At 42.6% G+C, this 45,485-nt stretch carries 51 protein-coding genes, 1 tRNA gene and 1 rRNA gene; 33 read left to right on the forward strand and 20 right to left on the reverse strand.

What is annotated here, in order from left to right; all coding sequences use genetic code 11:
* The first annotated feature begins 93 nt into the window (after window positions 1-93).
* Window positions 94-447, forward strand: a complete 354-nt coding sequence (locus CWC28_RS06970; RefSeq protein ID WP_138624922.1) for a four helix bundle protein — start codon at window positions 94-96, stop codon at window positions 445-447.
* 149 nt (window positions 448-596) lie between these two features.
* Here CWC28_RS06970 and slmA read toward each other — a convergent pair whose 3' ends face one another.
* Both slmA and coaBC read right to left on the reverse strand, forming a co-directional pair.
* Window positions 597-1,184, reverse strand: coding sequence for a nucleoid occlusion factor SlmA (slmA, locus tag CWC28_RS06975; RefSeq protein ID WP_063699831.1), 588 nt, complete (start codon window positions 1,182-1,184; stop codon window positions 597-599).
* Between the two features lie 112 nt (window positions 1,185-1,296).
* Window positions 1,297-2,490: a bifunctional phosphopantothenoylcysteine decarboxylase/phosphopantothenate--cysteine ligase CoaBC gene (coaBC, locus tag CWC28_RS06980; RefSeq protein WP_138624923.1), complete on the reverse strand. Its 1,194-nt coding sequence runs from the start codon at window positions 2,488-2,490 to the stop codon at window positions 1,297-1,299.
* A gap of 144 nt (window positions 2,491-2,634) precedes the next feature.
* Between coaBC and radC the strand changes: the two genes are divergently transcribed.
* From radC to alr, 17 genes are all read left to right on the forward strand, one after another.
* Window positions 2,635-3,309, forward strand: a complete 675-nt coding sequence (gene radC / locus CWC28_RS06985) for a RadC family protein (protein WP_105174939.1) — start codon at window positions 2,635-2,637, stop codon at window positions 3,307-3,309.
* 273 nt (window positions 3,310-3,582) lie between these two features.
* The gene (rpmB, locus tag CWC28_RS06990; RefSeq protein WP_036973115.1) at window positions 3,583-3,819 is read left to right on the forward strand and encodes a 50S ribosomal protein L28; all 237 of its coding nucleotides are present in this window, start codon (window positions 3,583-3,585) and stop codon (window positions 3,817-3,819) included.
* A gap of 11 nt (window positions 3,820-3,830) precedes the next feature.
* Window positions 3,831-3,986 (forward strand): 50S ribosomal protein L33, encoded by a 156-nt coding sequence (gene rpmG, locus CWC28_RS06995; RefSeq protein WP_022946036.1) that lies wholly within the window; start codon window positions 3,831-3,833, stop codon window positions 3,984-3,986.
* 227 nt (window positions 3,987-4,213) lie between these two features.
* The gene (rpsF, locus tag CWC28_RS07000) at window positions 4,214-4,555 is read left to right on the forward strand and encodes a 30S ribosomal protein S6 (protein ID WP_036973113.1); all 342 of its coding nucleotides are present in this window, start codon (window positions 4,214-4,216) and stop codon (window positions 4,553-4,555) included.
* Between the two features lie 67 nt (window positions 4,556-4,622).
* Entirely contained in the window at window positions 4,623-4,925 is a 303-nt protein-coding gene (gene priB, locus CWC28_RS07005; RefSeq protein ID WP_036973732.1) for a primosomal replication protein N, read from the forward strand.
* A 12-nt stretch (window positions 4,926-4,937) separates the two neighbouring features.
* Window positions 4,938-5,165 carry a 30S ribosomal protein S18 gene (gene rpsR, locus CWC28_RS07010; protein WP_002962753.1) on the forward strand — a complete coding sequence of 76 codons (228 nt, stop codon included), beginning with the start codon at window positions 4,938-4,940 and terminating at the stop codon, window positions 5,163-5,165.
* Between the two features lie 35 nt (window positions 5,166-5,200).
* Window positions 5,201-5,653 (forward strand): 50S ribosomal protein L9, encoded by a 453-nt coding sequence (gene rplI / locus CWC28_RS07015; RefSeq protein WP_054554192.1) that lies wholly within the window; start codon window positions 5,201-5,203, stop codon window positions 5,651-5,653.
* 303 nt (window positions 5,654-5,956) lie between these two features.
* Complete coding sequence (locus CWC28_RS07020) at window positions 5,957-6,388, forward strand: type IV pilin protein (protein WP_325050858.1); 432 nt, start codon at window positions 5,957-5,959, stop codon at window positions 6,386-6,388.
* A gap of 5 nt (window positions 6,389-6,393) precedes the next feature.
* Window positions 6,394-6,846, forward strand: a complete 453-nt coding sequence (locus tag CWC28_RS07025; protein WP_082873944.1) for a GspH/FimT family pseudopilin — start codon at window positions 6,394-6,396, stop codon at window positions 6,844-6,846.
* Window positions 6,843-7,244 carry a type IV pilus modification PilV family protein gene (locus tag CWC28_RS07030; RefSeq protein ID WP_063699823.1) on the forward strand — a complete coding sequence of 134 codons (402 nt, stop codon included), beginning with the start codon at window positions 6,843-6,845 and terminating at the stop codon, window positions 7,242-7,244. Before CWC28_RS07025 ends, CWC28_RS07030 begins: the two co-directional genes overlap by 4 nt.
* Complete coding sequence (locus CWC28_RS07035; protein WP_138624924.1) at window positions 7,241-7,765, forward strand: prepilin-type N-terminal cleavage/methylation domain-containing protein; 525 nt, start codon at window positions 7,241-7,243, stop codon at window positions 7,763-7,765. The genes CWC28_RS07030 and CWC28_RS07035 overlap by 4 nt, the downstream gene beginning before the upstream one ends.
* Window positions 7,758-9,506, forward strand: coding sequence for a DUF7305 domain-containing protein (locus tag CWC28_RS07040; RefSeq protein WP_233999234.1), 1,749 nt, complete (start codon window positions 7,758-7,760; stop codon window positions 9,504-9,506). Before CWC28_RS07035 ends, CWC28_RS07040 begins: the two co-directional genes overlap by 8 nt.
* Before the next feature lie 142 nt (window positions 9,507-9,648).
* A complete protein-coding gene (locus CWC28_RS07045) occupies window positions 9,649-10,200 on the forward strand; it encodes an RNA polymerase sigma factor (RefSeq protein WP_054554197.1) in 552 nt (183 codons plus the stop codon).
* On the forward strand, window positions 10,187-10,672 hold the full coding sequence (locus CWC28_RS07050; protein ID WP_082873943.1) for a hypothetical protein: 486 nt from the start codon (window positions 10,187-10,189) through the stop codon (window positions 10,670-10,672). Before CWC28_RS07045 ends, CWC28_RS07050 begins: the two co-directional genes overlap by 14 nt.
* A gap of 11 nt (window positions 10,673-10,683) precedes the next feature.
* Window positions 10,684-11,625: a DUF4097 family beta strand repeat-containing protein gene (locus CWC28_RS07055; protein ID WP_063699819.1), complete on the forward strand. Its 942-nt coding sequence runs from the start codon at window positions 10,684-10,686 to the stop codon at window positions 11,623-11,625.
* Between the two features lie 292 nt (window positions 11,626-11,917).
* Window positions 11,918-13,297: a replicative DNA helicase gene (gene dnaB, locus CWC28_RS07060; RefSeq protein WP_063699817.1), complete on the forward strand. Its 1,380-nt coding sequence runs from the start codon at window positions 11,918-11,920 to the stop codon at window positions 13,295-13,297.
* The gene (alr, locus tag CWC28_RS07065; protein ID WP_105174937.1) at window positions 13,297-14,376 is read left to right on the forward strand and encodes an alanine racemase; all 1,080 of its coding nucleotides are present in this window, start codon (window positions 13,297-13,299) and stop codon (window positions 14,374-14,376) included. The genes dnaB and alr overlap by 1 nt, the downstream gene beginning before the upstream one ends.
* Before the next feature lie 5 nt (window positions 14,377-14,381).
* On the opposite strand, the gene CWC28_RS07070 is transcribed toward alr, so the two are convergent.
* A complete protein-coding gene (locus tag CWC28_RS07070; protein ID WP_054554201.1) occupies window positions 14,382-14,621 on the reverse strand; it encodes a DUF2960 domain-containing protein in 240 nt (79 codons plus the stop codon).
* A 115-nt stretch (window positions 14,622-14,736) separates the two neighbouring features.
* Here CWC28_RS07070 and CWC28_RS07075 point away from each other — a divergent pair, with 115 nt between their 5' ends.
* Genes CWC28_RS07075 through CWC28_RS07085 form a run of 3 tightly spaced genes read left to right on the forward strand, consistent with a single transcriptional unit; the run spans window position 14,737 to window position 16,445 of the window.
* Complete coding sequence (locus CWC28_RS07075) at window positions 14,737-14,994, forward strand: YkoF family thiamine/hydroxymethylpyrimidine-binding protein (protein WP_138624925.1); 258 nt, start codon at window positions 14,737-14,739, stop codon at window positions 14,992-14,994.
* Between the two features lie 20 nt (window positions 14,995-15,014).
* On the forward strand, window positions 15,015-15,638 hold the full coding sequence (gene pnuC, locus CWC28_RS07080) for a nicotinamide riboside transporter PnuC (RefSeq protein WP_058583797.1): 624 nt from the start codon (window positions 15,015-15,017) through the stop codon (window positions 15,636-15,638).
* Window positions 15,639-16,445, forward strand: coding sequence for a phosphotransferase family protein (locus CWC28_RS07085; protein WP_138624926.1), 807 nt, complete (start codon window positions 15,639-15,641; stop codon window positions 16,443-16,445). It abuts the gene before it with no gap.
* Here the strand turns inward: CWC28_RS07085 and CWC28_RS07090 are convergent.
* The gene (locus CWC28_RS07090) at window positions 16,442-16,624 is read right to left on the reverse strand and encodes a helix-turn-helix domain-containing protein (RefSeq protein WP_054563404.1); all 183 of its coding nucleotides are present in this window, start codon (window positions 16,622-16,624) and stop codon (window positions 16,442-16,444) included. The two genes, CWC28_RS07085 and CWC28_RS07090, sit on opposite strands and share 4 nt — an antisense overlap.
* Window positions 16,625-16,844: 220 nt before the next feature.
* Between CWC28_RS07090 and CWC28_RS07095 the strand changes: the two genes are divergently transcribed.
* Window positions 16,845-16,919, forward strand: a tRNA-Arg gene (locus CWC28_RS07095).
* A 62-nt stretch (window positions 16,920-16,981) separates the two neighbouring features.
* The gene (locus CWC28_RS07100) at window positions 16,982-17,203 is read left to right on the forward strand and encodes a Rho-binding antiterminator (protein WP_105174935.1); all 222 of its coding nucleotides are present in this window, start codon (window positions 16,982-16,984) and stop codon (window positions 17,201-17,203) included.
* On the opposite strand, the gene zntB is transcribed toward CWC28_RS07100, so the two are convergent.
* Window positions 17,198-18,169 carry a zinc transporter ZntB gene (zntB, locus tag CWC28_RS07105; protein ID WP_105174934.1) on the reverse strand — a complete coding sequence of 324 codons (972 nt, stop codon included), beginning with the start codon at window positions 18,167-18,169 and terminating at the stop codon, window positions 17,198-17,200. The genes CWC28_RS07100 and zntB overlap by 6 nt on opposite strands.
* Before the next feature lie 148 nt (window positions 18,170-18,317).
* Here zntB and CWC28_RS07110 point away from each other — a divergent pair, with 148 nt between their 5' ends.
* From CWC28_RS07110 to CWC28_RS07120, 3 genes are read left to right on the forward strand one after another with little or no spacing between them, the layout of a single operon-like run.
* Window positions 18,318-18,740: an ATP-dependent zinc protease family protein gene (locus CWC28_RS07110; RefSeq protein ID WP_063699806.1), complete on the forward strand. Its 423-nt coding sequence runs from the start codon at window positions 18,318-18,320 to the stop codon at window positions 18,738-18,740.
* A gap of 57 nt (window positions 18,741-18,797) precedes the next feature.
* On the forward strand, window positions 18,798-19,703 hold the full coding sequence (gene rimK, locus CWC28_RS07115; protein WP_063699803.1) for a 30S ribosomal protein S6--L-glutamate ligase: 906 nt from the start codon (window positions 18,798-18,800) through the stop codon (window positions 19,701-19,703).
* Between the two features lie 38 nt (window positions 19,704-19,741).
* A complete protein-coding gene (locus CWC28_RS07120) occupies window positions 19,742-20,800 on the forward strand; it encodes a succinylglutamate desuccinylase/aspartoacylase family protein (RefSeq protein ID WP_063699801.1) in 1,059 nt (352 codons plus the stop codon).
* A 341-nt stretch (window positions 20,801-21,141) separates the two neighbouring features.
* Here the strand turns inward: CWC28_RS07120 and CWC28_RS07130 are convergent, their stop codons facing one another.
* The 4 genes from CWC28_RS07130 to recQ form a co-directional block, all read right to left on the reverse strand.
* On the reverse strand, window positions 21,142-21,702 hold the full coding sequence (locus tag CWC28_RS07130) for a mechanosensitive ion channel domain-containing protein (protein WP_105174932.1): 561 nt from the start codon (window positions 21,700-21,702) through the stop codon (window positions 21,142-21,144).
* 64 nt (window positions 21,703-21,766) lie between these two features.
* Complete coding sequence (locus CWC28_RS07135) at window positions 21,767-23,425, reverse strand: BamA/TamA family outer membrane protein (RefSeq protein ID WP_138624931.1); 1,659 nt, start codon at window positions 23,423-23,425, stop codon at window positions 21,767-21,769.
* 124 nt (window positions 23,426-23,549) lie between these two features.
* Complete coding sequence (locus CWC28_RS07140; protein ID WP_063699797.1) at window positions 23,550-23,846, reverse strand: DUF3630 family protein; 297 nt, start codon at window positions 23,844-23,846, stop codon at window positions 23,550-23,552.
* 7 nt (window positions 23,847-23,853) lie between these two features.
* Window positions 23,854-25,677, reverse strand: coding sequence for a DNA helicase RecQ (gene recQ, locus CWC28_RS07145; protein ID WP_063699795.1), 1,824 nt, complete (start codon window positions 25,675-25,677; stop codon window positions 23,854-23,856).
* 225 nt (window positions 25,678-25,902) lie between these two features.
* Here recQ and rarD point away from each other — a divergent pair, with 225 nt between their 5' ends.
* Window positions 25,903-26,826: an EamA family transporter RarD gene (gene rarD / locus CWC28_RS07150; RefSeq protein WP_105174930.1), complete on the forward strand. Its 924-nt coding sequence runs from the start codon at window positions 25,903-25,905 to the stop codon at window positions 26,824-26,826.
* Between the two features lie 2 nt (window positions 26,827-26,828).
* Here rarD and CWC28_RS07155 read toward each other — a convergent pair whose 3' ends face one another.
* Together CWC28_RS07155 and CWC28_RS07160 are read right to left on the reverse strand one after the other, a co-directional pair.
* Window positions 26,829-28,064 (reverse strand): diguanylate cyclase, encoded by a 1,236-nt coding sequence (locus CWC28_RS07155; protein WP_138624927.1) that lies wholly within the window; start codon window positions 28,062-28,064, stop codon window positions 26,829-26,831.
* Between the two features lie 78 nt (window positions 28,065-28,142).
* Window positions 28,143-28,517, reverse strand: a complete 375-nt coding sequence (locus CWC28_RS07160) for a MaoP family protein (protein ID WP_063699788.1) — start codon at window positions 28,515-28,517, stop codon at window positions 28,143-28,145.
* A gap of 90 nt (window positions 28,518-28,607) precedes the next feature.
* Here CWC28_RS07160 and CWC28_RS07165 point away from each other — a divergent pair, with 90 nt between their 5' ends.
* Both CWC28_RS07165 and CWC28_RS07170 read left to right on the forward strand, forming a co-directional pair.
* Window positions 28,608-29,462 carry a LysR family transcriptional regulator gene (locus CWC28_RS07165; protein ID WP_063699786.1) on the forward strand — a complete coding sequence of 285 codons (855 nt, stop codon included), beginning with the start codon at window positions 28,608-28,610 and terminating at the stop codon, window positions 29,460-29,462.
* Between the two features lie 196 nt (window positions 29,463-29,658).
* The gene (locus CWC28_RS07170) at window positions 29,659-30,591 is read left to right on the forward strand and encodes a porin (RefSeq protein WP_063699784.1); all 933 of its coding nucleotides are present in this window, start codon (window positions 29,659-29,661) and stop codon (window positions 30,589-30,591) included.
* A 105-nt stretch (window positions 30,592-30,696) separates the two neighbouring features.
* On the opposite strand, the gene recG is transcribed toward CWC28_RS07170, so the two are convergent.
* From recG to asnC, 3 genes are read right to left on the reverse strand one after another with little or no spacing between them, the layout of a single operon-like run.
* Window positions 30,697-32,778, reverse strand: coding sequence for an ATP-dependent DNA helicase RecG (gene recG, locus CWC28_RS07175; RefSeq protein ID WP_138624928.1), 2,082 nt, complete (start codon window positions 32,776-32,778; stop codon window positions 30,697-30,699).
* Between the two features lie 40 nt (window positions 32,779-32,818).
* Window positions 32,819-33,535, reverse strand: a complete 717-nt coding sequence (gene trmH / locus CWC28_RS07180) for a tRNA (guanosine(18)-2'-O)-methyltransferase TrmH (protein ID WP_119853796.1) — start codon at window positions 33,533-33,535, stop codon at window positions 32,819-32,821.
* Window positions 33,536-33,579: 44 nt separating this feature from the next.
* On the reverse strand, window positions 33,580-34,038 hold the full coding sequence (asnC, locus tag CWC28_RS07185; RefSeq protein WP_062567385.1) for a transcriptional regulator AsnC: 459 nt from the start codon (window positions 34,036-34,038) through the stop codon (window positions 33,580-33,582).
* Window positions 34,039-34,235: 197 nt separating this feature from the next.
* Between asnC and asnA the strand changes: the two genes are divergently transcribed.
* The gene (asnA, locus tag CWC28_RS07190) at window positions 34,236-35,231 is read left to right on the forward strand and encodes an aspartate--ammonia ligase (RefSeq protein ID WP_105174926.1); all 996 of its coding nucleotides are present in this window, start codon (window positions 34,236-34,238) and stop codon (window positions 35,229-35,231) included.
* 46 nt (window positions 35,232-35,277) lie between these two features.
* On the opposite strand, the gene CWC28_RS07195 is transcribed toward asnA, so the two are convergent.
* The 6 genes from CWC28_RS07195 to CWC28_RS07220 form a co-directional block, all read right to left on the reverse strand.
* Window positions 35,278-36,882 carry a flagellar assembly protein A gene (locus tag CWC28_RS07195; protein WP_063699775.1) on the reverse strand — a complete coding sequence of 535 codons (1,605 nt, stop codon included), beginning with the start codon at window positions 36,880-36,882 and terminating at the stop codon, window positions 35,278-35,280.
* 152 nt (window positions 36,883-37,034) lie between these two features.
* The gene (gene ridA / locus CWC28_RS07200) at window positions 37,035-37,427 is read right to left on the reverse strand and encodes a deaminase RidA (protein WP_054554223.1); all 393 of its coding nucleotides are present in this window, start codon (window positions 37,425-37,427) and stop codon (window positions 37,035-37,037) included.
* Between the two features lie 11 nt (window positions 37,428-37,438).
* On the reverse strand, window positions 37,439-39,544 hold the full coding sequence (gene spoT, locus CWC28_RS07205; protein ID WP_063699773.1) for a bifunctional GTP diphosphokinase/guanosine-3',5'-bis pyrophosphate 3'-pyrophosphohydrolase: 2,106 nt from the start codon (window positions 39,542-39,544) through the stop codon (window positions 37,439-37,441).
* 130 nt (window positions 39,545-39,674) lie between these two features.
* Window positions 39,675-39,950, reverse strand: a complete 276-nt coding sequence (gene rpoZ, locus CWC28_RS07210; protein ID WP_036973056.1) for a DNA-directed RNA polymerase subunit omega — start codon at window positions 39,948-39,950, stop codon at window positions 39,675-39,677.
* A gap of 102 nt (window positions 39,951-40,052) precedes the next feature.
* A complete protein-coding gene (gene gmk / locus CWC28_RS07215; protein ID WP_063699771.1) occupies window positions 40,053-40,673 on the reverse strand; it encodes a guanylate kinase in 621 nt (206 codons plus the stop codon).
* Window positions 40,674-40,844: 171 nt separating this feature from the next.
* Entirely contained in the window at window positions 40,845-41,705 is an 861-nt protein-coding gene (locus CWC28_RS07220; RefSeq protein ID WP_105174924.1) for a YicC/YloC family endoribonuclease, read from the reverse strand.
* A gap of 181 nt (window positions 41,706-41,886) precedes the next feature.
* Here CWC28_RS07220 and rph point away from each other — a divergent pair, with 181 nt between their 5' ends.
* The 3 genes from rph (at window position 41,887) to CWC28_RS07240 (ending at window position 45,437) form a co-directional block, all read left to right on the forward strand.
* Entirely contained in the window at window positions 41,887-42,600 is a 714-nt protein-coding gene (rph, locus tag CWC28_RS07225) for a ribonuclease PH (RefSeq protein WP_063699765.1), read from the forward strand.
* Window positions 42,601-42,622: 22 nt separating this feature from the next.
* Window positions 42,623-43,267, forward strand: coding sequence for an orotate phosphoribosyltransferase (gene pyrE / locus CWC28_RS07230; protein ID WP_138624929.1), 645 nt, complete (start codon window positions 42,623-42,625; stop codon window positions 43,265-43,267).
* Between the two features lie 619 nt (window positions 43,268-43,886).
* Window positions 43,887-45,437 (forward strand): 16S ribosomal RNA (locus CWC28_RS07240).
* Window positions 45,438-45,485: the final 48 nt, after the last annotated feature.

Raw genomic sequence — 45,485 nt, forward strand, 5'->3', positions numbered from 1 at the left:
GAAAGGGGAAAGGGGAAAGTTGTGAGAGGGGAGTTGGAATATGGGAGTTGTTAGGCTATAAGTAGAAATATGTTTTAAATAAGGATATTTAAAATGAAATTTGAAAAACTAGATGTTTGGAAGCGTTCTGCTACGTTAGCAATTGCAATTTTTCAACACTTTAAATCGAGTCGTGAATATTGCTTGAAAGACCAAATTAAGCGCTCTAGCTTGTCTATTTCATCGAATATAGCAGAGGGCTATGAGCGGATGTCTTCAAAGGATTGTGTGCGTTTTCTTTACTATGCAAAAGGAAGTTGTGGTGAGCTAAGATCACAGCTCTATATATCGCTTCAGGTTGGTGAGGTTAGCACTGAGGTGGCAAATAAATGGATAATAGAAACGCAGGAATTATCAATGATGTTAGCGGGCTTAATCAGAGCAATTAATAATGCGAATCAAAGGTAGTAGTTAGAAAAGGGAAAGTTAGAAAGCAGCTTGCTAACTTTACTCTTTCCCCTAGAAGCTCGCTAACTGTTTGGAATTCAATCTGATAGCTGACAGCTCCAAGTTTACTCTAGCAACTCGCTAACTTTACTCTTTCCCCTAACAACTCACTACAACCAAATTTTTTGTAACTCTGGCCATTGTTTTTCAAATTGTGCACTTGGTTTTGCTTTAAAGTCGCTGCGCACGAATTGATTCATCTTACCTTCTACGTAGGCGAGTAAGAAGTTGGCTAGGGTGGTTTCGTCTGACTGGAATGCTTTGCCTTCGCGCAGTTTGCGCTCACGTAGCACTTGCTTGAACTGAGTTTCTAGCTTTTCAAATAAGCCTTGTACACGTTCACGTAAACGCTCTTGTTCACCTTGTAAGGCATCACCGGTCAAAATGCGGGTAATGCCCGGGTTTTTCTCAGCGAAGGCTAACAATAACAGTAAAATATTGTACACACGTGTTTGGCTTTCTTTCTCATTTTCTAAAATGAGGTTAATGCGTGATAACAGGGTATCTTCAATAAACTCGATTAGGCCCTCAAACATCCGTGCTTTACTCGGGAAATGACGATATAACGCAGCTTCAGACACACCTACTTCAGCCGCGAGTTTTGCGGTTGTGATACGTTGACCTGGGCTGGTTTCTAACATTTGTGCGAGTGCTTGCAGAATCTGCTCTTTGCGATTACTTCTTTTTGTCGCAGGCATGACCATTCCTTTCTTATAATTTATTACTTGCGCTGTTGGGAGTCAGACAAGCCATTTTTTGTGCAAATGAGTGGCTTATGTTAATGTTTTATTCAGTTTCTTTCCAGCATTTTTACAAACGCTTGGCAAGCTCAGTCATCACGCTCATGGCCAAATCTTTTTTACTTCCCATTGCTAAATCTAGCTGCTCATTGTGCCAGAAAAGTGTTAAAGCATTATGATCAGAATTAAAGCCAAGACCTTCTTTTGATACGTCATTTGCGCAGATCATATCGAGATTTTTGTTCTTTAATTTACCTTGAGCATAGCTTGCAACATCTTGAGTTTCTGCCGCAAAGCCAACGGTATAAGGGCGATTTTCGTTCAGTGCAGCGACGTTAGCGATGACGTCTGGGTTCTTAACTAAAGTGAGGGTCAGCTCATCGCCTTGCTTTTTCATCTTTTGCTCATGAATTGCAGCTGCACGGTAATCAGCTACTGCCGCACAGCCGATAAATGCATCTGATTGCACGGCTAGCTTCATTGAGGCGGTGTGCAATTGCTCAGCACTTTCTATATTAGTGAGCAGGGCATTAGCAGGTGCTTTAATTGTCACGGGGCCTGAAATCAGGTTTACCTTTGCACCTAGCGCAAGCGCAGCCTCTGCAAGGGCATAGCCCATTTTGCCAGAGCTGTGATTAGAGATATAGCGAACTGGGTCAAGGGCTTCTCGAGTTGGTCCTGCAGTAATCGTGATGGTTTTGCCTGCAAGTAATGGCTCTACTTCAGGTTGTGTACAAAGCGCGACTAACTCATGAGGCTCTAACATGCGCCCTGCGCCTACATCACCACAAGCTTGCTCGCCTTTACCTGGGCCCCAAATAGCCACGCCACGTTCGCTAAGTGTGGCAAGATTTGCTTGTGTAGCAGGGTGGGCATACATTTGTTGGTTCATTGCAGGTGCAACCGCCACTTTTGCTGGGGTGGCGAGTAGTAGGGTCGTCAGTAAGTCATCCGCAATACCCATCGCCATTTTCGCTAAAATATTGCTGGTTGCAGGGGCAACTAAAATAAGGTCTGCCCATTTGGCAAATTCGATATGACCCATTGCGGCTTCTGCTGCGGGGTCGAGTAATGAATCAGAAACAATTTCACCGCTAACTGCTTGCATAGTTAAAGGAGTAATAAAGTGTTTTGCTGAGTCGGTCATGACGACTTTTACTTCACAGCCTTGATCTTTTAAACGGCGAACAAGTTCTGCACATTTATAGGCTGCAATACCACCACTCATACCTAGCAGGATTTTTTTATTTACTGATTTTGTCATTACGTGAAATTTAACCTTTGTCGATATGGGCTAACGATAGCAAATCTTTACCGATAGCATGAAGTTTTCTTTTTTACTGACAGGCAAAAACTGGATTTTATAGTACAGTTTAATAAATGGAATAGTTGTTTTAAGGATGAAGCAATGCCATTAACCGATTTACCTTTATCAGCAAGGCCGCGGGAAAAGTTACTTGCCCAAGGTGCCAAAGCACTCTCAGATGCAGAGCTACTAGCGATATTTTTACGTACCGGTGTGCCGGGTATGAATGCCATTGAGCTGGCGGAGCATCTACTCAATATTAACAGCACGTTGCACGACTTATTTAATGCATCTGAGCAAGAGTTTTGCGCTCAAAAGGGTTTAGGATCTGCTAAATATGTACAGCTTCAAGCGGTACTTGAACTAAGCCGGCGCTATATGCTTGAGCAATGTAAGCGCGAAGCATTATTTAATTCACCGCAAGCTGTGTATGACTATTTAACTATTCAGTTGCGTGGCTTACAGCAAGAGGTATTTATGGTGCTGTACTTAGATAGTCAAAACCAGCTAATTAAAGACGAAGTACTTTTTTACGGCACTATAAATGCCGCATCTGTATACCCACGCGAAGTGGTTAAAGCAGCACTACGTAATAATGCGGCGGCACTGATACTTGCTCATAATCACCCAAGTGGAGTTGCTGAGCCTAGTCAGGCTGATAAATTGATCACCACTAAATTGCAGCAAGCTTTAGCCTTAATCGATATAAATGTGCTGGATCACATCATTGTGGGTGGTGAAAATTGTGTGTCGTTTGCCGAAAGAGGGCTTATATAAAGCCTGATAGCTTAGAGAGTGTGTTAAAAATGAGCAGTTTAGGCTGATTTTAGAAATTAGTTTAATTTAAATGCAGTTTTTACTTTCCCTAAGGGCTTTCGATCATTATAATTAGCCGCTATCAAATTTACACATGAGCTGATTGGATAAGATCTGTTACTTGATCTTTGCCTGTATAAGCTGTATAAAGAGCGCCCTTCGATTTATCCCGGGGCACAAATACTGGCCTAAGGGAAAATTAAGCTCGAGCGAAGTTATTGGAGATATATAGACATGTCTAAAGTATGTCAAGTTACAGGTAAGCGTCCAGCGGTTGGTAACCACCGTTCACACGCGAGAAACGCGACTAAACGTCGTTTCCTACCTAACCTACAAACTCACCGTTTTTGGGTTGAAAGTGAAAAACGTTTTGTAACACTACGCACTACTACTAAAGGTATGCGTATTATCGATAAAAAAGGCATCGACGCGGTTCTTACAGAAATCCGTGCTCGTGGCGAAAAAGTTTAAGGAACTGAATCATGCGCGATAAGATCCGTTTAGTTTCAACTGCTGGTACTGGTTTTTTCTACACTACCGACAAGAACAAGCGTAACATGCCTGAAAAAATGGAAATCAAAAAATACGATCCTAAAGCTCGTAAACACGTGATTTTCAAAGAAGCTAAAATCAAGTAATTTTAGTTTTCAGAATTTCAAAAACCCAGCCTCGGCTGGGTTTTTTGTTTTTAGCGTTTAGAAATTTTTATTAGAGCAGAATATCTAGTTTGGTTTGCTGTTTTATCTTGCTTAATTATCAATCTAAGCGTAAAATGCGCGCTCATTTCGGCTTATTAAATTTAATTCCTTGCCTTAAACCGACTGGCCGAAACGGTAGAAGGCTCTATTAACCGTAAGGAATATCCATGCGTCATTACGAAATCGTATTCATGGTTCACCCTGATCAGAGTGAGCAAGTACCTGGTATGATCGAACGTTATACTGGTTCTATCACTGAAGCTGGTGGTACTATCCACCGTCTTGAAGACTGGGGCCGTCGTCAATTGGCTTACCCAATCGACAAGCTTCACAAAGCTCATTATGTTCTTATGAACGTTGAAGCACCTACTGAAGTAATCAGCGAGCTAGAAACTACTTTCCGCTACAACGATGCAGTGCTTCGTAACTTAGTTATGCGTACTAAAGACGCTGTAACTGAAGCATCTCCTCTTGCGAAAGAAGAGAAGAAAGAAGCACCAGCTGCTTAATCGTTTTGAGTTCAAGCATGGCGCTTGCAGTTGAGACAAAAAGATGAGCCAACCGCTTAATCCTTATATGAATCAGCTGACACTATCTGGGGTTGTTTGTAAAACCCCAAAATATAGTCAAAGCCCTGCTGGTATACCGCATTGTATTTTTGTTCTTGAACATAAATCGATGCAAGTTGAAGCAGACCTTAACCGTAATAGTTATGTCAGGCTTCAAGTTGTTGCCAGCGGCACGCCAATGCAACAACAGACTCAACAATTGCACGTTGGGCAACAAGTGCAAGTGACGGGGTTTTTAAACCGTCACGAAGGCCGAAACGGCTTAAGCCAATTGGTCTTGCATGCTCAACATATAGAAAGAATTTTTTGAGGAATTTTACTCATGGCACGTTATTTCAGACGTCGTAAGTTCTGCCGCTTTAAAGCGGAAGGCGTACAACAAATCGATTATAAAGATCTAGCTACTCTTAGAAACTATGTTACAGAAAGTGGCAAAATCGTACCTAGCCGTATCACAGGTACTAGCGCTAAATATCAGCGTCAGCTAGCAACTGCTATCAAGCGTGCTCGCTACTTAGCCCTTCTTCCATACACTGACTTACATAAGTAAGCAGCGGATTAACAGTTTTTAAAAGGTGTAGAGACATGCAAGTTATTCTACTAGACAAGATCGCAAACCTAGGTGGCCTAGGTGACCAGGTTGTAGTTAAATCTGGCTTCGCACGTAACTTCCTTTTCCCACAAGGTAAGGCAGTTCCTGCAACTAAAGCTAACATCGAAACTTTCGAAGCACGTCGTGCTGATTTAGAAGCTAAGATCGCTGAAGATCTAGCTGCTGCTCAAGCTCGCGCTGACAAGTTAGAAGCATTAGCTGAAGTTACACTAGTTTCTAAAGCTGGTGACGAAGGCAAGTTATTCGGTTCTATCGGTACTCGCGACATCGCTGAAGCTATTTCAGCTGTTGGCGTTGAAGTTGCTAAATCAGAAGTTCGTTTACCTCTAGGTACTATCCGTGAGACTGGCGAATTTGACGTAGCAATCGCAGTACACTCAGACGTATCGGCTACTATCAAAGTAATCGTTATCGCTGAAGCTTAATAGCAATATTAAGTAAAAAAAGCCGCGCTTATGTGCGGCTTTTTTGTGCCTGAAATTTATGAATTGTAGCGTTTTGTACCACTATGAGTTCATCGATACTCATTCAATAGTATTGGTTTCTAAATTTAAAACACATAAATACCAATCCTATAATCTTACCTATTTTACAAACAGACGTTCTTTTTTCTTAATTTTATTTTTCTTATTAGTATAATCGAATGAGTAAAAGTAAATTGGTTAAAATTGACACTGACAACGCTGTCATTTATATTGTGCTGGTTAAAAAGTATTAAGGGGTTGAGGTTGAAAAGTGCATTAGTACCACATGGAATGGGTAAACAAACAGGCTTTACATTAGTAGAAATTCTTATCGTGATCGCTATTTTAGGGATTCTGTATAGCGTAGCACTGCCTGCATACACTGAGCACATGCAACGTAGTCGCCGTGCTGATATTCAACAAGAGTTACTGCAATACAGCGCCAGCCTCGAACGTATTTATTCACGAAATGGCGGCTACCCAAATGCATTTGCAACTCAAAATACTGACTATTACACCTTTACTTACACAGCAACAGATAAAGTATCAGGTGCTGTAAGCGATTTTAAAAATCGTGGCTACAGTTTAAAAGCCGCTCCTAAATCGGGCTCGGCGCAAGCAAGTGATCGCTGTGGAGACTTAACCGTTAAACATGATGGTAGTTACAGCGCTTCATTTACTGATTGCTGGGAGTAACACATTTGCGTCGAATTGCAGGGTTTACCTTAATTGAGTTAATGGTTGTGCTGAGTGTTATCGGCATTATGGCAGCTGTGGCTTTTCCGTCTTTTAGCCAACAAATCTTGCAAGATCGCGTCGTAACTACTGCAAATCAGTTAAATAGTGCTTATAAATTTGCACGTAGTGAGGCGGTCAAGCGCGACAAACCTATCAATCTGGTTGTTAATAATAGTAGCTGGCAAGTGACCCTCAACGAGGGGGGCGTAGACACGGTTTTAAAAGAATTTTCGGTCACTAAAAGCGGAGTTACTGTCAACTTAGTCGCATTAGCCATTAGTGCCAGTGGCGAAGTTGATAAACAAGCTGAAATTTTAGTGAAAGATGAACACACAAATACCACAGATTACGTGATGTGTGTGCTTAAAAGTGGCCAAAACTGGTTAGTAGAAAATTCACAGCGAGGATGTGCATGAATAAGCAGGCAGGCTTTTCATTATTAGAAGTGATGATTTCAGTGGTGATCGCTGGCATCGCATTATTAGGCTTGGCGGCAGCGCAGCTAAAATCGCTGCAATATGCAACTAATAGCTTTAATTACACCGTGTCACTCATTCAAGGTCAAAACACCATTGAGCGTTTGTGGCCGCGCATTTGTGAAATTCAAAAAACCAATACCGCACTTTTCCAAGATGCGACGTTTAGAGCTTCGCTCGCGCCGCAAGTGAGTGATTATCAACTGACCATCCCGGCTACTTACAGTGATGATATGCAAATTAATGTGGCTTGGGTTGATAAGCGCATGACAGACAATGCAGAAAATCAAATTAGCCTAAATGCCAGTTTTCCTGATTTAACGGCGGTATGTTCATGAATAAACGCGTTCAGGGTTTTACCTTAGTTGAACTGATGGTGGCATTGGCAGCCGGGGCTTTTTTATTAGCGGGAGTGAGCTTGTCGTACTCAGCGATTAAAAGCACGATTGAGGTGAGTAAAGAGCTGGAAAACGCGCAAGAAGTGATCCGTTATACCAGCAAAGTATTCAACCGCAGCATTAAGCAAACACAACTAACACCGACCATCAGTGCAGATAAAAGCACGATTACCATTACTCAACCTAGCGGGGTGATTGCTTGTGATGGCTCTGCAACAACAGCGCAGGTGGTTGAGGTCTATAGCTTAAATGGCAGTAACTTAATGTGTTCACTTGATGGTGCTGCCTCAGAGCGGTTACTCACAGGTATCGAAACGCTGAGTTTTAGTATCGCTGGTGAACTTGTCACTGTGAGTGTGAAGCCAAATGACTTACCTACGCAGTTTGGTAATGGTATTAACATTGATATTGCCTTAACCAATGCAATATTAGTCAAAGCATACGGAGCTGGCGGTGTCTAACAAGCAAGGTGGTTTTACCCTAATAACAGTGTTGATCTTGACCAGTATGGCCAGCATCGTGGTGCTAAGTTCGCTGCGTGAAAACATTGTTCAAGAGCGCTTAAGTGGTAACTTTCAAAAGAAATTAAACAGTCGCTTAATGGCTGAAAAAGGTGTGTTTGAACAAGCTAAGTTATTACAACAAACCTTGAATGAGGAAGGTGTATTAGCGGTTGAAGATTTGATCAGTAAAACCAGTAATGCATCGGGCTCAGGTGTGATTGCTGATGATGCCATTTTTAATGCCAGTTTAAGTAAGAATGCTGCTGGTGAGCTTGAAATTGCAAGCCTTGGTCAACGATTTGATGGTGATGCACAAAGTAATTTAGTCGCCCGTTTTGCTGTACAAGGCGCGAAAGGCAGCTCGATTTTCACTAATGCGATGGTGGGCTGTAAAGGGGTTAATCTGTCGGGGAGTGGTAGTATCGATAGCTACGATTCTAGCAAAGGCACGTACGAAGAAACTAAGTCGAATGATGGTGATGTTTCAACGATTGCTGGCGATTCAGACGTGGTGCTATCAGGTCATTCACCGATTAAGGGTGATGTAAAAGCGACCGGGGTTATCTACTTAAATGGTTCATCACCAATTATTGGTAATATCCATTCAAATACCGGTGTTTATATCTCTCCTGGCAGCGGTTTACGTGTAGACGGTAATGTCTATACCCGAGGTTATTATACCCATCGTGGCGGCACAGTTTCTGGTGTGGTGCGAGCCAATGGGGATGCGAAAATGCAGTGGTCAACATTCATTACGAATAGCCAAGGCGAAGCGCTGGATATAATGTATGGTGGCTCTGGTGATTTTAAAGATACCTACAATAATCAACAAGATGGTGTGCACTACAGTGATAGTAAGTTTAATGTAAACCCGAATGTTGAACCGATTACCGTTGCTGACCCAGCTGCCCCCGATTATGACCCTACAAACCCAGATACCAGTTGCGACCCGTTAATTTTGCCAGAGAAAATGACAGACATCACAGACCAAGTGAGCAGTTATAGTTCTGTTTCGATTGGTCCTACGCAACAATTTAAACTTAATACTGAAAAGGGCTTTTTTAGTAGCGGTGGTAGCCAAGTAATTTTGCCAAGCCTTGCCGATGTTTTCTTGTTTAACTCTAAAGCGCAAAACCAAGCCAATGGCAGTAACAGTAAAGAGTATATTTTTGCACTTGATAGACTCAAGATGACCAGTGACGGCAAAATGGAGGTCTCTGGTGGTGATGTTATTTTACTGATTGATGGCGACTTTTCGATGGAAGGGGATACCAGCCTAACAATTAAAAAAGACAGTAGCTTAACGGTGTTATTAACCGGAAAAGTTAATATTGGCGCAGGCGCAAAAGTTATTACTGAGCAAGAAGGCTTAACCACCAGTGGTCATCCGTCGTTATCATTCTACTCATCATTTAATGGTGTGAATGGGGTGCAGTTTAGTGGTGCTGCGAATTTATATGCAGCTATTTATGCACCTCTGACAACGGTGAAACTATCGGGCAGTGGTGAGCTGTTTGGTAGCGTACGTGGCTCAACAATTACCGCAACAGGGGGCAGTGGTGCTCATTATGATGCGGGTTTACTACAAGTACAAAATGGCGGCACGCCTGCTTCTTCGGCACGTATCGTATTTTTAGGTTGGAGCTACAAAACTGCAGAAACAACTGAAGAAGAAAGCGACGCATCCCCTGCCGAATAACGCAAATCCCCAAATAAAATTGTGTAAGCTCAATTATTTGTAGCTTACACAAAAAAAATTAATTTCATTTAAACCTTTTGAATCCCTCCTTACGTCTAATACACTAAATTCACAACAATAATCATAAAGGACAACATCCAGGATGTTGATAGATGCAGAACAAGCGTTCGCCCAGCAAAGTGAGCATGCCTTGATAGAGCGCGTAAAAAGCGGTGATCAAGCAGCCTATGCAACACTTTATGAGTTGCATGTGAAGCGGGTTTATAGCCTTTGTTTGCGATTACTTGCAGACAAAGAGCACGCCGAAGATGCAACACAAGAAGTGTTTGTACAGTTGTGGCACAAAATCGCGAACTTTGATGGACGCTCACAATTTTCGACTTGGTTACACAGTGTTACCAGCAATATTGCGATTAGCTACATTCGCAAACATAAAAGCTGGTTTCAAAAAGTAGTGAGTTTTGAACAAAGCGGTATGGATGAGCAAAGCGCAGCAGATTGTGACGGCTTTAACGGCCTCGATAAATTAGTACTGAGACTACCTGAGCGAGCACGTATGGTGTTTGTGCTCCATGCCATTGAAGGTTATCGCCATGAAGAGATAGCAAGCATGCTTGATATGGCGGTCGGTTCTAGTAAATCGCAATTTCACCGTGCAAGGCAGTTATTAAAAGAGTGGTATGAAAATGAGTAAGCCAGAATTTGAACAATTTTTAAATGACTCGCTTAACCAGCAGCAAGATATTAGCCCTGATAAAGATCTTTGGCCGGGGATTGAGCGAGCAATTGCAACAGGGCAAACACAGCAAGCTGATAAGCCAACGCATGGTTGGAATAAACTCGCAGCTATCGCCGCTTGTTGTATAGCAGCACTTTTGACCGTACAGCTTTTTGTTGGCCAAGGCGAGTCAAACAGTATGATGGCAATGAGCGATTATTTTACCAAGCAAAAGCAAGGTTTGTTGGTGCAGTATCAAAATCAACCTGCGTTAACCGATAACTGGCAGCAACAACTAAAAGAGTTAGAAGAAGCCGAAAGTGCCATTAAGCAAGCACTTGAGAATGAACCTGAAAACCCGGCTTTATTACAAATGCTATCGCAGATTTATCAGCAACAACTGGACTTAATTAACAAGGTGCATGCACCGAAGTGGCAAACGATTTAGGAGTGACAATTATGAAATTACTAGCCTTAACTTTAGGATTACTGCCACTGATGGCAATGGCAGGACAAACCATTAATGAACAAATTGATGTACCTGCAAATAAACGCATTTTTATTGAAAACCAACGTGGTGATGTTCGCATTGAAGGGTGGGATAAACCACTACTTAAAATCGAAGGTGAGCTTGACGATAAAGCACAAGGCTATCGTTTAGAGGTTGAAGGCAGCCGTGTTGAATTTATCGTAAAAATGCCGCGCAACTTAGGTGGCTGGAATAGTGGTGATGGCTCTCGCTTAACCATTTATATGCCAAAAAGCAGTGAGCTTGAATTTGCTGGGGTGAATGTCACGGTTAGTGCCAAAGAGCTTGAAGCCGGCGCAGAGATCGATACCGTTAACGGTGATATCACAGTGCAAAATATTAGCGGTAACATGAGTTTTGAAACGGTCAATGGTGATGTGAATGCCCACGACCTGAACGGTGATATTCGCTTTGAAACAGTCAATGGTGAAATTAACGATAAGAACTCGCAAGGTGCTTTACGCTTTACCGCGGTGAATGGCGACATTAAGTCAAAGACCAAAGCGCAAGATGTGCGCCTTGAAAACGTAAACGGTGATATCGACTTTGCTTTTGATGCAATTAAAAAACTACGTATCAATACCGTTAACGGTGAAGCTGAAGTTCACATCAGTAAGCTGATTGAAGATGCTAATATTCGTTTTGAATCAGTCAGTGGTGACGCCGAGTTTTACTTCCCAGCTGATGTATCGGCAAAGTTTGAAATTGAAGCTCATGCTAACGGCAAAATCGTTAATGAGCTAAGCGATGACAAAGCAACGAAGGCGAAATACGGCCCATCTAGCGACTTAGAATTTAGTATTAACGGTGGCGATGCTGATATCGAAATGGATACCATTAGCGGACGCATTGAACTTCGTAAACAGAAATAACGATTACAGTTCACTCAATTACAATATTTCACTCAATTACAATAAAGCGGGAAGACTTCCCGCTTATACCAATCGTGTTAAGTTGTTGGTCTTAAATAGCGACAGATAAATGAAGTGATAACAAGGCAGAAATTTTGACATGTAGTTACTCTACTTTAGACATTTCTAACGCAGTTAGCGCTTTATTTAGCACGCTAGAATGACCAAATATTTAAGTCGATTGGTATTAACTATTTGCACAGCCTTAGCAAGTCGATAGAATAGAGCCATTCAATTTAAGTTTTGTGAAGTTATGGCCAAACCAGATAAGCAAGTCGACACGTTAAAAGTTCCTCCCCATTCAATTGAAGCTGAGCAATCTGTTTTAGGTGGTTTAATGCTTGATAATCAAGCGTTTGACCGTGTTGCTGAGTTAGTGGTTGCACAGGATTTTTATACCCGCACCCACAAGCTAATTTTTGAAGCAATGGTGAGCCTTGCTGAAAGTGGCGATCCAATCGATTTGATCACTATTTCTGAGAGCTTAGAGAAAAACAATCAGTTAAGTAGTGTTGGTGGCTTTGCTTACCTTGCTGAAATTGCCAAGAACACACCAAGTGCAGCGAACATTGATGCTTACGCGAATATCGTACGAGAGCGTGCTGTTATTCGTGAAATGATTGGTGTTGCGAACGAAATTGCAGAAGCGGGTTTTAGCCCAGAAGGGCGTACCAGCCATGACCTGCTCGACTTTGCTGAAAGTAAAGTATTCAAAATTGCTGAGCAGCGCAGTAAAAGCACTGAAGGTCCACAAAGCTTACACAGTATCTTAGAAAAAACCGTTGATAAGATTGAAGAGCTTTACCAGTCGCCGCAAGATGGTGTGACCGGCGTAAGTACGGGTTATACCGATCTGGATAAAATGACGGCGGGTATGCAGCCTTCTGACCTTATCATTGTGGCGGCACGTCCATCGATGGGTAAAACGACCTTTGCGATGAACTTAGCCGAACACGCTGCGATGACACAAGATAAGCCAGTACTCATTTACTCACTAGAGATGCCTTCAGAGCAAATCATGATGAGGATGCTGGCATCACTAGGTCGTATTAACCAAACTAAGGTGCGTACCGGTCAGCTTGATGATGATGATTGGGCACGTCTATCGTCAACCATGGGCTTGTTGATGGAAAAAGGTAAAATGTATGTGGATGATGCATCAGGCCTAACACCAACGGATGTGCGCTCGCGTGCACGTCGTATTGCCCGCGACCATGGCGGTATTAGTATGATCATGGTTGACTACTTGCAGTTAATGCGTGTGCCAAGCTTATCAGATAACCGTACCTTAGAGATTGCTGAAATATCTCGTTCATTAAAAGCACTGGCAAAAGAGCTGCAGTGTCCGGTTATTGCACTATCGCAGCTTAACCGTACCCTAGAGCAACGTGCTGATAAACGCCCAATCAACTCCGACTTACGTGAATCAGGCTCAATCGAGCAGGATGCCGACTTAATCATGTTTATTTACCGTGATGAAGTGTATAACGAAGACAGTACAGAAAAAGGCGTGGCCGAAATCATCATTGGTAAACAGCGTAACGGTCCAATCGGTAAAGTACGCTTAACGTTCCAAGGTCAATTCTCGCGTTTTGATAACTACGCGGGCCCAGCGATAGACGACGAATACTAATGCGCTTAGCCATTGCCGAAATCAACCTACAAGCACTCGCTCATAATTTAGCGCAAGTGAAACGCTTTGCGCCTGGTTGTAAAGTTATGGCGGTGCTAAAAGCCAACGCCTATGGCCATGGCTTAGTAAAAATTGCCCAATACTTAAATGATGCCGACGCTTTTGCGGTTGCACGTATTGACGAAGCATTAGCACTGCGTGCTGGCGGACTGACAAAACCGATTGTGTTGCTTGAAGGCTTTTTTCATCAAGACGATTTACCGATCTTGCTTGCCAATAACTTTCAAACCATTATTCACGATGAAAATCAGCTGACAACGCTTGAAAACACAAGCCTTGATGCACCAATTGCATGCTGGTTAAAAGTGAATACGGGTATGCATCGACTGGGTATTGCTCCTTCGCAATTCGAGTCTTTCTACAATCGCTTAAAAGCAAGCCCAAATGCCCGTGATGACATTAAGTTAATGACGCATTTCTCGTGCGCCGACGACATCAATGATGAAAAGACAGCCCAGCAAATAGCCTTATTTGACTCACTAGCGAGTGACAAGACAGAGCAACATTGCCTTGCAAACTCTGCTGGCATTATTGCCTGGCCAAAAGGTCATGGTGAGTGGGTGCGCCCAGGATTGATGCTGTATGGTGTATCGCCTATGCTCAACGGTGTTGGTCAACAACATGGCTTAGAACCTGTTATGCGTTTAAAAACGCGTGTTATCGCAATACGCGATGTCGATGCTGAACAGTGTGTTGGCTATGGTGGGCGTTGGCATAGCGATAAACCGACTAAGCTTGCAGTGGTTGCGATGGGCTATGGGGATGGTTATCCACGCCATGCCGAGCAGGGCACACCTGTGGTTATCAAATCACAACGCTATGGTATTGTTGGCAGTGTAGCGATGGATATGATCACGGTGGATATTGGTGATAACCGCGACAACATCAAGGTCGGTGACGAGGTGATCATGTGGGGGCCAGAGCTTCCCGTTGAAGAGATTGCCCAGTGCGCAACAACCATTCCGTACGAGTTACTGTGTAATATCACCCCACGCGTAAGCTACGAGTATCAAGAGTAACTTTGTTACTCTTTAATAAAATACACGTCACTGAAACCCATTCGTGCGAACTCTTGATCACGAAAGTTTCTTACTGCCGCAGAGCCTTTTGAAGTCATTTCGACTTGCTGTTCCATCTTTAAATAATTGGTTAAATCAATGCCTTCAGCCGCTGCGATTGCATGGTACATATCGCGGTATTTATCTTTTGCAAAATTGATTTCGCGAGGCTGGTTTTTAAATTTGTAAGTGATGCGGCGTGCCATAATGAATCCTCAATGTTTATCGGGGCTGATTTTACACTAAAAAATAGTCATAGCCATGACTTGTTAGTACAAGCGGGTTACAATGCAATACTTTTCAAAGACTCGGTAACTCATAATGAAACTTTCAGTAGAGATCAGTAAGTACCCACTACATCAAGACTACATTCCGTTTATCAAAGGCTTTATTGACCGTGTAAAAGGTTACGAAGGGCTTAAAGTGATCACCAATACCTTATCTACTCAGATTTTTGGTGACTATGATTTAGTGATGTCTGTACTTAATACTGAAATCAAACGTTCTTATGAAGAGTTTGGTAAAGCTATTTTTGTCTGTAAATTCTTACATGGTGACTTGTCGCCTAGCGAAGACTAAACCCTAAAGTAGCGCGTGTTATGGAATTTTTGAGCGAAACCTTCTCAGGCTTTACTGCCATGTCGCATTGGGAATATATTGCCGTTGCCTTATCGATGGCGTATTTATTGTTAGCGATTAAAGAAAGCTTATGGTGTTGGCCAGCCGCGTTTGTCAGCACCTTTATTTATACCGTAATGTACTGGAATGGCGCACTGTTGATGGAGTCGCTCCTTAATTTTTACTACATGTATATGGCGGTATATGGTTGGGTGGTTTGGCGCCGAGGCATGAACAATAAAGATCATCTGCCCATTATTTCATGGTCGTTAAAGCGCCATGCAGTGATTTTGCTTGCCACCTCACTGGCCTCAGTTGCCATTGGTTTTGTGATGACCAATTACACTCACGCAGATTTTGCTTATTTAGATAGTTTTACCACCTGTTTTGCGGTGGTGACAACCTACCTTGTTGCCAAGAAGGTGCTGGAAAACTGGTTGTACTGGATTGTAATTGATGCAGCGTCTATGTATCTATACTTTGAAAAAGGGTATTACCCAACCTTAGTACTTTTCGTGTTTTACACCATTATGGCCGCGTGGGGCTTTAAAACTTGGTATGAAGAATACGAGCAGCATCAGGCTAAGCCGCTTGCACAGCTATAGATGAAGACAGAGCAACAAATTCACGCGCTCTTTACGCGCTTCAACTCACGTTTAGTGATTACTTCAATCAGCCCGCTGGTTGAGGGGCTAAGCAATGATAACTACCTAGTTAAAACAGCAAGCCAAGATTTTTTGGTTAAGCACTATCGCGACCACTGGCCGGCGATTGGTCTTGCAGCGCAAGCGCATTTTGCAAAGCAAAGCTGCTGCCCAGCCCCTCTTTGGTTAGAGCAAGCAACCGATACGGCTATTTTCGAATACGTGGCAGGCAGCATTGCCAGCGGTGATTTTTGTAGTAGCTTATTGCCCGACTTAGTTAATTTACATCGTTATCCTGTGCTAACTGAGCCGATGGATATTGCCTACGAAATTAACTACTACCAGCAAACAGCGCGTTATCAGCAACATGCTGAGCTAATTAAGCAGTCTCTGGCTTATATTGCTTCAGCGCCTAAAGACATGGGTTTTTGTCATAATGATTTAGTGAAAGAAAATATCATTGTGAATGAGACGGGTATGTTTTTAATCGACTTTGAATATGCCAAAAGTAACGATGTTTACTTCGACTTAGCTGCGCTGGTGGTGAGCTTTACGTTAAATGATGAGCAGCAACTAGTGTTGCTTGAACGCTATCAAGCATTAGTGTGCGAACATCACGAATTTAACTTATCAGTTGAAAAGCTCGCAGCGTTTCATGCGCTGTTTTTACTTTTATGTATTTGTTGGTACGAACAACGTGGTGCAATGGATAAAGTGGCGCCACTGCTTACACAGCTTAACCACTTTATAGAAAAAGTTAAAAATTAAAGACCGCCAATTCGCTCGGCAAGTTCTTTATATTTTTTTACGTCTTCTGGATCAAATAAAGGCTCACCTTTGTCATCTTGTGATTTCGAGATCAGTAAATGTTCGCGAGCGAGTCGTTTTACGCGTTCGACTTTTACACCTAAAAACTCCGCGACTTGCTCTGTAGACATTAAACTCATGATCAAATTCCCCTTACATGGCAATGACTGCCACCTTGTTATTAATTTTATTAAGTATACGTTAATACATTGGTTCTGCACTAATGTGAAGCATTTTAATGCAAATTGCTGAATTTGTGCGCATATAAAGGCCTCGACGCTAGCATTTAGTGCAAGATGCCATTATCATTGCCGGGTTGTCATGCTGATATCGCGAGTCAGTATTGATGACGACAAATGTGCTCTCGTGGTGAAATGGATATCACGTGGCCCTCCGGAGGCTAAGTTGCAGGTTCGATCCCTGCCGAGAGCGCCATTTGCTCTTCACGTTAATATCTTCTAAGCTCGATTTATTCCTTTAGCAATCTCAAAAAGCCAATGACTTATCAACCCATCGCCTGTGGTGACTACGATAAATACGAATTATGGTGCATGCATAACTCCTTTTTACGCATTTCCTTAGACTCTGGTGAACAGTTAGAAGGTAAGGCAGAGACCTTGAAGATACTGAACCCCGATGGTGAGCACCTGATTTTGGCAACAAAAAAAGGCGAACATGCCGTCCGCCTTGATTTAATTAAAAAGGTTGTCGAGTTATAGCCACTTCTTATTTTTAAAGTAAATGCCAATCCCAACGGTGAGCACCACCAAGAAAATAATAAATAAGCTAAATGCGTAAGGGCTTTCAGTGCCCGGAATACCGCCTACGTTTACACCTAGTAAGCCAGTTAAAAAGCCAAGTGGTAAAAACAGTGCAGCAACCACCGACATCACATACATGCGCTGGTTTAGTTGCTCAGACACTTGGCTAGTAATCGCTTGTTGAATAATTTGCGCGCGTTCAATTGAGCTATCTAGCTCTTCTAAGTAACGGATCAACATATTGGTTGTTTCGTTTAGGCGTGCTTTATCGTCTTCATCTAACCACTTATATTTATTGTTTAATAAAGTGATAAGGGCTTCTTTCTGTGGTCTTAAATAACGTTTTAATGCGATTGTTTGGCGGCGAATTTGCGCTAATGATTGATGATCAAAGCCTTTGTTTGGCTCGTCAATTTCATCTTCAAAACCATCGAGTGTGTCATCTAAACTGTCGATAACAGCTTGCATACGTGAGGTTAGGTTTTGCGCCAATTGGCATACTAATTCAGAGATTGAGCAAGGACCATTGCTGCCATCAAATGATTCAACAACATCCTGCACGGATAGCAAACGGCGCTTACGTGTTGTGATCAGAATGTTTTCATTGATGAATAAACGCAACGAGACCATATCTTCAGGGCTTTGTGCTGGATTTAGGTTTACACCTCGTAAAAACAGCATGTTACCATTAGTGACCTTGGTCAGACGCGGACGTGTTTCATCGGCAATCAGAGATTCAAGCTCGTAATCAGTTAATAAGTTACTTTGCTCAAGCCATGCAACGGCTTCAGCTTGGCTGTAATCCATGTGCACCCAAAGTTTACCGTGCTCAGGTTGCCAATTTTGCAGCTCAGTACTATTTTCTATAGCACGTGCGCCGCCTTGTTCGTCTAAAATTAAGACATGAAGTAACCCATTGATCATATTGAACTCTCGTTTTACAAATAGTGCGATATAGTTGATTATAGTTTAGCCTACGTCAATTAAATCGATTTATCGAGGGGATAAATTATTTTCGTTGGTGTTTCTAGCTCTGTAGCGTATAAGACACTTTTTTAAAGAGGGCACATTAATGAGCGCAAAAATTATTGTTGGCTGGCGAGAATGGCTTGGCCTGCCTGAACTGGGAATAGAAAAAATCAAAGCAAAAGTTGATACTGGGGCAAGAACTTCATGCATTCATGCTTTTGACATTGAGGAATTTTCAGAAAATGGCGAAACATGGGTGAAATTTACTACCCATCCTCTGCAAGAAGATGTAGAAACAACGGTAGAGTGCCGTGCCAAAGTGGTTGAGCGTAAATACGTGACCAGTTCAAGCGGTCAGCGTGAACTTCGCTACTTTATCGAAACAAAATTAGTCGCAGGTGACCAAAGCTGGCCTGTAAGGGTAACTTTAAGTAACCGTTCAACAATGAAGTTTAGAATGTTGTTAGGGCGTACAGCAATGGAAAATCGCATAGTCGTTGACCCGGCTTTATCTCATTTATTATAGGAAAAAGACTTTCACACGTTGCTACGTGTGTGAGTTTATCAGTTAAGGTTTTTAACTATGAAACTTGGTATTTTATCTCGCAACCAAAATTTATATTCAACACGTCGCTTAATCGAAGCTGCAGAGCAACGTGGCCACGAAGTGAAAGTAATTGATGCACTTCGTTGTTATATGAACATCAACTCAGAGCAACCAGAAATTCACTACCGCGGTGAAAATTTAAAAGATTTTGATGCCATCGTACCGCGCATCGGTTCGTCGGTGACTTTCTATGGCTGTGCGGTTTTACGTCAGTTTGAAATGATGGGTGTATTCCCAGTGAATGAATCGGTCGCTATTAGCCGCTCTCGTGACAAGTTACGTTCATTACAATTATTGTCACGTAAAGGCGTAGGTATGCCAGTGACAGGCTTTGCGAGTAAGCCTGATGACGTTAAAGACTTATTAAGCATGGTAGGCGGCACGCCAGTCGTTATTAAACTACTTGAAGGTACGCAAGGTATCGGTGTGGTATTAGCGGAAACACGTAAAGCAGCAGAAAGCGTAATTGAAGCGTTTATGGGTTTAAAAGCGAATATCATGGTGCAAGAGTACATCAAAGAAGCCGGTGGTGCAGATATTCGTTGTTTCGTTTTAGGTGACAAAGTAATTGCTGCTATGAAGCGTCAAGCGCAAGAAGGTGAATTCCGCTCTAACTTACACCGTGGTGGTAGCGCGACGTTGGTTCGTATTACTCCTGAAGAAAGAAGAACAGCGGTTGCAGCTGCTAAAGCAATGGGCTTAAACGTGGCAGGTGTTGATTTACTTCGCTCTGCTCGTGGTCCATTGGTGATGGAAGTTAACTCATCACCAGGCCTAGAAGGTATTGAAGTGGCAACTGGTAAAGATATTGCTGGCATGATCGTTGAGTTTATTGAAAAAACAGCGGCATCAAAAAGAACAGCAACGCGTGGTAAAGGCTAGGCCTTTTGGTATAAGCGCTCTATTAAAAGGAACAGTGCGTGGCTAAGGTTAAGAAAAATACATCGTTTTCAATTTTAGGTGATACGGTGGGAGTTGGTGAACGTAAGACATTTGCGATTGAAGCTGCCAAGCTTTATACCCACTCGCCGTTGAATATTCCTATTGAAGTGGTAAATGGTGTGCAGCAAGGACCTGTATTAATGGTGTGTGCTGCAATTCATGGTGACGAGCTCAATGGTGTTGAGGTTGTTAGGCAATTGCTGGCTAAAATCGAGCCAGAGCAATTGCGCGGTACTATTATTGCGGTGCCGATTGTGAATGTGTTTGGTTTTATTCATAAGTCACGCTACTTACCTGACCGACGTGATATGAACCGTAGTTTTCCGGGTTCAACCCGTGGTTCATTAGCTGGGCGTATGGCCAATGCCTTTTTCTCGCAAGTTGCAGTGCATTGTACGCACATTATTGATTTACACACTGGTGCAATTCACCGTACGAACTTGCCGCAAATTCGTGCTAATTTGAGCGACCCTGCAACAGCAGCCATGGCGAAAGCGTTTGGTACTCCAGCGGTGATTGATGCGTCACTTCGTAATGGTTCATTACGCAGTGAAGCGGCTAACTTAGGTATTCCAGTGATTACTTATGAAGCGGGTGAAGCGCTTCGCTTTGACCCAATTGCGATTGCTGCAGGTGTGCAAGGTGTTGATTATGTCATGCGTCATTTAAAAATGGTGCGTGGTAAGCGCGCTAAGAAACTGCCAGAGCCAGTGATTGCAAGCTCGACGAGCTGGATACGTGCCGAAGTTGACGGCATTGTTCGTGCACAAGTATCACTGGGTGAGCGAGTGATGAAAGGGCAGGTTTTAGCTTATATTAGCAGCCCGCTTGGCGATGCTGAGCTTGAACTACTCGCGCCGCGCAGTGGTATTGTGATTGGTCAACAAACCATGCCGCTTGTAAACGAGGGGGATGCTGTATTCCATCTTGCTTACTTTGCTCATGCAAATAGTATTGTAGAGCAGCAACTTGAAAACTTTATTGATGAAATAAGCGATATTGAAGACGAGTTAAAAACCGCAGATTTAAATAACTAGTAACATCTTGTGTTATTAAACAAGCCAAACTATCTGTTTGGCTTTTTTGTATCCGCTCCTCCTGATCTATTACTTGACCTTAGAGTAAGTACAAGGTTTATACTTTTTTTACTTACTTAATAGTTGTCGATTACCGAACAGATCAAAGATGAAAATATTTCTATTTTACACAGGTTTATTAACGCTTGTTATTTCACTTACGCACGGCTTTTTTACAGAGCAAAGTGTTGTTCACATTGTGTTATTTCACCCTTTAGTCATTTTATTTAGTTTTATATTAATCGCCTATGGGAGCAGAAAAAAACACCCTTTTAACTGCTCTTTGCGTTAATTTTAAGCGGCTATTTTTTTGGACCTAAAATGCGCTTTATGGTTGGCGCTTTAGTCGCTGTTGGTGGGTTCTTTAACACCATTACAGGGCGGGTAACAAAGATGTTGTTTGGGTAAATGACCTTGTGGCCATCAACATGCTCAAGCACGACGTTCATCAAGCCCATTTCTATAATGCGGCCTTCTAAGAAGTTTGCACCGTCAATTACTCTCACCCAAAAACCAACGCGACAATCGTTTTGAATAAACATTAGCAAGAAGGCTGTTAAGTTACTTAGCAACGACCAAGCAGCAAAAAGCGCGACACCCAGCATAGCAAAAATGGACGAGCCAAGTACTAATAATCCTCGTAGCTCAATACCCCAAAAAACCAGCACTAAACACAGCATAACAATGGCAAGAATGATATTGAGTAACAGCTCAGCGCGGTATTCACGATGTGGATCCGCTTTGCCTTTAATTGCTTTTAACAGCAGTTTTTTGGTGGTTTTACGAAGCAGCGGGTAAAGCAAAATCGCGATAATAGTCACGATTAAGTGGTATTGCTCGTTAAAGAATTCGACGAAGTCCAAAAGGGTTCCTAAGTTAATATTTTATGTTTTGATTTTAGCTTTTTAGCTTAACAATAACACCACTTTAAAAGGTATTTTTAACCGTTACTAGCCATTGCACTGAGTCTATGTCGTCATCTTGTTTATTAATGGGTGCGGCAATATCTAGGTGAATAACCGTACCGGCATTGGCGCGGCTTGGCGCTAAGCGAAGGCCTACACCCACATTTTGTAGTACGTTACCATTGGCGCCATTATCTTTGTCGTTATACCAAGCTCTACCAATATCATAAAACGCGGCCCCACCGACTTTAAACAATTGCAGTAAGTCATATTCCCAGTAGTAGCGTTTCTCTAAAGTCACTAAAAAGCTACGGTCGCCTACTTGATAGTCAAGCGGGTAACCACGTAGACCATTCTCACCACCAATAGTGAGTTGTTTATCAGCAGTGAGATTTTCAGCATACTCAAGACGTACTTTAGCGTACCAGCTTTGTCTTAGTGTGGTATTGAGATAATACTGTAGCTGTGTGCTGGCAAATAGGTTTTCGACATCATCGATTTCTTCATTCCAGTAGCCATCAAGGTCTGCCTTAAAGCGCCATAACTGGTTATCCCCCGAGTAATGTGCTTTTGATAAAGATAACGAATAAATAGTACGGCTGGCATCGTCACTAAAATCTTTGCTTGAATAACCGAGTAAGGCATGGATATTCCAACCCAGGTTTAAATCTTCTGTACGGTAGATGCTATCAAAGTTTCTGACTTTAACGTAATGATCCTCAAACCACTGGCCACTAACATAAGGGTAACTTAGCGTTCTATCTTCAGCGATGGGGAAGCGCGTAAATGGTGTCTCTTTAAAGGTTTCTTCGCGGTTTTCGATGCCAAGCTTAATACGCTGGGTCCAATTATTACCAAGTTGTGATGAGTGACCAAAGTAAGCACGGTTTAATAAGGTTTTTTGCTCAAACTCGCTAACTACATCGCCGCGATAGTAAAGTGATTCTCGGCGCTGATCTGAGTAACTCGTTGCGCCATAACTGTAGGGCGTATCAATCGAGAAAAATGGGTAGCTCACATCAATATAATGACGTTTGCCATCGTCGTTGTCTGAATATTCTAAGCGGCCTTGATAGCGGCTAGAGAATATATGCGGGTCATCATACACAAACAGGTAACCTGTGCGGTCTGCATCTCGAGTACGGGTAAACGATACCCGTTTACCCCAGCCTAAAAAGTTAGATTCTCGAAAGCCAATGCTCGACTCATTCTTACCACCACTGCGGCTAAAGCTTATTTCAGGTAATAAAGTCCACAAATCGCGCGTAATGACTTTTACATGTACGTTGCCGTCACAATCAAGCTTTGCGTTGATACGCGCATCATATAAGTAGCCTTGTTTACGCAGTAATCGCTCTGACTCAAGTAATTTACGTGGATTATAAATTTCACCTTCTTCGAACAATAAAACGCTGTGTATTACCTCTGGTTCAGTGGTCATATGAGCGCGATTGGCAAAGCGGAATAAAAAATTATTTTCTTCTTCAAGCTCAGTGTTAAATACGTTCAGCTGTTCAAGTTCAATGGAGGCTATTTTGCGATTATTAGCGGCATCGGGTAGGGGATTATCGGCATCGAGCTGTCGGCGTAGGTTATTATCTTGTGATTTAAGCGTACGTTGGTTTTGACAATAATTACTATCGTCAGTAAACAACTGCTCTGCATGAACATTAGCTGCCATGTAGACTGGCAACAATGTTATTAACCTTGCAACAAAGTGCGACTGCTTAAATCCCATTTACACCCTTAGTTGAGTATGTCCTGTGCAACTACTACATACTAAGCGTGGAAGAAAGTCTAGCTTATTATTGTAATTGCGCGACCAAATATTGTTGAAGTTGCGGTAATGCAGCACTGGCTTCGATGCCCTCAGCATTAATCCAAATACTTTCACTGTAATGTTCAAAGTTTAGATTAAAACTATGATCTGTAAAGTGAAAGCGTAATTGGTGGCGATCAGCACCGGCATCAAAGTCGGCCGTAGTTATGGCTGGAGCGTGTAAGAAAAGCGTCGCCCAAAGCTCAAAGTCTTCGTCGTGTGGAAGCTCGCTTGGTATAACAAGGATGATCGCATGTTCGGCATCATATTTGAGTTCAGTCATAGCAGTCCTAATTAGCGGCTAAGTAGTCGCGAATGGCGTTTAAAAACGGAGCGCCGTACTTGTTAAGTTTGGTAAAGCCAACACCCGACACTTTTAAAAACTCACTGTCGTTGGTTGGCATGAGCTGCGCCATTTCAGCAAGGGTTTTATCATTGAATACCACATAAGGTGGTACATCATCGGCATCAGCCAGTTCTTTACGTAAGGCACGTAATTTCGCAAACAGCTTTTTATCGTAATTAAACTGAGCGAGTTTATCTTGGTAAACGTGCTTAGCTTGTAAGCGAGGTTCAGCAAGCTGCAGTGCATATTCACTTTTAAGTACCGCTCGGGCGGCTTCGGTTAAGCGTAATGATGAACCTTGGGTAATATCTTGGCTCAATAATCCTTGATGGATAAGCTGCCTTAAAATACTTAGCCAGAATTCCACACTGTGCTCTTTACCTATGCCATAGGTGCTGAGCTGGTGGTGATTGTTATCACGAATACGGCTCGTGTTTGCGCCGCGCAGTAACTCAACAATATAACCAATCCCAAAACGTTGCTCAGCACGATATACACACGACAAGGCTTGTTGTGCGACAAGCGTGCCATCAAAGCTGGTGGGTGGGTTTAAGCAAATATCACAGTTACCACAGGTTTCGCGCTTATATTCACTAAAATAATTGAGCAAGATTTGTCTGCGGCATGTTTGTGCTTCGGCAAAGCTGGCCATGGCATTAAAACGCTGCTCTTCAACGCGACGACGTTGCTCGTCTTCAATATCTTCAAAAAAGCGGCGTACGCGGCCTATATCTGCCGGATCAAAATACATAATCGCTTCAGCTGCTAAGCCATCACGACCAGCACGGCCGGTTTCTTGGTAATAGGCTTCGATACTTTTTGGAATATCGTAATGCACCACAAAACGTACGTTTGGTTTATTAATTCCCATGCCAAAGGCCACAGTCGCAACCACAATTTGAATATCGTCACGGGCAAAGCCTGTTTGCACAAACTGTCGTTGTTCATTACTCATACCCGCATGGTAGGCGGCGGCATTGAACCCGGCGTCAGCAAGTTTTTCAGCGACATCATCAACCCGTTTACGGCTGGTGCAATAGATAATACCACTTTGATTTTGCTGTTCTTTTAAATAACGAAGTAGCTGCACCATTGGTTTAAATTTTTCTTCGATGGTGTAACGAATGTTCGGTCTATCGAAGCTGCCAGTGTGCACGTAAGGATGGTTAAGCTGTAGCTGCTCAATAATATCGTAACGAGTTGCTTTATCTGCTGTCGCTGTGAGTGCCATCATAGGCACATGCATAAAGCGTTGCTTTAACTCGTTGAGTCGACAGTAATGTGGCCTAAAGTCATGACCCCAATGCGACACACAGTGGGCTTCATCAATCGCAAAAAGTGCGAGCTTAAGGTGGCTCAAGCGCTCTAAAAATTCGTGTTGCAGTACTTTTTCTGGTGCTACATATAACAGCTTTATTTGCCCATAATGCAATTGCTGATAGACAGCTTGTTGCTCTTCAAAAGGCAGGCTGTTATTGATGTACGCCGCTTGTACACCGAGTGCTCTTAGTTGAGCAACTTGGTCTTGCATTAAAGAAATAAGCGGCGAGATAACCACAGTTACACCATCGAGGATCAAAGCGGGTACTTGATAGCATAATGATTTGCCTCCACCGGTTGGTAGAAGAACAAGCGAGTCTTGTCCGTCTAGCGCAGCGGCTATAATCGCTTCTTGGCCATCACGAAAATCCTTGTAACCAAACACTTGTTTGAGTACAGCTTGTGGTGATCGAATGGGTGTGTTGGACGTTGCGGTATTGGTATTCATCGCCGAGCATTTTAGTGGTTTTTTATAGCGATGTCTTTAGCAATATACACAAACGACCTCAAGATGCAGAATTCAGCGTTTCACAGGTGCTTAATATCAAGACGTTAGTTTGCAACAATGGCAGTCCCTTTTAAGAAGTAAATACATGGGTTTATTTAGCGGGTTTTGGTTGCGTCACTGCAGAGGGGGCGTAAAATAGCGTTTTTAAACTATAAAGCCAAACTTATGCCTACCAACATTGAGCAGCGAAAAGGCGTTATTTTCGCGTGTTTAGCCTTTTTTATGTGGGGTCTTGCACCCATCTACTTTAAGCTTTTACAGCAGATATCTGCGTTTGAAATCTTAATGCACCGTGTTATTTGGTCGGTGTTATTTTTACTTCTTATTATTGCTGCTCGTCATCAATGGCAACGTATTCGAGTCGTGCTTGGGCAACCCAAATTGTTACTGATGCTGGTGATCACAGCAAGCTTACTCGGCTTTAATTGGGGCTTATTTATTTGGGCAGTGAACAATAATCACATGCTCGATGCTAGTTTAGGGTATTACATCAACCCACTACTAAACGTGTTACTTGGTATGTTGTTTTTAGGTGAGCGACTGCGTAAATGGCAAGGCGTTGCGGTTGGTCTAGCGCTTTGTGGTGTGTTGCTACAGCTAGTGAGCTTTGGTTCATTCCCTGTGGTTGCTTTCTCATTAGCAGGATCGTTTGCTATTTATGGGTTACTACGTAAAAAGTTACCAATCGAATCATTGCCAGGGTTATTGCTTGAAGCACTTATTTTATTGCCCGTTGCGCTTATTTACTGGTGGTTGATGGCACCTTCTGCAAGCTCTGATCTAACCGCGAATGATTGGCATATTAACGTGTTACTCATTAGTGCTGGTGTGGTGACGACCTTACCGCTGTTATGTTTTACCGGTGCAGCAAAACGCCTTCAGTACAGTACATTAGGCTTTTTTCAGTACATTGGCCCAAGCTTAATGTTTATGCTTGCGGTGGCGTTTTACGGTGAGGTATTTGATGCTGAGCGTGTTGTTACGTTTGCGTGTATTTGGAGTGCTTTGGCATTATTCAGCTGGGATTCGTACCGTCAAAGTCGTAAGCAACGTAAAGCGAAATTAGAGGCGGTAACTAAGCCTGTATAGGCTTAGTTTACTAATTTGTTTCGACCTGACTCTTTTGCTTGATAAAGCTTTAAATCGGCCTGTTTTATTAGTTCATCTAAACTGTAAACAGGCCCATTATGAAAACCAATCGACAACGTAAACTTAATACGGTCTTTACTGAACTCAGGGCTGTGTTTTTCAACAAATAAGCGGAACTTTTCTAAACGATGCAACGATTCATTTGCGTCTTGATCAGCAAAATACACGGCAAATTCTTCACCGCCAAAGCGGCCTACTAAGTTTTCTTCAAAATACTTTGCCATACATTGCGATAAGCCCTTAAGAACTTCATCACCGGCATCATGACCATAGTTATCATTAATCGATTTAAAGTAGTCAATATCAATCATGGCTAGCGAAACTGAGGTATTTGCCAATTTAGCGGCTTTTAACTGGCTGTTTGCTTCACCAAAGAAATAGCGGCGGTTGGGAAGTTTGGTAAGGTAATCCGTGTTAGCTTGTAAACGAATAGTCTTGATGTTTTCAAGCATGTCGACGTTTTGGCTAAGCCGACAATAAAACTCTTCATTGTTAAATGGCTTTCGAAGGTAATCGTCTGCGCCTGATTTTAAAAAGCGTGTTGAAAGGTGCAAGGTATCGTAAGCCGAAATACCAATCACTGCTTTTTCATCGTTTGAGTATAAACGGCGAATTTCGACACACAGCTCATCACCATTCATATTTGGCATTTCATTGTCAGTGATGATCACCGAAATTTTGGGGTTTTCTGCTAGAACTTTTAAAGCATCAATACCATCAACGGCTTCGAGAGTTTGGTATTTGTGCCGAGTTAATAAGTTACATATATGATGGCGTGTTGCCGCTGAATCATCGACGACCAATACCAATATTTGCTCGTTACGAGGTAAGCGAGCGAGTTGCTTTTCTAAATATTGATAGGCTTGTTTATTTTCTTTGGTGATGTAGTCAATGATGGGGTGTTTTTCAACGATGTTACGCGTTGTTTCGTCAAGGTTACCGGTCATTACGATGGTAGGAATGTCAGCTGCAATCGTGCAGGGCACTGCTTCACCGGTTGGTGCATCAGGAAGAATAAAGTCAACCACGGCGCAAAAATAGCTGTGCTTGCTAATTAGCTCTTTTGCTTCTGCTAAAGAACCTGCGATATCAGCTTCATAGCCAACTTTTTGCGCGATATGTTTTTGCACTCGCGCAATGGTTGGCGTATCTTCAATTATTAATATTCTTCGAGTCACAACGTGCCTTGTAATAACTTATTGGCGAAACAAAAGTTATTACCAGTTTTAACCCTAAAAGGGTAAAAAAGCAAATCGTTATAGGCTGTCTGACTCAGAATAATATTCAACACTTTGTGGTGTTGGGCTCGCGATACGTGAGCGTCCAAATAACGTGTGAAACTTGGTTTTACAGGTTGTTTGTTTTAGGTATTTGATCCAAGCTCGCTCTACTGCGTTTGTTGCTTCAAGGTTACCAGTAACAACTTGCACAAATTGAGTTTGAAATTCATTTTGTGGTTCTAGGGTTTTGTTGTATAAACCCTTTAATACAACACCATGCTGTTCGAGAATGTCGGCTTCTAGCAAAGTGAAGTGACCACTACGACCAAAACCGCGTGGGAAGTTTTGATCATCATAAAATTGACGTTGGCTTGCAAATGCCTGACGAAGTGATGAAATGTCATTGCTCATGGCTTTATCCTCATGCCCTATTTTCTTGCAGGAGTATGGATCAAGTTGCCGATTTTATTAAACAAGTTATTTTTATCGTAAGGGTAAAAAATGGATATCGATTTATTGAAGACTTTTGTCGAAGTGGTCCGTACTCGCCATTTCGGTAAAGCAGCTGAAAATTTATATATTACACAGTCTGCGGTGAGTTTTCGGATCCGACAATTAGAGCAAGGTTTAGGCGTTAACTTATTTATTCGTCAGCGTAACAACATTCAGTTAACGGCACCGGGTGAGCGACTTCTGCCGCACGCACAAATGATCATAACCGGTATGCAGCGGGCAAAAGTCGATGTAGCTCTTGCTGATAACATGCATAAGCAAATCAGTTTAGCAGGTACACCTAATATTTGGGATGCTTTTTTACAGTTTGGGATCACAAATATTGTTTCTGCTATGCCGGGTGTCTCTTTGGTCGCAGAAGTAAAAGCCCAACAAGAAAGCACCCGCTTATTATTAGAGCGTACATTAGACTTAGCGGTGCTATTCGATCCACCTAAAGTAGACGAATTAGTTGTTGAGCGAATTTGTGAGTTACCTATTATTCCGGTGAGTGCATTCGAAACAGCTAACAGTGATAACTTTTTTGATAATCAATATGTCTATGTTGATTGGGGCACATCATTTTCACTTTGGCATGCGCGTGAATTCAACGGCCACGCACCGCCTTATTTCAGAACCAGTACGGGTCGTATTGCGCTTGATTTAATTTTGAAGTGTGGCGGCAGTGCGTTCATTCCTCAGTTATTAGTAGAAGAGCAACTCAAAGCGGGTGACCTCTATCATGTTAAAGATGTAGCACATACCTCGCGAGACGTGTTTGTAGCGTACCACAGAGATAACGAGCAAACGCCTTTATTAGAGAAGTTAGTAACGCTATTAACCGAGCTGCAAATAAAAGCTTAAATTAAATTTAAACTAGCTTTCATAAAAATTTAATGTGGGAACAGTTAGTTACGTTTTTATTTCAAAATTAATTACATTTTATGAAGGTAAATTGACGCTTTTATTTCAATTGTCATCTTTCTGTCATTTTTCGCTGTCACACTGCGCGCATTGAAACACAACATGTGTTTTTTGTTGCGATTATTGAGGAAACGACATGAAATTTGCAAAGTCTAGCTTATTCCTAGCTTTATTTGGTGGTTTATCTTTTTCTGCATTAGCTGATGTAGATGTATATGGTAAAGCAAACGTGACTGTTCAATCATCAGATGATGGCGAAGGGTCTTTCACTGAAATTAAAAGCAATAACTCACGTTTTGGCTTAAAAGGTTCAGAAAAAATTTCTGAAGGCTTAGAAGCGGTTTATAAATTTGAGTTTGGTGTTGACGTATCTGACGCTGATTCAAAAGGCGACAACGAAGACAACATCACTGCACGTAACCAATACGTAGGTGTTAAAGGCAGCTTTGGTCAAGTTGTTATCGGTCGTAACGATACAGCTATGAAGCAATCTCAAGGTAAAGTTGATTTATTCAATGACCTTGAAGCGGATATCAAAAATGGTTTCAAAGGTGAAAACCGTTTAGGTAACACAATTTCTTATGCTTCTAACGATTTTAGCGGCTTCAAAGTACTAGCGACTTACGTAGCTGAAGACTCAGTTGATGCAGACAACGGTTACTCTGTAGCTGTAACTTACGGTGATGCTGGTCTTAAGAAAAGCAACATCTACGCATCAGTAGCAGCTGATAGCGAAGTAAAAGGTTACGACATTGTTCGTGCAACTGTACAAGGTAAACTAGGTGACTTTAAACTAGGTGCAATGTACCAAACACAAGAGAAAGTAGATGGTAGCGCAGAGGCAGATGGTTACTTAGTAAATGCTGCTTACCAAATGAATAGCAATACTTTCAAAGTACAGTACCAAGTAATCGACTTTGATGAAGGCGATAAGAAAACGGCTATTTCTGCAGGTGTTGATCACAAGCTTAGCAAAAACACCAAAGTATTTGGTTTCTACTCAACGTTTGATACAGATAATCAAGTTGATCAAGATTACCTAGGTGTTGGTATTGAATATAAGTTCTAATCCAACCCTTGGATAACTCCCTAACTTGTCAGCCCAGCTAATTAGCTGGGCTTTTTTATTTCTCTAAAAATAAATTTATACAACAGATCGCGCGTTGAGTAGTGGTTAAGCTTGTGCGTAGTCTGATTTGCCAGCAAGCCAGCGCTGAATCAGTTTATCGGTAAGCGCTGGGTAGTCGTTCAATATTTTGAAGGCAATGGGTCTGACATAATTCAGTGTTTGTTTGTCGCGGTTTAGGTCGGCGATTTTAAATTCAGCCAAGCCTGTTTGTTTGGTGCCAAGTACTTCACCAGGGCCACGAATTTCAAGATCTCGCTCAGCAATCACAAAACCATCATTACTTTCACGCAGCACAGCTAAACGTTTTTGCGCTGTGGCTGACAGTGGCGCGTGATAGAGTAAAACACAATGTGATGCCGTTGCCCCACGACCAACACGGCCGCGCAGCTGGTGTAGTTGAGCAAGTCCTAATCGTTCAGGGTTTTCAATGATAATAAGGCTGGCATTGGGCACATCAACACCCACTTCAATCACGGTGGTGGCAACGAGTACATGAATATTACCCGCTTTAAACTCACTCATAATGGCTTGTTTTTCTGCAGCTTTCATCCGGCCATGCACTAAGCCAACGTTTAGCTCTGGCAGTGCTGCTTTTAATTGCTCAGCGCTATCCTCGGCGGCTTGGCATTGCAGTACTTCAGATTCATCAATCAAGGTGCAAACCCAATACACTTGACGGCCTTGCTCAGTGCACGCTGTTCTCACACGTTGAATGATTTCGTCTCGACGTGCATCAGGAATAGCCACCGTTGTGATAGGCGTTCTACCGGGTGGTAACTCGTCAATCACTGAGGTTTCTAAATCTGCATAGGCTGTCATTGCCAAGGTTCGCGGGATAGGTGTTGCTGTCATCACTAATTGATGCGGGTAACAGTCACCAAAGCGGCCTTTTTCACGCAGTGATAAGCGCTGATGAACACCAAAGCGATGTTGTTCATCAATTATAATTAAAACGAGATTGTTAAACTCAACCTGCTCTTGGAATAACGCATGAGTGCCAACAATCATTTGTGCTTCCCCAGAGGCAATTTTCTCTAGGGTTGCAGTACGCTCTTTGCCTTTACTTTTGCCACCTAACCAAGCAACTTCAATACCTAGTTGATTAAACCACTGGCTAAAGTTGATGCCATGCTGCTCTGATAAAATTTCAGTCGGTGCCATTAGCGCCACTTGGTAGCCTTCGCTTATTGCGGTGAGCGCACTCAGTGCTGCAACTAAGGTTTTACCCGAGCCAACATCGCCTTGTACTAAGCGCATCATCGGAAACGGGTGTTGTAAGTCGCCTTTGATTTCAGCCACCACACGACTTTGCGCGTTGGTTGGGCTAAAGGCTAAATTAGCTAAAAACTGTTGCTCAAGTTGGTTATGAGGCTTTAAAGCAACCGCTTTTACGGTTTGCCCTTTTTGACGTAGCTTTAAAAGGCTTAAGTTCTGTGCGAGCAACTCTTCAAACACTAACCGTTGCTGGGCAGGATGCATACCTTGTTCAAGCGCGGTTAAATCAACATCGTTGTGTGGGCGATGTAAGGTCATGAGTGCGTCGGCTAAACGCATTCCGGTTGGCTGAAACTGCTCTGGCAGTAATTCTTCTACAGGGTATTTAGTTAACAGTGCAAGTGCTTGATCACTCAGTGCACGAATAGATAACTGTTTTAGCCCTTCAGTAACAGGATACACAGGCGTCAGCGTGGTATTAGTTGGTTGCTCAGACGGGGTATCCGATAAACTGTATTCCGGATGTGTCATTTCAAAGCCAACACGACCCCTGCGGATCTCACCAAAGCAGCGAATGATTTTACCTGCACTCAAGGCATTTTTTTGAGCCGCACTAAAGTTAAAAAACCTCAGCGTTAATCTGCCTGTACCATCATTAACTTGGCAAACCAGCATGCGCCTTTTACCAAAGGTGATTTGGCTGGTTTCTATGGTGGCTTCAACACTAACATAGCTATGCGGTTGAAGTTCACAAATTGGGTGAATGCGGGTGCGGTCTTCATAGCGGTGAGGCAGATGAAACAGCATGTCTTGCACCGTGTGAATATTTAGCTTAGCAAGACGCTCGGCCATTTTCGGGCCGACGCCTTTTAATTCGGTGATTGGATATAACGCTAAGCTAGGATGACTCAAAGGTGACTCAAATTGTTAATTAGTAGACTGTTTTTTCAGTTTACTTGCACTCGTTAGTGGCTTCAAGCGGTTGCGTGTGTTTTAAAATGTTCCAGAACGTTTCATCAGCAACAATTTCACCATTTTCATCAAGCTCAGGGTATGGCAACTCTTTGTCACGACACTGCTCAGCAATAATTGGATGACACCCTTCGAACAAGATGCGGTGCTTTATTTTCGCATCGAGCATATCGCGGTTATATAAGCCTGCAGCTTCACGTTGGCGCTGCGCTTCAAATAGAATAAGCGCTGCGGCGACGGATACATTAAGAGATTGCACCATTCCTTGCATCGGGATGATGATGTTTTTATCTGCATGGGCAAGGGCGCGCGGCGAAATCCCGTCTTTTTCTTGACCGACAATAACAGCCGTTGGTTTGGTGTAGTCGATTTCGCGAAAGTCGACAGCGTCATCACTGAGGTGAGTTGCTAAAACTTGTACCTCAGGGTTTTGCGCACGCATCATGGCAACGGCATCATCAATATTGCGATGTAAGTGAGTTTCGAGCCAGTTTTTACTGCCGCCAGAGGTATTGTTGGTTAACCATTTTTGGTTTTCAGGCCATACAGCATGAACGTGATGGCAGCCTGTTGCGTCAGCTGTGCGGGCAATGGCTGATAAATTATGATGTTTATGTACATCTTCTAAACAAACCGTTAGGTCCGTTTGGCGGCGATCTAACACGCGCTTAACACGCTCAAAGCGAGTTGTATCCATAGTAGTGTGCTCGTTGACGGATTCTAATTGGTGCAGATTATACCCTACGGAACAACGGCACGGCTAATTGGGTTTTGTAGTGAGATCAGCGTTTCTGTTGATTGAATAGCCTCGATAGCTTGAATCTTGTTAATTAAAACGTCTTGTAGATGATCTATTGAACGAGCCATCACTTTGATAAATATGCTGTAATTACCCGTGGTGTAATAGGCTTCCACGACTTCTTCTAGCTCTTTTAGGTGTAGCAAGGTCTGCGGGTAATCACGGGCATTATTGAGATTAATACCGATAAAACAACAGACATCATAACCAAGCTGCTTTGCATTAATACTGACTTGGGTACCTGTAATAATTCCCGCCTGTTTCATTTTTTCGACTCTGACATGAATGGTACCCGCACTCACTGCAAAGCGTTTAGCCAGTTCTGCATACGCAGTACGTGCATTTTCCATTAAAGCGTTAAGGATGTTTTTATCGAGATTATCGATTTGATAATTTTCCATGCTATTTTTTCTTGTTAATTGATGAATCGATAATTTTTATAGCATTATTTTTATGGAAATTTCAATGTTAAGTTCTTTTTATTGATGGTTATTGAAAATTACCTTTATTTGGTTGAGGATTGTTTTATCGAGAGAGACCAAGCAGCGGGTTTCTCTAATTTAGCAAGTAACAATAACTGGGAATGAGGCCAATTATTATGAGTTCACACTACCTGCAGCAACAGCAGCAAATTAGTAAAGTAAAACAGTTTTTTTCAAGCCAATTAGAGCAGCAATTAGGGTTAGTCGAAGTACAAGCGCCGATCTTGGCAAAGGTAGGCGATGGCATTCAAGATAACTTAAGCGGGACTGAAAATGCTGTATCGGTAGCAGTGAAAACAATTCCGGGTAGTCAATTTGAAGTGGTTCACTCGTTAGCTAAGTGGAAACGCAAAACCTTAGCGGATTACGATTTTTCGGTAGGTGAGGGGCTCTATACGCATATGAAAGCGCTTCGCCCTGATGAAGAATCTTTAAGCCCAATTCACTCGGTGTATGTTGACCAATGGGATTGGGAAAAAGTAATTTGCGAGAGCACTGAACGCACCTTAGACAAGCTTAAAGATACCGTAACATCACTATATGAGGCGATTAAAGCAACCGAACGCTTTGTAGCGAGTGAGTTTGATTTAACGCCGTTTTTGCCAGAAAAAATCACCTTTGTACACAGTGAACAGTTACGTCAGATGTATCCAGACTTTACTGCGAAACAACGCGAAAAAGCGGTAGCACAAGAATACGGCGCGGTATTTTTAATTGGCATTGGCGGCGCGCTTGCCGATGGTAAAATTCATGACGTACGAGCGCCTGATTATGACGATTGGTCAACACAAACCTGTAGCAAATTTGCAGGTTTAAACGGTGATATTTTAGTCTGGAACCCAGTGCTTGAAGATGCCTTTGAAATTTCTTCAATGGGTATTCGTGTAAGCCCAGATGCATTAGCTACACAATTAGCAATTACAGGTGACCAAGCTCGGTTAGAGTTTGATTGGCACAAACAGCTACTTGCGAAGAAGTTTCCGCAAACAATTGGTGGTGGCATTGGTCAATCGCGTCTTGCTATGTTGCTGTTACAAAAACAGCATATCGGGCAAGTACAAGTTGGTGTTTGGCCTGAGCAGCTAAAACAGCAAGTGGAAGGTATTCTTTAATAGATTTAATGACCCTGGTAAAAAGAGGCTATAAGCCTCTTTTTTATTAAGTGGTTTTAAATTCTACTTCAACCTTGTTTTCTTCAAGCTTCACCTTACACGGCGGGTATTGGCGATTAGTGAGTAGCACCTTTTCGAAAATATGAATTTCGACGCCTGAGTGCAGTTTTTTATTAACGACTAATTGCGCATCTTCCAAGAGATCATGCAGATGATGCTCTAAGCTAGAGAGCTTTTTCTCAAGCATTTCAGCTTGCTCACAATAGTGCATTTGTGTAGCGCCGATTTTGGCCAGTAGGAGTTTTTTCTTTTCGGCGTCTTTTACTTGATCTGCTTTTTCGATTGCTTCTTGCAAGGTATCAAGTTGTGAGTCTGTTTGTGCTAATTCTTTTAAACACTGATCCGTTTGCGCGGTTACATCAGCGCCTGAAGCCGCTAAGTTAATTACCATTTTTGCGCCAGATTCATTGCCAATTTCGCCAGCAATGAGCATTTGCGCATCTAAAACCTCACCGCCAAATAGTTTACCCTGAGGGTTATCTTCTTGGCCAACTTGTAAGAGCTTAGTGGCTTTCATAACACAGTGGCTGGCTTGGCGTTCTATCAGAATATTATTCGCTTCAAGATAACAATACTGACCATGTGATAAGTGAATATCGCCTTGGCTGATGATATTACACGACAGTTTTTTATCTTCTTGCTGGTGGCCAATTACGCCTTGTTTTATGGTGATATCACCCACTGCTGATAAATAACCAGATTCAACTGTGCCCATAACCGTAATATCGCCTTTTGCGTGAATACGCATGCCAGGCTCAACATTATGAGTCACAATGACGCTGCCTTCAAAATCTACGTGGCCACTTTTTACGTTTACATCGGCAATGGTAAAAATATCATCAACGCGCATACCATTGGCAATATCAACGGGTACACCAGCAATCACCGAAATAAGTTCTAGCGGGTTGTTTTTAGATATCTCAGTCCCTTCACCGGCCACTAATGTGCTGTTTTCACCCGGTTTAGCAGGTAGTACATCACCAGTAACAGTAAAGCCTTCTTTGCCAGGGGTCGCTGGAATTTGTTTGATAAGTAATACGCCGGGTTCGACACTGGCGAGCTTACCAAAGTCGCGCATATCGGCAGTGCCATCCTCACGCAATTTTGGCTTTTTTAAACGGTCTTTTAAAGTTTCAACCTGTGGTACAAACTTGGAAGGTTGGCCATCAATCGGTAAACGGCCTTTCGCTAGCACGCCTTTAGCAATCTCACCTGCTGGTAACTCGAACTGTTGTTGTAATAACTGCTCTAAGAAAGCCTGCTTGTAGCCTCGCGCTACTCCTGCTTTTATTAGTTCTTTTTTAGCTTCGTCAAGAGTCATGACTTTACCGCCCTCGGCGACAGTCAATTCGCCAGTGGCTAGCATTTTATCATCGCTTAGAGTGACGACTAAGCTGGCATCATGTTTAGAAGCAACAACAAGCATGCGTTCATTAGAATCGCTTTTGAAGAAATTATTGATAGCATCATGATCCACTCTGCATTCACAAAATGGTGATTTTTCTAATGCCTCGATAATAAACGCAGCACTAGGAGGCGAGTTTTCATGAACATCTAATAAAACGTTGCCGTTGTGAGCGAGCTTAAACACGTGGAGATCCTTTTTTACTACATTAGCTAAAGGTTTTACTTATTATAACAACAGAGTGCTAGAGAATTGCTGATGAGTCAAGAATTTCGGATGAGGGAAGTAATAACTTTTTCTAAAAAAGTGCCAGCAACCTGAGGTCGCTGGCAGGGGGGTTAGTTCGTTGAAGGTAGCTCCATGATACCGTCAATTTCAACTTGTACGCCTTTTGGTAATGCACGTACACCAATCGCTGCGCGTGCAGGATAAGGCTGTTTAAAGTACTGGCTCATCACTTCGTTAACGATAGCAAAGTTAGATAAGTCAGTAAGGAAGATGTTTACTTTCACCATGTCTTGAATTTGACCACCGGCAGCTTGGCAAACTGCTGTTAGGTTTTTGAAAACTTGGTGAGTTTGTTCAGTGAAGTCTTCAGAGATCACTTCCATTGTTTCTGGTACAAGTGGAATTTGACCTGATAAATAAACAGCCGTGCCCACTTTAACTGCTTGGCTATACGTACCGATTGCAGCAGGTGCATTATCAGTAGAAATAAAAGATTTGTTCATGATTATCCTTGTTACTTTTTACGATAGACTCTTTGCACATCAGGCATCACACGAATGCGGCGCATAATGTTTGCAACATGAACGCGGTTTTTAACCGTGATGCCTAAATCTATCATGTATAAATTACTTTCTTTTTCGTCAGTCGCTATCTCAACAATGTTTGCTTGGGTTGAGGCAATTACATTTGTCAATTTAGCCAATGCGCCTTGGTGATTGATAATTTCAATACGAAGGGCTGCAATATATTCTTTCTCTGGGTTATCGTCCCACTTAACAACTAAGTATTTCGAACGGTCATTTTCCCAACCACGAATGTTTTTACATTCTTGGCGGTGAACAGTTAGGCCTTTACCTTGGCTGATATAAGCAGTAATAGCATCGCCAGGTACCGGGCGACAGCACTTAGAATAGTTAACCAGCATACCTTCGGTGCCGATAATCGTCGCTTTTGCTTTTTGAGCAAGGTCGTTTAGGTCGTCGGCATCAACTTGCATGAGGCGTTTTGCGATAAGCACACTCATGAGGTTTCCTGAGCCAATTTCGACTAAAAGCTCAAGTACGGTATTCAGTTCATGTTCTTGAAGTACACGGCGAATGTTCTCATCTGGGATATCATCGAGTTTAGTTTCACCTAAAGCAGAATCCAGTAAGCGACGGCCAAGTAACATGGCTTCTTCATGTTGTTGGCTCTTCAGGTAATTACGAATACCTAAACGTGCTTTACCTGTTACAACAAAGTTTAACCAAGTTGCATTTGGGTGTGCCCCAGAGCTGGTAATAATTTCGATGGTTTGCCCTGTATCAAGCGGTTTGCTTAGTGGGTGAGGTTTGCGATTTACGCGTGCACCCACACAGGTATTACCTACATCAGTGTGTACTGCATACGCAAAATCGACAGCCGTTGCGCCCATTGGTAACTCAACAATGCGACCATCTGGGGTGAACACATAAATTTCTTCAGGGAATAGCTCTGTTTTAACGTTTTCAACAAACTCAAATGATGAGCCCGCACTTTGCTGTAATTCAAGTAAGCTTTGCATCCATTGGCGAGCACGTTGTTGTGCTGTATGGCCTGCACTATCACCGGCTTTTTTATACATCCAGTGAGCAGCAACCCCTTTGTCTGCCATGTGATCCATATCGTGGGTACGAATTTGGATTTCCACAGGAATACCATGAGGACCCACTAATGAGGTATGAAGTGATTGATAGCCGTTGGTTTTTGGTACGGCAATATAATCTTTAAAACGTGTTTCGATGGGCTTATAAAGGTTATGTGCGACACCTAATACGCGATAACAGGTATCCATATTATCAACATTGATACGGAACGCGTAGATATCCATCACTTCGTTAAATGACAGCTCTTTATTAAGCATTTTTTTGTAAATGCTATAAAGGTGCTTTTCGCGGCCAGATATGGTCGCTGCAATGCCTGACTCTTCTAAACGCGCTTCAATTTCAGTTTTAATATTGCTGATAATTTCTTTACGATTGCCGCGGGCTTTAATTACTTCAGATCTTAATGCGCGATGACGCATTGGGTATAACGCTTGGAAACCTAAATCTTCTAATTCATTTTTTATATCGTGAATACCAAGGCGGTTTGCAATTGGCGCATAAATCTCTAACGTTTCACGGGCAATACGGCGACGTTTATCAGGGCGAAGGGCGCCTAGAGTACGCATGTTATGAGTACGGTCAGCCAGTTTGATTAAGATCACGCGAATGTCTTGTGTCATCGCCATGATCATTTTACGGTAGTTTTCGGCTTGGAATTCTTTTTTATCTTTAAAGCTAAGTTTATCTAGCTTGCTCACCCCTTCAACAAGCTCGGCAACGGTGTCGCCAAAAATCTCAGCTAAATCTTGTTGGCTGAAGTCAGTATCTTCAATCACATCGTGCATTAATGCAGCCATTAGTGTTTCGTGATCTAAGCGCATACCAGCGAGTATTTGCGTGACTTCGACAGGGTGGGTGATATAGGGCTCGCCACTTGAACGAGTTTGGCCTTCGTGGGCTTCGCGAGCTACCACGTATGCTTTTTGGACCAGCTCAATTTCAGCTGCTGGTAAGTATTCAGATATTTTCTTTTTTAGACCTTCAAAAAGATACAAAGTCACACTCCAATGCGCTAATGAAGTAAATCGGTAACGGTATGAATAGAATATACGATGAAAAGAAGGGCTTGCCAACGGCTAGTGTAGAAATACTAGCCGTATAGCTAAATCAAAGCGGGGAGCTTGATTACTGGTTGCCACCTACGATAGCAGCCACTGCAGCCATTTCTGCTGCTTCTTGATGTTGTTGTTCTTCACGATCGATTAAATCCATAGAAGAGCTATTTACTAACCCTTTTTCAATTTCACGTAAAGCAATAACCGTTGGTTTGTCATTTTCAGCATCAACGAGTGGATCTTTACCACCAACCGCGATTTGGCGGGCACGACGAGCCGCAACTAAAATTAAGTCAAAACGATTACCAATTGCATCTACTGCATCTTCAACAGTTACGCGAGCCATCTTAGCACTCCAAATAAATTCTTAAGCAAAGGCGTAGTTTACTGTACCAAGTTAAATTCGCCAATAGCTTGTGGTTAATTTTTATCTTTTCTTAAAAAAGTATTATTTAAGCAAGTTTTCTAATAACGCCTGATGGCGCACTGCTTGGCTTTGTAACGATAGACGTTTAGCCATTACGATCATTTCGATTTCAGCAAGTGCAGTATCAAAGTCATCGTTCACAACCACATAATCATATTCATTAAAGTGTGATGTTTCTGATTGTGCTTTTGCCATTCTTCCCGCGATTACCTCAGCAGAGTCTTGGCCACGGTTATTTAAGCGTGATTCAAGTTCTTCTTTTGATGGTGGAAGAATAAAGATAGTTTCAACATCATCAACTAATTTGCGAATTTGCTGAGCACCTTGCCAATCGATATCTAAAAATACATCAATACCCGCTTCAAGTTGACTTTCGATTGCTTGCTTAGACGTACCATAGTAGTTATCGAAAACTTGCGCCCATTCAAAAAAGTCATTTTTCTCAATTAGCGCTTTGAACTCTTCAACAGAAACAAAGTGATAGTGCACACCGTTTTCTTCACCCGGACGAGGTGAGCGAGTGGTGTGCGAAACCGATACCTTCATATCGCTGTGTTTCTTTAATAAAGCACCAATTAAGCTTGATTTACCAGCCCCTGATGGAGCTGACAAGATAAATAAATTTCCGCGAGTTTGCGCCATGATCTGTCTCTAATAAAAAATAAACAGGCTCGGACTATCGCTAATCCAAGCCTTTAATTAATCTATTGTACTTTATTTCGCTAAAAGTGCTCAAGTTTGCCTGCTTTTAGACTTTTCAAAAACAAAAGACCCAGCAGGTGCTGGGTCTTATAAAAATGCTGTAAATCGCGTTTACTCGATGTTTTGGATCTGTTCGCGCATCTGCTCGATTAACACTTTTAGCTCTACCGCAGCGTTTGTGATGTCACTGTTGATAGACTTTGACGCTAACGTGTTTGCTTCACGGTTAAACTCTTGCATCATAAAGTCGAGGCGTCGACCACATGCACCGCCTTTAGTTAAGATCTTTTTGGTTTCTTTAACGTGCGACTTTAAGCGATCTAGTTCTTCAGCAACATCTTGTTTTTGCGCAAGGTAAATAAGTTCCTGCTCAAGGCGAGATTCATCGATGTCTGTTTTTAGTTCTTCAAGCTTTTGATTTAGCTTTTCACGTTGCCATTTAGAAATTTCTGGTAGGTGGCTTTCTACAATCGCAACTTGCTCTAAAATTGCATCAAGGCGAGTGGCGATCATTTCTTGTAAGTTTGCGCCTTCATCGCCGCGAGCTTGTTTGAAATCTTCAATGACTTCATCGAAGCCAGCAATTAGCGCTGTATTTACGCTATCCATATCGAGTTCTTCAGCTTCCATAACGCCTGGCCAACGTAAAATATCAACAGGGTTGATGTCGCCTTTACTTTGATTTTGCACCCATTGAGCACTTTTAATTAATTGCTCAGCAAGAGATTCGTTAATGGTTAACTCGCCAACATGAGCTGGGTTTGCTGCAAATTTTAAGAAAACTTCAACTTTACCGCGTTGTAAATGCTTACGTAAACGCTCACGAATAACCGGTTCCATGCCACGGAATTGCTCAGGTGCGCGGATAAAAGTCTCAAGGTAACGTTGGTTAACTGAACGAATTTCCCAAGTGCCAGTGCCCCATTCGCCTTTAATTTCGCGACGCGCATAAGCTGTCATGCTGTGGATCATGGATGATTTCCTAGTGTTATTAAATTTACAAAGTTGACTGATTATACCGAATCAGCTTTTAACCTCTAGCGTAAATTTTCTGAAATGTGCTTTTCTGATGCAGTTAATTATGTAAATGAACATGGCATCTAGCACCACATCGACTTATAATGTGGCAAATTCAGAATTAAGGGGATCGTTAATGCGTCCAAGCGAAAGAACACCTAACCAAATTAGACCGGTTACATTTACACGTAATTACACTATGCATGCTGAAGGGTCAGTATTAGTAGAGTTTGGAAACACTAAAGTTTTGTGTACAGCAACTGTTGAAGCTGGTGTACCACGCTTTATGAAAGGCCAAGGTAAAGGTTGGGTTACGGCTGAATACGGTATGTTACCTCGTTCAACACATACTCGTAATGGCCGTGAAGCATCGCGCGGTAAGCAGGGCGGTCGTACTATGGAAATTCAACGCTTAATCGCACGTGCACTTCGTGCTGCGGTTGACTTAAAAGCGCTAGGTGAAAACACCATTACTATCGATTGTGATGTTATTCAAGCTGATGGCGGTACACGTACAGCCTCTATTAGTGGTGCGTGCGTAGCATTAGTTGATGCACTTACTTACATGCGTAGTAAAGGTATGATCAATTCAAACCCACTTAAGCATATGATTGCGGCAATCTCAGTCGGTGTATATAAAGGTCAGCCAATTACAGATCTTGAGTACCTAGAAGATTCTGAAGCAGAAACTGATATGAACGTGATTTTGACTGAAACCGGCAAAATTATCGAAATTCAAGGTACAGCTGAAGGCGAGCCTTTCTCATTTGACGAACTTGATGAGCTACTTACATTAGCTAAGCACTCAATTCGTGAAATTATCGACGTTCAAAAGCAAGCATTAGCATAATAAAGAAGTGGGTTTATTAGTTATGAAAGATTATCAAAAAGAGTTTATTGAATTCGCACTTGAAAAGCAGGTGCTTAAATTTGGTGAGTTTACTTTAAAGTCTGGCCGCACTAGTCCTTACTTCTTCAATGCTGGTTTATTTAATACTGGTCGTGACCTTGCACGTTTAGGTCGCTTTTATGCAGCGGCACTTGAAGATGCAGGTATTGACTACGATGTATTATTTGGTCCTGCTTATAAAGGTATTCCAATCGCAACAACAACAGCGGTTGCTTTAGCTGATCATCACAACAAAGATGTACCTTACTGTTTTAACCGTAAAGAGAAAAAAGCACACGGTGAAGGTGGTACATTAGTAGGTTCTGAACTGAAAGGTAAGATCATGTTAGTTGATGACGTGATCACTGCGGGTACAGCTATTCGTGAGTCAATGGAAATCATTGCGGATAATGGTGCAGACTTAAGTGGTGTTTTAATTGCACTTGATCGCCAAGAGAAAGGTAAAGCTGAGTTATCTGCTATTCAAGAAGTCGAGCGTGACTTTGGCACTAAAGTTATCTCGATTGTAAAACTAGCTGACTTAATTAGTTTCCTAGAAGCCAAAGGCACAATGGATGAGCATTTAGCCGCCGTAAAAGCATACCGTGATCAATACGGCATTGCTTAACACCTAAAAACGCGAACTATTTAAAGGCCCAGCTATATTGCTGGGCTTTTTGTTTTTAGAGTATTGTACTTTTATGGCCTTAAATACGGTTAAAAAGTTACTGAAGCGTTAATAAAGTTTCTCTTTTGTGGTGTTTAGAGTAAAAAGGATACAAAAGGCAGTTTTTTTAAAGTTTTCTCAAAAAAGTGCTTGCGTTAATTCGCCGCATCCCTATAATGCGCATCCACCGACACGGCGGACTGCTTACAAAAAAGCAAAACGACGAGTTGGTTGAGTCAAGTAAGACTGAGTTTTGAAAAAATAAACTTTTCTCAAAATTAAGTGTTGACAAAAATAACGGCTTGCGTAGAATGCACAGCCCTTGAGACACGAAAGTCTCTCTTCCATATAATTGGAAGCGTTCTTTAACAATATAAAGCAATCATCTGTGTGGGCACTCGTACAGATTGAGTTCTAACAGCAGAACTACTTCGGTAGGGACGCAAACAAATTTAGAGTCTCAATTGAACTGAGTGACCAACGGAAACAAGTTTACTTGTTTCAGCACAGTCAATTCGATATCGAAAGATATCAAAATTCAGAATTCATTGAGCACGAAACTTCGGTTTCAAAAAACTTTTAATTGAAGAGTTTGATCATGGCTCAGATTGAACGCTGGCGGCAGGCCTAACACATGCAAGTCGAGCGGCAGCGACAACATTGAACCTTCGGGGGATTTGTTGGGCGGCGAGCGGCGGACGGGTGAGTAATGCTTGGGAATATGCCTTATGGTGGGGGACAACAGTTGGAAACGACTGCTAATACCGCATGATGTCTACGGACCAAAGTGGGGGACCTTCGGGCCTCACGCCATAAGATTAGCCCAAGTGGGATTAGCTAGTTGGTGAGGTAATGGCTCACCAAGGCGACGATCCCTAGCTGGTTTGAGAGGATGATCAGCCACACTGGGACTGAGACACGGCCCAGACTCCTACGGGAGGCAGCAGTGGGGAATATTGCACAATGGGCGCAAGCCTGATGCAGCCATGCCGCGTGTGTGAAGAAGGCCTTCGGGTTGTAAAGCACTTTCAGTAAGGAGGAAAGGTTAAGTGTTAATAGCACTTAGCTGTGACGTTACTTACAGAAGAAGCACCGGCTAACTCCGTGCCAGCAGCCGCGGTAATACGGAGGGTGCGAGCGTTAATCGGAATTACTGGGCGTAAAGCGTACGCAGGCGGTTTGTTAAGCGAGATGTGAAAGCCCCGGGCTCAACCTGGGAACTGCATTTCGAACTGGCAAACTAGAGTGTGATAGAGGGTGGTAGAATTTCAGGTGTAGCGGTGAAATGCGTAGAGATCTGAAGGAATACCGATGGCGAAGGCAGCCACCTGGGTCAACACTGACGCTCATGTACGAAAGCGTGGGGAGCAAACAGGATTAGATACCCTGGTAGTCCACGCCGTAAACGATGTCTACTAGAAGCTCGGTTCCTCGGAACTGTTTTTCAAAGCTAACGCATTAAGTAGACCGCCTGGGGAGTACGGCCGCAAGGTTAAAACTCAAATGAATTGACGGGGGCCCGCACAAGCGGTGGAGCATGTGGTTTAATTCGATGCAACGCGAAGAACCTTACCTACACTTGACATACAGAGAACTTACCAGAGATGGTTTGGTGCCTTCGGGAACTCTGATACAGGTGCTGCATGGCTGTCGTCAGCTCGTGTTGTGAGATGTTGGGTTAAGTCCCGCAACGAGCGCAACCCCTATCCTTAGTTGCCAGCGATTCGGTCGGGAACTCTAAGGAGACTGCCGGTGATAAACCGGAGGAAGGTGGGGACGACGTCAAGTCATCATGGCCCTTACGTGTAGGGCTACACACGTGCTACAATGGCGCATACAGAGTGCTGCGAACCTGCGAGGGTAAGCGAATCACTTAAAGTGCGTCGTAGTCCGGATTGGAGTCTGCAACTCGACTCCATGAAGTCGGAATCGCTAGTAATCGCGTATCAGAATGACGCGGTGAATACGTTCCCGGGCCTTGTACACACCGCCCGTCACACCATGGGAGTGGGTTGCTCCAGAAGTGGATAGTCTAACCTTCGGGAGGACGTTCACCACGGAGTGATTCATGACTGGGGTGAAGTCGTAACAAGGTAGCCCTAGGGGAACCTGGGGCTGGATCACCTCCTTATACGATTTAGAACTTATTTGTTCGTAGTGTCCACACAGATGATTGTTA

It is taken from the genome of Pseudoalteromonas sp. S4492 (assembly GCF_005886115.1).
In the GTDB taxonomy this organism is placed as follows: Bacteria; Pseudomonadota; Gammaproteobacteria; order Enterobacterales; family Alteromonadaceae; genus Pseudoalteromonas; species Pseudoalteromonas gelatinilytica.

Bases quoted from the DNA above. Each gene is read 5' to 3' on its own strand.
- radC (WP_105174939.1), top strand. From the start codon at position 2,635: ATGCCATTAACCGATTTACCTTTATCAGCAAGGCCGCGGGAAAAGTTA.
- CWC28_RS07055 (WP_063699819.1), top strand. From the start codon at position 10,684: ATGAAATTACTAGCCTTAACTTTAGGATTACTGCCACTGATGGCAATG.
- rpoZ (WP_036973056.1), bottom strand. From the start codon at position 39,950: ATGGCTCGCGTAACTGTTGAAGATGCAGTAGATGCAATTGGTAATCGT.
- trmH (WP_119853796.1), bottom strand. From the start codon at position 33,535: ATGGATACAACTCGCTTTGAGCGTGTTAAGCGCGTGTTAGATCGCCGC.
- rpsF (WP_036973113.1), top strand. From the start codon at position 4,214: ATGCGTCATTACGAAATCGTATTCATGGTTCACCCTGATCAGAGTGAG.
- CWC28_RS07170 (WP_063699784.1), top strand. From the start codon at position 29,659: ATGAAATTTGCAAAGTCTAGCTTATTCCTAGCTTTATTTGGTGGTTTA.
- recQ (WP_063699795.1), bottom strand. From the start codon at position 25,677: ATGAATACCAATACCGCAACGTCCAACACACCCATTCGATCACCACAA.
- slmA (WP_063699831.1), bottom strand. From the start codon at position 1,184: ATGCCTGCGACAAAAAGAAGTAATCGCAAAGAGCAGATTCTGCAAGCA.
- rph (WP_063699765.1), top strand. From the start codon at position 41,887: ATGCGTCCAAGCGAAAGAACACCTAACCAAATTAGACCGGTTACATTT.
- CWC28_RS07165 (WP_063699786.1), top strand. From the start codon at position 28,608: ATGGATATCGATTTATTGAAGACTTTTGTCGAAGTGGTCCGTACTCGC.
- asnC (WP_062567385.1), bottom strand. From the start codon at position 34,038: ATGGAAAATTATCAAATCGATAATCTCGATAAAAACATCCTTAACGCT.
- CWC28_RS07140 (WP_063699797.1), bottom strand. From the start codon at position 23,846: ATGACTGAACTCAAATATGATGCCGAACATGCGATCATCCTTGTTATA.
- zntB (WP_105174934.1), bottom strand. From the start codon at position 18,169: ATGATCAATGGGTTACTTCATGTCTTAATTTTAGACGAACAAGGCGGC.
- rarD (WP_105174930.1), top strand. From the start codon at position 25,903: ATGCCTACCAACATTGAGCAGCGAAAAGGCGTTATTTTCGCGTGTTTA.
- CWC28_RS07085 (WP_138624926.1), top strand. From the start codon at position 15,639: ATGAAGACAGAGCAACAAATTCACGCGCTCTTTACGCGCTTCAACTCA.
- dnaB (WP_063699817.1), top strand. From the start codon at position 11,918: ATGGCCAAACCAGATAAGCAAGTCGACACGTTAAAAGTTCCTCCCCAT.
- CWC28_RS07220 (WP_105174924.1), bottom strand. From the start codon at position 41,705: ATGATCCACAGCATGACAGCTTATGCGCGTCGCGAAATTAAAGGCGAA.
- CWC28_RS06970 (WP_138624922.1), top strand. From the start codon at position 94: ATGAAATTTGAAAAACTAGATGTTTGGAAGCGTTCTGCTACGTTAGCA.
- ridA (WP_054554223.1), bottom strand. From the start codon at position 37,427: ATGAACAAATCTTTTATTTCTACTGATAATGCACCTGCTGCAATCGGT.
- pnuC (WP_058583797.1), top strand. From the start codon at position 15,015: ATGGAATTTTTGAGCGAAACCTTCTCAGGCTTTACTGCCATGTCGCAT.
- gmk (WP_063699771.1), bottom strand. From the start codon at position 40,673: ATGGCGCAAACTCGCGGAAATTTATTTATCTTGTCAGCTCCATCAGGG.
- alr (WP_105174937.1), top strand. From the start codon at position 13,297: ATGCGCTTAGCCATTGCCGAAATCAACCTACAAGCACTCGCTCATAAT.
- CWC28_RS07070 (WP_054554201.1), bottom strand. From the start codon at position 14,621: ATGGCACGCCGCATCACTTACAAATTTAAAAACCAGCCTCGCGAAATC.
- CWC28_RS07035 (WP_138624924.1), top strand. From the start codon at position 7,241: ATGAATAAACGCGTTCAGGGTTTTACCTTAGTTGAACTGATGGTGGCA.
- rpmB (WP_036973115.1), top strand. From the start codon at position 3,583: ATGTCTAAAGTATGTCAAGTTACAGGTAAGCGTCCAGCGGTTGGTAAC.
- asnA (WP_105174926.1), top strand. From the start codon at position 34,236: ATGAGTTCACACTACCTGCAGCAACAGCAGCAAATTAGTAAAGTAAAA.
- CWC28_RS07160 (WP_063699788.1), bottom strand. From the start codon at position 28,517: ATGAGCAATGACATTTCATCACTTCGTCAGGCATTTGCAAGCCAACGT.
- CWC28_RS07135 (WP_138624931.1), bottom strand. From the start codon at position 23,425: ATGGCAGCTAATGTTCATGCAGAGCAGTTGTTTACTGACGATAGTAAT.
- CWC28_RS07075 (WP_138624925.1), top strand. From the start codon at position 14,737: ATGAAACTTTCAGTAGAGATCAGTAAGTACCCACTACATCAAGACTAC.
- CWC28_RS07045 (WP_054554197.1), top strand. From the start codon at position 9,649: ATGTTGATAGATGCAGAACAAGCGTTCGCCCAGCAAAGTGAGCATGCC.
- CWC28_RS07030 (WP_063699823.1), top strand. From the start codon at position 6,843: ATGAATAAGCAGGCAGGCTTTTCATTATTAGAAGTGATGATTTCAGTG.
- CWC28_RS07050 (WP_082873943.1), top strand. From the start codon at position 10,187: ATGAAAATGAGTAAGCCAGAATTTGAACAATTTTTAAATGACTCGCTT.
- CWC28_RS07090 (WP_054563404.1), bottom strand. From the start codon at position 16,624: ATGAGTTTAATGTCTACAGAGCAAGTCGCGGAGTTTTTAGGTGTAAAA.
- rimK (WP_063699803.1), top strand. From the start codon at position 18,798: ATGAAACTTGGTATTTTATCTCGCAACCAAAATTTATATTCAACACGT.
- rplI (WP_054554192.1), top strand. From the start codon at position 5,201: ATGCAAGTTATTCTACTAGACAAGATCGCAAACCTAGGTGGCCTAGGT.
- priB (WP_036973732.1), top strand. From the start codon at position 4,623: ATGAATCAGCTGACACTATCTGGGGTTGTTTGTAAAACCCCAAAATAT.
- pyrE (WP_138624929.1), top strand. From the start codon at position 42,623: ATGAAAGATTATCAAAAAGAGTTTATTGAATTCGCACTTGAAAAGCAG.
- CWC28_RS07110 (WP_063699806.1), top strand. From the start codon at position 18,318: ATGAGCGCAAAAATTATTGTTGGCTGGCGAGAATGGCTTGGCCTGCCT.
- CWC28_RS07100 (WP_105174935.1), top strand. From the start codon at position 16,982: ATGACTTATCAACCCATCGCCTGTGGTGACTACGATAAATACGAATTA.
- rpsR (WP_002962753.1), top strand. From the start codon at position 4,938: ATGGCACGTTATTTCAGACGTCGTAAGTTCTGCCGCTTTAAAGCGGAA.
- rpmG (WP_022946036.1), top strand. From the start codon at position 3,831: ATGCGCGATAAGATCCGTTTAGTTTCAACTGCTGGTACTGGTTTTTTC.
- coaBC (WP_138624923.1), bottom strand. From the start codon at position 2,490: ATGACAAAATCAGTAAATAAAAAAATCCTGCTAGGTATGAGTGGTGGT.